Below are 56453 nucleotides of genomic sequence, written 5' to 3' on the forward strand. Positions count from 1 at the left end.
GGACTGCCCCAACATCCTGCAGCTCAGGGTCGACGAGCCCCAGCGGGTGATCGAGGTGGAGTGGGGCGCGCGCTCCAGCAGCCAGTACCCGGTGGATATCGAGATCCAGGCCTGGGACCGCTCCGGTCTGCTGCGCGACGTCACCGCCGTGCTCGGCCAGGACAAGGTCAACGTGCTCTCGGTCAACACCCTGACCAACACCGACGACGGCATCGCGCGCATCTCGATCACCGCCGAGGTGGACGGCCTGGAGACCCTGGGCCGGCTGTTCTCCCGCATCCAGCAGCTGCCCAATATCATCGAGGTCAAGCGCAAGCGCGGTCAGGGAGGGCGTCGCACATGAGCCGGCGCTATTCCATCGATGACCTGCTGACCCTGATGTCGGTGCTGCGGGACCCCCAGCAGGGCTGCCCCTGGGACGTCAAGCAGCACTGGGACACTATCGTCCCCCACACCCTCGAGGAAGCCTACGAGGTCGCCGACGCCATCGAGCGACGCGCCTTCGACGAGCTGCCGGGGGAGCTCGGCGACTTGTTGTTCCAGGTGGTCTACTACAGCCAGTTCGGCAGCGAGGAAGGGCGTTTCGATTTCCATGACGTGGTGCACACGCTGACCGACAAGATGCTGCGTCGCCATCCCCACGTGTTTCCCGAAGGCACCCTTGAATCCCGCCGCCAGGGCGTCAGTGCCGCCGAGGTCGAGACCCGCCAGGTCCACTCCCGCTGGGAGGCGCTCAAGGCCGAGGAACGGGAAGGGCGCAGCGGCCCGCAGCAGGGCGAGGCCGAAGCGGTGGTTTCTGTCTCGGCGCTGGATGACGTGCCGCGGACCCTGCCGGCGCTTAGTCGCGCCGCCAAGCTGTCCAAGCGCGCGGCCCGGGTGGGCTTCGACTGGCCGGACACCGACGGGGTGCTCGACAAGCTCGAAGAGGAGCTGGGTGAGATTCGCGAGGCGCTGTCGGCCGGGGATCGCGACCACGCCGCCACCGAGGTGGGCGACCTGCTGTTCGCCACCGTCAATCTGGCGCGCACCCTGGGCGTCGACCCGGAAGCCTGCCTGAGAGGCACCAATCAGCGCTTCGAGAGCCGCTTTCGCCATATGGAGCGGTCCCTGGATGCCCAGGGCACGCCACTCGGCCGGGCCTCGCTGGAGCGCATGGAAGAGCACTGGCAGCAGGCCAAGCGTGCCGAACGCGCCGAGCCGTCCGATCCGTTCGATCCGACCATGGACTGACGAGGCCGGCCAGACCCTATCGATAACAAGGCGGGGCCGCACGCTCGGGACCCGCTGGACACCACACCCAAGGAGACCCCATGAGCCACGATCTGCACGAATCCTTGCGCGATAACGTCCGCATCCTCGGCGACAGCCTGGGACGCACCATCGCCGATGATCTCGGACCCGAGTTCGTGTCACGCATCGAGACGATTCGCGGACTGGCCAAGCGGGGCCGCCAGGGCGAAGAGGCCGGCCAGCAGGAGCTGATCGAGTACCTGCGCCGGCTGCCGGAGAAGGACCTGCTGCCGGTGACCCGGGCGTTCAACCAGTTCCTCAACCTGGCCAACATCGCCGAGCAGCACTACCGTGCCCGCTTTCGTCGGGTCGAGGACTACAAGCCGGGGATGCAGCCGGTGCTCGGTGAGCTGCTCGAGCGCGCCCGGCGCGAGGGCCACTCGTCGCGCACCCTGGTCGAGACGCTGGCCAACATGCGCGTCGAGCTGGTGCTGACCGCCCATCCCACCGAGGTCATCCGGCGCACCCTGATCCAGAAGTACGACGCCATCGATGACTGCCTCAGCGCCATCGAGTCCTCCAGCGAGTACCCCGAGCGTGCGGCCCGGGCCAAGGGGCGGCTCGAGGAGCTGATCAGTCAGGCCTGGCACACCGACGAGATCCGACACGACCGGCCGACCCCGGTGGACGAGGCCAAGTGGGGCTTTGCGGTGATCGAGAATTCGCTGTGGCAGGCGGTGCCGGACTTCCACCGGGACCTGGATAACCTGCTGCTGGAAAGCGCCGGCGAGCGTCTGCCGCTGGACGCCGCGCCGCTGCGTTTCGCTTCCTGGATGGGCGGCGATCGCGACGGCAACCCCAACGTCACTGCCCGGGTCACCCGGGAGGTGCTGCTGCTGGGCCGCTGGATGGCGGCGGACCTGTACCTGCGTGATCTCGAGCAGCTCAAGATCGAATTGTCCATGTGGAGCACCAACAGTGCCCTGCGTGCCGAGGTCGGCAACGTCGCCGAGCCCTATCGCGAGCTGCTCAAGCGTCTGGTGGCGAAGGTCGAGGCCACCCGCGACTGGGCCAAGGCCGAACTCGACGGCAAGAGCTATGACGGCGGGCCGATCATCGAGACCCGGGACCAGCTCTATGCGCCGCTGCTGGCCTGCTACCGTTCGCTGTGCGACGTCGGCCTGGACACCATCGCCAACGGTGTGCTGCTCGATACCCTGCGCCGTGTGGCGGTATTCGGCGTCACCCTGACCAAGCTCGACCTGCGCCAGGAGGCCAGCCGCCACGCCTTGGTGATGGAAGAACTGACCCACGACCTGGGCCTGGGCAACTACCGCGAATGGAGCGAGGAGCAGCGTCAGGCCTTCCTGCTGGCGGAGCTCGAGTCGACCCGGCCGCTGATCCCGCGGCGTTGGGAGTGCTCCGCCGAGACCCGTGAGACCCTGGACACCTTCCAGGTGGTCGCCGCCGAGCACGGCGAGGCGCTGGGCACCTACATCATCTCCATGGCCGCGCAGCCCTCGGACGTGCTCACCGTGGCGCTGTTGATGAAAGAGGTGGGGGGCCGTGTCGGCATGCCCATCGCACCGCTGTTCGAGACCCTGGACGACCTCAATCGCGCCGGCGACGTCATCGATCGGCTGCTGGCGCTGCCCGGCTACCGCCAGTTCGCCGGTGATAGCCAGGAGGTGATGATCGGTTACTCCGATTCGGCCAAGGACGCCGGCCAGCTGGCGGCGGCCTGGGCCCAGTACCGCGCCCAGGAGGCGCTGGTCGATGTCTGCGAAAGCCACGGTGTCGACCTGACCCTGTTCCACGGCCGCGGTGGCACCGTGGGCCGTGGCGGCGGTCCGTCCCACGCCGCCATCCTGTCCCAGCCCCCAGGCTCGGTGAACGGCAGCCTCAGGGTGACCGAGCAGGGCGAGATGATCCGCTTCAAGTTCGGCCAGCCCGATATCGCCCTGCGCTCCATGGAGATCTACGCCTGCGCGGTACTGGAGGCGTCGCTGCTGCCGCCGCCCAAGCCCAAGCCGGCCTGGCGCGACGAGATGGACCGCCTGGCCGAGATCGCCCACGGTGCCTACGTCGGTGTGGTGCGCCAGGACCCCGATTTCGTGCCGTACTTCCGTGCCGTCACACCGGAAGGGGCGCTCGGTCGCCTGCCGCTGGGCTCACGGCCGACCAAGCGGCGTCAGGACGGTGGCGTCGAGACCCTGCGCGCGATCCCCTGGATCTTCGCCTGGACCCAGATCCGCCTGATGCTGCCGGCCTGGCTCGGCACCGGCGAGGCCTTCGCCACCCGCCTGGCCGAGCCCGGCGGACTCGAGGTGCTGCAGGAGATGCGCGAGCAGTGGCCGTTCTTCGGCACCTACCTGGACATGCTCGAGATGCTGCTGGCCAAGGCCGACGTGGAGCTGGCCGCCTACTATGAGCATCGCCTGGTGGACGAGCCGAGCCTGGAGGCCCTGGGCAACCGCCTGCGCGAGCGTTTCGGCAAGCTCAACGAGGAGCTTCTGAAGATCCTCGATCAGCAGGAGCTGCTCGAGAAGACGCCGCTGATTCGCCAGGCCATCGAGGTGCGAAACCCCTACATCGATCCGCTGCATGGCTTGCAGGCCGAGCTGCTGCAGCGTAACCGCGACGCCGACGGCGCCATCAGCGCGGACCTGTCCCGCGCCCTGATGGTGACCATGGCGGGGATCGCCGCTGGCCTTCGCAACACCGGCTGACGCCACCGCGAGCGATACCCTGAACACCCAGCGCCCGGCCAGATGGCCGGGCGCTGGCGTCTTGGGTGGCCCGCACATACCGGGTACCTCGGTGGGGAACTTGTGTGGGCGTCTGCATAGGCATGCATCAGGCGTGCAACAGGCGTGCAGTACGAGGCCGTCTTTTCACAAGCCTTCCCAGGTGTGGTCCGTGCCCCGTCATGGGCGCCTTCTCGATGTCGAAAAAGGAAGGTCCCGATACAGATAACCGCTAGTCCCATCAAACCAGACAGGCCCGGTGGCGGTTCCATTGTTCAGCCGTTCCCAGCTACGACCATAATCGTGGCTGACGTAGGAAACGTTGTAGACGGGTAAATCTCCACGTTCGTTCTTGAAGCTTCTACCATTGATGACGATGAGGCCGCCCGGCCCGGTAACGAAATATTCCTGGCCAAGATTGGTATTGGGTTGAGGTCTAAACAAGGTAAAGACACCAAAATCGTGGAGATGCTCGAAGTCCTCACCATCCCAGCGTAGTACCTGAGCGGAGCGTGAGTCGCTGCCTCGCTCTGGCCGCTCCCCTTCGAAGGCCAGGATCAGCAGGTCGCCGTTGTCCAGAAAGCGCAAGCTGCGAATGGCGTAGCCTTCCAGGCGGGCAACTTCCCGCCAGCCCTGAGTACCGGTGTTGTCCGCCGACAGTCGATATATCGGACTGTATCCCGGTTTTTCGCCCACCGCGGGGAAGTAGCCGCTGAGGAAGATATCGTTGGTGGTAGGCTGATGAATAAAGCTCTTTAGTATATATCGATTGAAATGATCGAGCCGCGTGTAGCCTGTGGGCAGGTGGCGTTCTGTCCAGGTATGCCCACCATCGTATGTCTCGAAGAAGATGCTTCTCTGGTCTGGCAGAAGATAGCCGTGACGTTGATCAATAAACAGTGGTTCATAGTGATAAATGGGATCGGCATCATCGGATAGCGCCGGCATGGACCGTGGCTCGAAGCGGCCGCTAGGTACCTGAATATTGTATAGCTGGAAATCCTTATCCAGATGGTCTGCTGGATTGCTACCGATGACGACGGAATAGACCATGTTGTCGATCAAGCGGGATCTTGCTGTAAAGGCGTACTGTAGGTCGTCCCGTTGATTGGGAAGAAAGTTAAAGCTATTCTCGACGGTGTTAAGCGTGAAAGCTCTTGCCGGTTGGTCGAGATTGATAGGACCCGTATATTTGTCAGTTTTTCTACCGAAGAATAAGGTGGCATCGGGCAGGATCATTCTTTCTGTTGTGTTATAGGTTTTTCTCTCGGCCCTTTTCATATACTGCGTGGGTAGCTGCGGGATGTCGAATTCTTCCCATGGATCAAAAAGGTTCATACTGTCTCCAACCCAATATACAACGGTGAGTCCCAAGATAGCCGCAGCGACTTTATTTTTTGTTTTTTTCAGTACCATGATGTCAGTCTCTCGATCGCTTTGTCCATCAGCTCGTTGGCGCTTTCCCTGGCGCGATCCCATGTCGTGGAGAGATTCTCTCCGCCTCTCTCTATCAGCTCTGGAAGTACTTCTTCACTGACCTTGATGACCTGATCCCATGTGTTGGGATCCAGAAACTCCTCAACATTCGGCATGGTACCGATCTTCATCAGATCACTCAGGGGGAGATCGGCAAGGCCGGCGTCGATATAAGCGTCAACATGGGTGGCAAACGCTACATCACGAAATATTTCACTTTCCAACTCTAGCTCATAGGCCATAATTCCAATGGTAATATCATCGTTATTTTGAGAAATGATGATATCTGTTGAGCCGGGAATCATGTTCTTCTGAATGGCTTCATCCAGGTAGACTTGCAAGTTGGATCTGGCCTGCGCCATCCACTGCTTACCTTTAGGACTCAATCGTGGCAGCAGGTAGGCAGCGTATCGACTACAGTAGTAGTAGCCGTAGTGGGTATAGTAGTCGGGGGGAAGGTGCCCACACCCCACGTGACGTGCCCAGAAATTGCCGTAGCGTGACCACCCCACGATACACTCGGGATCGAGTAGTTCGTCATGGTGCTTTAGCACCCTCTCCACGATGATCCTGTCTTTCAAGCTCCTGCTCAGTACATTTTCAGAGTTGTCGGTGGACGGCCCAAACACGACATCACGCAGTGCATAGTAGACGTCATCGACGAGAATTAAAGTTTCAAGGAACTCATCGAGTCTTACGCCGGTCTTGTCGACACCATCTTCCTGTGGGAAGGAAATCGGTGGAGCATCCTGCGGGCCATTCTGACGAAGGTAGCGAAGTTGGCCAAACATTAGCGGTTCTTAATAATAGTTGCATTGGCCATAAATGCTGTCGCTGGCGCGGGGGACCTGTTTATCACAGAGGGTGGTCGCGACCCTGGTTGGGCGTCGGGAGCCATTGGTGGTCAACATCGTATTTGCGCTGCCGGTAACGCGGAGAGTGTCATGGTCGCTCATGGCCGATTTTTTCCCAGTATTTCGATGGAGGCGCTTTCGGGGACTTGTGAATCCAGAATACTGGTGTTTCCTGCCTCATCGGAAATACCCTCCATCACGGATCCATCGGCCTTGGTAATGCGGTAGCGCATGTTGCTGGCGGCGATGTCAGTGTCTTGCCAGTGTAGGGTGAAGCGTTTTTCGTAACTGCCCGTACCTTCGGGAAAGTCCTTGAACGTGTGGGCGAGTCCGGTAGGGCCACTGAACGTCTTGTTGGCACCCTTGATGTCGATACGTTGTGGCGCATGGATCTCGATATTACCGTCGGCAAGTCGGATATAGGCGTCACCGCTGGTCAGCAGGATGTGTTTCTTGCCGGCTACAATGATGGCATCGTCGGTGGAGGAGAGTCGCAAGGCGTGCTTGGCTTGAAGCTCCATCTCGTCCTGCTGTGCCTGGATATCCACGCGACCGCCGGCGGCGATCAGCTTGATGCCTGCACGATGAACAAATAGTGAAAGCTTGTCCGCGATGCTGGCCAGCAGGCTCTTTCCAGTGGCGATATTGACATCCTCACCCGTAGAGATCGTCATCTGTTGAGCGCTATGGAGATGTGTGCTGGCCGGCGTGGTAGTAGCGATACCATCCGGGGCACTGATCAGGACAAGGGCATCGTTGAATCCGGGAGTTTTCCCGCGACCACCACTACGAATGGCTTGCTGGGTATCGCCTGCACCACGGTGATCATGGCTGGTGTTGCCTTCAGTAGCTTCACCTTCGCCATAGCGGAAATCTGCGTTGCGATGGAAGTCTTCAAGAGCGTCGGTGCCGGCTAGAGCCTCGGCGTCGTGATGTTTGGCAACGTCTGACAGGGTCTTGTTGAGCTCGTGGGCGTTCTTCAGCTGCTCCCAGGCGTGTTCGGCGTCGAGCTGTGCACCTTGGGCTGCGGGTTGCCCCCAGCTGGAGAGGTAGAGTCCGTGCCGAGCACGAATAGCACCATAGGCATCGGTGCGAAGTTCAAAGCCGGTACCTCGACGAAGGCCCCGGGTGTTTTGCTGGTGGTCTATCAGGTATCCCAGGTTGAGTTGGGTGTCGGACTCGCTACTGGCGAGTTGGGTACGCAACTGCCCCGTTGCATCGTCCATCACCATTTGGTTGTAGCCACTTCCACGGATTTCCTTGGTTCTAATCCCGCTCATGATTCCAGTTGAATGCCAACGAGGCTGGTGGCCGCCGTAGAGTTGTCCCAGGACCACTGGACGGTCGAGATGCTGGTCCATGAAGCCGACCAGGACTTCCTCGCCTGCGCGGGGAATATTGACAGAACCCCAGCCGTTGCCGCTGCTGGCGTGCATGACTCGAAGCCAACAGGAACAGAGGGCGTCATCAGGGCTTAAACGGTCCCAGTGAAATCGAACATGGATGCGGTTTAGACGGTCGGTGTAGACCTCATGTCCGGGAGGGTTTACCACTACGGCGGTCTGCAAGCCGATGTCGGGTCGCCTGTGATCAGGAGGGCTTCGGAAGGCAACGTCCTGGCGCTGGCACTCGAGCCTACTCAGGAAGAAGCCATGGCTCAAGGCACGTCGATGATGCGCTTCGCTATCGTCACCGTCACCTGGTAGTTGCTGGCGAGCTTCCTCCATCAAGCTACCAAGGCCGCCTGGGGCATCGCGCCTTTCATAGGCGATGGGGAGGTTACTTTCTGCGAACAGCTCGACGTCGATAACGCTGAACTGTCGATCTTCGGGTTGCCGGGAATCGAGTACGGGGTGGTCGCTCAGGGTGAAGCGCTGGCCGGCGGCCAATCGGCGGATGCCACCTATAGCCACGGCCCTGTGGCTTTCAGCTTCCTGTTGCTCCATACGCGTGCGCAGTAACCGAGAGGCGTACTGGGGATGGTTCCAGGCGTATTGCCCTTGATAGGAGTACCGCTCAAGAGCAGATAGAGTGGTACTGCCTGGCAAGGCCGGCTCGATGTGCTCAAGTGGATGCTGATGGTAGCGATAGTTGCGGCTGACGAAGTGGGTCTGACTTGAGTGTAGCCGATGTTGCTGGCACCACTGGACGATACTGTCCTCTGTCTGAGTGGAAGACTGGGTGTGAAAACGTATCGTAGATTGGGATGATTCTGGCAGTGTCCTCACGTCATCGGTGAAGACAATGGTGTGGTCCTCGCTGTCGTGAACGACGTACCAGAAAATGCCCTCATGTTCGCACCAACGCTGGACGAAGTTAAGGTCGCTTTCATTGACTTGGGCGAGATAGGTGTGGGTGGTGTAGTCGTGGCGTAGGTCGAAGCGATAGCATCCGTGTGCTTCTGGGTATCCCTCGAAGATGTTGGCAAGTACATCAATGATGGTGGTGTCCATCCAGATGCGGCAGTCTTCGCGGTAGTTCAGCAGTGCAATCCATGGTGCAAACACTAGCTGCCAGTCATGTAGACCTCCATCGGCACCGAGATAGCTCAGTGATTGGACAAGACCGTGTCGGTACGCTTGGTTGCCGTCTTCAAGGCGGATGGCAAGGCTGACCGGATGGCCGATCAACTTGCGTTCATCGATGCCAGCATCGTAGCTGATCAGGTCCAGAGTCCAGTAAGGGATGCGGCCGAGCCGTTCTTTTCCATGCAGGCGGTGGGCAAGCAAGCGGTTGGCGCCCAGAGGACTGGTAAATCGTAGCAGGCGGCCATTTTGGGTGGTTTCCACGACGAATTGATCGATTGGGGGTGGTGAAGAACAGTACGGTTCGTCGCTCATAGTGGGGGGCTCCTTGCCAATCATCCGCGTGACCTCTGCGACGGCTTATTCAATTCAAGCTTTGAAGTTTTCTCAGTGCGAAGGTGGCCCAGGGCTCACTATGGCAGTGATGGTTTGGGTATCTTGGTGAGTATCCAGCAGTAGCACCGGACCTTGACGCTGCTTTGCCAGGTGACAAGCAATGACCAATTGCACCACCGGACTGGCATCATTGAGTGATCTCGCGATATTCCTGACCGACCACAGATCGCTGACAGGGTTGAGGTCAGGAGACAGGTGTTGGATGTAATCGATCAGTTGGTCCAGGCGTTGGCCCGAAGGGTCTCCGTCCCAAGTGATAGCGCAAAGTCTAGCGGTCTCGGAGACTTGATCGAGTCCTTGAGAAGGTGGCAGGAGGGCGGCGAGTACACTCTGTGACTTAGGCGGCGAGTTACTGCGGGATGCATGTTGGTGACGTTCAGGTCGTCTGAGCGTTACGCCCAGGGACGGTGCGGTCATAGGCTCTTCGTTGGTCGCGCGTGCTGGCACCCGTCGTAGCCATAGCGTTGCGACTACGTCACTGGTAATCGAATGGGGGGGCTCAGAGGGTGGCGTCGGAGCGAGCATAATAAACTGGTGCAATGCGCAGGTATCGGTGCTCGAGGAAAGCGTGTCTTCCAGCCAGTTATCAAAGGTACTGGTAGTGACTTCCAGCCCCCTTTTTGGTTGGTTCTGGATGGGCCAGATGGCCAGAACATCATCGAGCCATTGGGTGGCAGTCACGCCTTCGGGGCATTGCAGGATGATCCGTGCGTCCGCCCAGCCAGGTGGGGAGGTGGTAAGTCTCGGCAGCAATAGCTGCAGCAGTTGGCGTGAGCGTGAGCGTTGCTCCAACGGGACGTTTTCTATCCCTCGCATAGGTGCCACACCGACATGATGTCTCTGGTCATCCCGAATTAGACTGTCGGGCACCACCTTGTCAGCTGCTGACGCCTCCTGGGTGATCAAGATGGTATTGATGTCGTCTTTGCCGCAGAGTAGCCAGGCATCGTCAACGATCAGATGCCGTGTATCCAGCGACAGGAGCGCTGCCTGTTCTGCCTGAGCGAGGGTACTGCGGCGTGGTCTCAAGCGGTCGTAGAGAGACGATCTATCGTTCACGTTGCCCCCTTAGATGATGCCGGTATCTGTTGACGAGGCAATCAAGGTGGCACCGCAGGAGCAGCGGTCGCCATGGCGCGCGACAGGTTTGCCATCCACGAGTGTGGTGTCATCACCGCTAGTGATGAAGGCTACTGAATGTCCGTCTGTTGGGCAGCTGACACGGTCGCCGACGCGGGCGACATGCCTGCCATTGACAAGGGTGGTGGCAGCACCCTCTAAGACGATGCCTCCGTGGGTCGTGCGATCCCCTTTCAAAACAATTGGTTGCATTAATCGAGCATTCCCGCGCTAAAGAAAAAAGGTGATAGACCAAATATCCGTCTGAATGCCAAAGGTACTAGAAGAAGCCAATGTTTAAGAAGTCGCTTATGTAGTAAGAACTGTGCGATCGCGCGTGTATGACGCGGAGATGGCGCTTTTGGAGTAGGAAGGTTATCGATTGTCCGACCGATCACGCTTGAGCCGTCGCATCAACCAAGACTGGCTGACGCCAAGGTCCTGGGCTGCCTTGCGGGTGCTGCCGGCGCGGGACAGAGCGTCATCGATGGCCTGGCGTTCGATCTCGGCCAAGCGCTCGGGCAGGGGGCGGGAATCGTCCAGCGGCAGCGACAGAGCACCGTCGCTTTGGCCGTCGTCTTGCCAGGAGCTCTTGCGCGAGCTGTTGAGGGAAACGCGGTCGGCAAGGCTAGCGGGCACAAGCTCCGGGTGGTCGAGGGCGAGATCGTCGATGCCGATGGTGTCGTCTTCACAGAACACGCTGAGGCGCTCGAGCAGGTTTTCCAGTTCTCGCACGTTGCCGGGCCAGGAGTGGTGGGTCAGCGCTCTCAGCGCGTCGCGCTCCAGGGTGATACGGCGCTTGTGGCGGCGGGATATCCTGGCCAGCAGCTGATTGGCCAGACCGGGGATGTCCTCGGCGCGCTCGCGCAGCGGTGGGATCTCGATGGGCACGATATTGAGTCGGTAGTACAGGTCGGCGCGGAAGCTGCCATCCCGCACCCGGGCGGACAGGTCGGCGTTGGTGGCGGCGACGATGCGTACCTCGGCCTTGCGCGGCTTGCCGCCCAGCGGGTGGTACTGACGTTCCTGAAGTAATTGCAGCAGTTTGGGCTGCAGCGTCAGCGGCAGTTCGCCTATCTCGTCGAGAAACAGGGTGCCGCCCTCGGCCAGGGCCACGTAGCCGACCCGCCCGTCGCGATGGGCGCCGGTGAAGGCGCCGCTCTCGTGGCCGAACAGCTCGGCTTCCAATAGGGCCTCGGGGATCGCCGCGCAGTTGACGTGAATCAGCGGCTTGTCCGAGCGCGGGCTGAACTGGTGCAGGCGATTGACCAGCCAGCTCTTGCCGACGCCGGTCTCGCCGCTGAGCAGCACCGTGGTGTCACTGGCGGCGGCGCGCTCGAGGCGCTCCAGACACCGGCGATAGCGTGGGCTGCGGCTGGACGAGGCGGGGCTGGCCTCCGTTGCTACCTGTTCCTGACGGATGCGCTTGAGCTGATGCATGACGTGATCGAGCAGCGCCTGGGTGGTGTCCGGCGAGCGCGAGGCCAGTACGTCGCGGTCCAGGTTGCGGGCCTGGACCAGCACCGCATCGGGTTCACCGGAAGGGTCGCCGCCCAGGTGAAACAGGCTGCCGTTGACCAGGTAGTCCTTGCCGCGATAACGGTGGACCACGCTGACCGGTCGCTGCTCCTCGATCACGAAGCGGGTGACCGAGGGCGAGAATACCCCTTCCTCCTCGAGCCGGTAGACGTCGCTCTGGTAGAGGTGCTCAGCGCTGGCATCGAGCTGTGACAGGCTCGCCTGGTTAACCCACAGCGGGCGTCCCTTGAGGTCGGTGATGAAGATGCCGTCCTCGAGGGCGTTGAGGATGGCCAGTAGCTGTCGGGGCATGAGTGGGCCGTGGTTCATCGAGGCTCCAGGCAGGGTCCAGAACGTCAATGGTGTGCCGGGAGCGCGTGTTAGTAAAGCCAGGCCGGCGCCTCACGGCGCCGGCCTGGTGGATCAGTGACAGCAGCGGTGACGGTGGGCTCAGGTCCCCAGCTTGCTGAACAGATAGCCCCACAGCGCGCCTGCGATGATCACGAACAGCACCATGATGCCCCACACCTGGCGGTATTCGCGCACCAGTTCGCGGGCGCCATCGGGACGGGCCAGGATGTCGCGGATGGTGGTGTCGGACAGTCGCCTTGCACGAATGTCGTCGAATACCTTGAGCTCGTACTCGGAAGGCTGGCTCTTCAGTCCCACCGCGATCAGCGCCAGGGTGCCGAGCAGGATGGCCACCTGCAGGTTGTCGATATGCAGCGGCAGGCTGATCAGGCCGTGGCGCTCGAGTTCGCCCACCACGATGAAGGTGATCGAGCCCACCAGCATGCAGGCCAGCGCGGCGTTGGCGTTCATCCGACGCCAGTGCATGGCGGCGACGATGGTCGGCAGCCAGGCCACGGCAAAGATCGCGCCGGCGTAGATCGAGATCCAGTAGATGCCCGCCGGGCGCGAGATCGCCACGGCGCACACTACCAGCGCTACCACCGCCTGGGAGATGCGGCCGAGTACCACGCCCTTGCGTTCGCTGACCTCACGGTCGAACAACTTCTCGTAGAGGTCGCGGGCCAGGGCGAAGCCGGTCAGCACGAACAGTGTCGAGGCGGTGGACATGATCGACGCCATCAGGCCGGCCAGGCCGATACCGGCCAGGGTCGGGTTGGTGTGTTCCATGAAGCCGACGATCATGGCGCGGTCGGTGGGCTCGATGCCGGGCTGGATCACCTGCATGGCGCTGGCCGCCAGAAACACCAGCAGCTGCATGGCAGGGGCGAAGAACACGCCGATCACCGCCACCTTGAGGATGACGAAGTCGTTCTTGGCCGGAAAGACGCGGGACACCAGCGCCGGGGTGCAGGCAAAGAACAGGATCCACACCAGGAACTGGGAGATCGACCAGCCCAGCGGGCGGTCGTTGGCGCCCCCCACGGTCCAGAAACCGGGCAGGGTCTCGCCGAGGCCCTTCATCGCCTCGAAGCCGGCGTCGCCGATCAACATCGGTGCGATGACGAAGGCGATGGCCAGCATGGTGAAGAACATCATGGTGTCGGTGTAGACCACCCCGTACATGCCGGACAGCGAGCAGAACGCCAGCAGCGCCAGGGTGAAGGCGACGATGATCACCGGGAAGGGGATATCGATGATCTCGGCCAGCACCAGGCCGGCGCCGATCAGCTGGATGATGCCGTAGCCGAGCAGGCCGATCACCATCAGGATCAGTGCGACCACGCTGACCCACTTGTTGTTAAAGCGGTAGTCGAAGAAGTCCATCATGGTGCGGCAGTTCAGCGCCTTCAGCTTGCGACCGATGAACACCACCGCGATCAGGGTCCCGACCCAGGCGCCGAAGGAGCCCAGCGCCGCGATCACCAGCGGGCCTTCGCTGTAGGAGATGCCGGCGATCCCCATCAGGGTCACGGCGCTGAGGAAGGTGGCGGCCAGGGTGCCGACGATCAGCAGCGTCGAGCCCTGCTCACCCATGACGTAGAAGTCGTCCTTGTTCTTGATACGGCGTGCCAGCAGGGCCGCCACCGCCACGTAGGCGGTCAGTACGATGGCGAAGATGGCCAGGGTCATGACAGGTCTCTCAGGTCAGTTGAAGTCTTGTTGTGGTTGGTGGTGTCGGCCGAGGAGGAAGCCGCCGCCTCGTCCTTCAGGCGACGAATGGTCGGCCGGTATTCGCGCAGCAGGATGACGCCGACGATGACCACCGACAGGGCGGTGGTCAGAAAGGCGTTGGCAAACAGCAGCAGCACATGGGAGTTGATGTCCATAAGGTATCTCTTGTTGTGAATGGCCTGAGCGTCCGGGGAACGAGTCGGCTGATCGGGCAAAGGGCCTTTGATGCTATTTCGACTCGATGAATCGAAATCGATTCATTGTGAGTTGTTCAAGGCGCTGATGGCGATCTCAGTCGCGCTCGGCGCGTGCCAGCACCGCGTCGCACAGCAGTTGGGTGCCCAGCGCACAGTGCTCAGGCTCGGCGTATTCGGCCTCGTTGTGGCTGATGCCGTCGCGGCAGGGCACGAAGATCATCACCGTGGGGGTGACGTGGGACAGGTGCACGGCGTCGTGCCCGGCACCGCTCATCATGCAGGGGGCATCGAGCTCGCGCGCCTTGACGGCCTCGCGCAGGGAGTCGATCAGGGCGTCGTCGAAGGGGGTGACCGGAGAATGCCAGCGGCGCTCGAACGTCAGCTCCACGCCCTCGACGTCGGCGGCGTCCCTGGCCAGACGTTCCAGTTCGGCATCCAGTGCATCGAGGCGTTCGTCGCTGACGTGGCGCAGGTCGAGCAGCAGGCGGACCTCGCCGGGGACCACGTTGCGCGAGGGCTCGACCACCTGGAAGTCGCCCACGGTCAGGCGCGCAGCGCCGTCCGGATCCGCCATGACGACCTCGCGCATGCGCTGGATCATGGCGGTGGCGGCGAGCAATGGGTCACGGCGATAGCTCATCGGCGTGGGGCCTGCGTGGGCCGACTGACCGCGCAGGCTCAGGTCGTACCAGCGGATGCCCTGGACCCCGGTGACGATGCCGAGGGGATGGCCCTGCTCCTCGAGCACCGGGCCCTGCTCGATGTGCAGCTCGAAGTAGGCGTCGAGTTCGGGTTCGCCCAGGGGCAGATCGCCGGCCTCACCGCAGGCCGCGATGGCCTCGCCCAGGGTGACGCCCTTGCTGTCGCTGGCGCCGAAGAAGGTCGCCTCATCGAGGCGGCCGGTCCAGACGCCGCTGCCGCCCATGGCCGGGGCGAAGCGGCTGCCTTCCTCGTTGGTCCAGACGATCAATGACAACGGTCGGCGGGTGGTGATGGCGTTGTCGTGAAGGCTGCGCAGCACCTCCAGGCCCGCCAGTACCCCCAGCACGCCGTCGAAGCGTCCGCCCAGCGGCTGGGTGTCCAGGTGGCTACCCATGGACACCGGGGGCAGGTGGTCCTCGCGTCCGGCACGCCGGATAAACAGATTGCCGGCCTTGTCACGCTGCCAGGTGCAGCCCAGCGCCTCGACCCAGTCCAGCAGCAGGCGGCGCCCATCTGCATCTTCAGGGGTCATGGCGAGGCGGCGGCTGCCGCCGTTGGGGGAAGGGCCGACCTCGGCCATCTGCATCAGGCTGTCCCACAGGCGGTTGGCGTCGATATCGATGGAGCGGTGGGGGATCGATGACATGGCAGGAGATTCCTTGTGATTTGGTGTTATGCCAAACCACAAAGCTATTCTCATGCCGTATTCAGAAAAATGTCTTTAAAACAATCGCATAAAGATGAGATATGGCGCAAGGCGACGTCAAGAGTCACTGCGTGTAACGCGAGTGAGTCGATTTCGACTCGGTTTGCCGGCGGGGCTAGGCTCAGTCCGAAAAGTCGACGAGCGAAGGTTAGACAAGGCAAAAATCGGTGAGACAGCGCAGTTTACGGGGTGTAAATGAGCATGTTGACCGGGCTGGCGCACCAGCCGATTTTTAACGCCGTATTACCGAGCGCAGGCACTTTTCAGACAAGCCCTAGAAGGGGAGGTGGAACGAGGCCGTAATCATATTCAGATGCTCAAGCTCGGGGTCATTGACCTCCTCGAACTCGACCTGGCCGATCCAGCTGCGGGTCATCCAGCGGGCCCCGAGACCCTGGACCCGGGTGGAGCCACTGGTGGAATCGAAGGTGTTGCGACCGGTGACCGGATCGCTGACCCACTGGGCCATGCCGGTCTTGCCGTAGACGCCGAAGTGGCCGACACGGAAGCCGGCGACCAGGCTGCCCCCCAGGCTGGTCACGTCCTGGACATGCTGGCTGTCGCTGGAAGACATGGGTACGTCATCGCTTTGTCGATAGCGCAGCTCGGCCCCCAGGTCCCAGCCGGTTTCCTGCTGTGGCGCCATGCCGGCGGTCAGGCGGAAGCCGGAGGTGTAGCCGTCGGGGGTGTGGACCTTGTCGCCCTGCACCAGGACGCCGCTGTCGAGCCTGACGATTTCCTGGCCCATGCCGGAGAAGGCCGGGGTGGCCGAGTGGGCAGCGTCATTGTCGGCCAGCGGGTCGGCAGCGTCTTCGCTCGCCAGGACAGGGGCCGAGAAGGCGGCAAGGGTCAGGGCCGCAAGCAGGCCCGCCAGCAAGGTGTGCGACGTGGGGCGTCGAGCGGGGAGAGAGGGCAAGCGACAAGCAGTCATCATGGTTGTCCTGGCGGAATAGCCTCCGCGGGTGGCACCTGATCGATCATGCTTCGGTTTTATTCAAGGGCTCGGCTCTCAATTCTAGACTCAGCCAACTTAAATCTCAGCAACCTCAGCTCTCACCTTGGCTCTCAATCTTGACGCGGCTCATTTTGAACGAGTTTTGAACGAGGCTGATTGAGAACACGGCGCAGTGTGAACGCAGCTCGTAGTGAACATGGCTCACAAGGGCAAGACCGTATGCAGGGACACGGACTTGTTCGAGGGCCGGCCCGGCAAGGTGATTCGAGTCGATATTCAGGTGGGAGTCGAATCACTGCCAACCGTTAAAATAGCAATCGCTTTTGTGTACCGCCAGCCTGGGCTTGCTCGTTTCAGGCATTCAGAAAGCGCCAATGCGCGTCGAGCTGGGGGCAAGGGAGGCCCAGGCGTGTGGCGGCCTCGCGCAGCGGGCCGAGGATGGCGTCGTGTTCGGTGGGCCGGCCTGCCTCGATATCCTGCAGCATCGAGGCACGGTTGGCGGCGGTCCGCTCGATGACCTGCCAGACCAGGGCGCGCCAGGCGCGGTTGCCATCGTTGACGTCGTTGGCAGCAATGTTGATGGAGGGAACGTCGATGGCGGGAGCGGGAATCTCCAGTGCCGCCAGTATCTGCGCCACCTCGTCGACGGTGGCGTCGACCATGTCGCGGTAAGGATGCCCGCGCAGCTCGCCATTACGTAGTCGGTAGCGTGCCACCAGGGGGTTGATGGCGGCGTTCACCGCCAGCTTGTGCCACAGCCGGGTGGCGATATCGTCCACCGCCTCGGTGGCCAGGCCGGCGGCGCTCAGGGTGGTGGCCAGCGAACTGGCCAGGGCTTGGGTCTGGAGGGCTTGGGACTGGAGGGCGTGAGTCCGGAGGGGTTGGGTGTGGGGGCCGTGGCCTTCGCCTGGATGGCCGTCGAGGCCACCGTCGAGATGACCGATGACGGTCTGACCCTGGCCGGCGTGGACGACGCTGTCGTCCGCCTTGATAAAGGCGCCCTCGGTGGTGGAGGCGCACAGTACCGGCCCGCTCCAGGTATCGGTCAAGGGTCGCTGCACGCGCAGCCCGTTCTGCCACAGCACCAGCGGTGTGGCGGCAGGCAGATGGTCGACCACCGCCGCGAAGGCTGCCCTGGCGGCGTAGGCCTTGGTGGTCAGCATGACCTGGTCGACATCGACGCAGGCAAGGCGTGGCTCGGTGGTGGTGGCCAGTTCAAGGCGCTGGGTCGTGCCATCCGGTGAGGTCAGGGTCTGGATCGTCGGCAGCGGTCGTCGCCCCAGCAGGCGCACGCTCTGGCCGCCAGCGGCAAGCCGACAGGCCAGCAGGCGGCCGATGGCGCCGGGACCAATGATCAGTGTGGTCATGTGGTGCTGCCTTTACGGGAGGGGCGGCGTTTACGCCCGGCGCTGCGGCGTGGCGAGTTGGTGCGGCGGCCTCGCTTGCTGGCGGGGCCGGCTTCCGGCGACTCGCCCTGGGCGGCGCCGAGGGCGGCACTCAGCCGCTGACTGTCGGCGCTGCCCACCAGCGTGCGAAGGTCCTCGACCAGCTGGGCGACGAAGGGTTCCGGTTCGGCCTGGGCTTCGGCGATGCCTTCCAGCCGCTGTTCCCACAGGGCGGTGCGCTCCGGGCGGCTGACCGCTTCGGGCAGCGAGTGGATCAGACCCACCCCCAGGCGTGTGGCGCGCAGCGCCTTGGCCTTGCGCACCAGATAGCCGCGCTCCAGCAGCGTCTCGATGATGCCGGCACGGGTGGCCTCGGTACCCAGACCGTCGGTTTCCCTGAGGGTGCGGCGTACCTCGGGGTCCTCCACGTAGCGGGCGATATTCATCATGGCCTTGATCAGGCTGGCATCGGTAAACGGCTCCGGTGGGCGCGTCTCGCGCTGTTCGACCTGGGCCTCCAGTGCCTGACAGGCCTCGCCCTCGACCAGCGCCGGCAACGGCGGTGGCTCGTCACGGGTGGTGAACAGGGGCTTCCAGCCGGGCACCAGTAGCGTCTGGCCGGAGGCCTGGAAGCGCTCGTCCAGCAGGCGGAACTCGGCCTTCACCTCCTGGGTTTCCAGCGCCGGATAGAACTGGGCCAGCACGTTGCGCGCGATCAGACGGTAGACGTCGGCTTCCTGACGCGACAGGCGCTCGGCAACGAAGGGCTTGCCGGTGGGGGCCAGGGCGTGGTGGGCACCGACCTTGGCGTCGTCGAAGGCGCGTGAGCGAAGCCCCATGTCGGCGTTGGCCAGCCAACCGGACAGGGTGGTGTCATCGCGACAGGCGCTGGCCAGTTGGCCCGGCAGGCTCGCCAGGTGTTCACGCGGCAGGTAGCGGCAGTCCGAGCGCGGATAGGTGATCAACTGATGGCGCTCGTAAAGGCGCTGGCAGATGTCCAGCACCGCCTTGGCCGAGAGCCCGTGGCGGCGTGCCGCATCGACCTGCAGCGCCGACAGAGAGTAAGGCAAGGGCGGCGGCTGGCGACGACGACGGGAGTCCACGCTGCTCACCTGGCCTTCAGCACCCGGCAGGCGCTCTGCCAGCGTCTGAGCAGGAGCGGCGTCGAGCAGCCGACCGCGGTCGTCCAGGCGATGGGACTCGCCGGGGACCCACCAGGCCTTCAAGGTACCGGCGCCGACGCGCAGGTGAGCCCACAGCACATAGAAGGGGTAGGGCGTGAAATGACGGATCTCCTCATCGCGGCGCACCACCAGGCCGAGCACCGGCGTCTGCACGCGCCCGACCGACAGCACGCCATCGTGGCCCGCCTGGCGGCCGATCAGGGTCCAGGCGCGGGTCAGGTTGATGCCGTACAGCCAGTCGGCGCGGGCGCGGGTCTGGGCGGCGCGGTAGAGCGGGTAATACCTGGCATTGTCCTCGATCCGCCCGAGTGCTCGAGCCACCGCAGGCCGGTTGAGGTCGTTGATCAGCAAACGCTGGACGGGCCCCTTCCAGCCCAGGTGCTCGATCACCTCCTGGACCAGCAGCTGGCCCTCGCGGTCGGGGTCGCCGGCGTGTACCAGTTGGCGTGCCTGTTTCAGGCGCGCACGAATCACCGACAGCTGACCGCGGGCCTTGGGCCTGGGCACCAGCTTCCACTGACCGGGCACGATGGGCAGGTGGTCACGTCGCCAGGGCTTGAAGGCCGGGTCGTAGGCATCCGGTGGGGCTTGTTCCAGCAGGTGGCCGAGGCACCAGGTGACCTCGGTGTCGCCGACGGACAGGTAGCCGTCTTTTTTCTGTGCTGCCCCGGGCAGCGCCTCGGCGATGGAGCGAGCCAGGCTCGGTTTTTCCGCAATGATCAATCGCATAGCGCACCGGTGCGGGTGAATCGTCTGGATATTCTTCCAGTATGTGTGATGAGATGCCAGGTGTACCATGGAGTGAAAAGTGTACAAGTCCTATATCATTTTTGTGTGCAGATGCGGGTAAGGTGACCGTCTTGTGACGCGCTATCCTCCCGGTGAGGCCAGCGTTGCCAGCATCTTGCAGGGCGCCCGTACGGGCAGGAGGCAGCATGCGTCAGTCAGGCCGGACACGCCGGATGCTCGGGTTGTCCGCTCGTACCGGATCGACCCTGCTGCGCTCGAGAATCGGCGGCAAGGCCGATTGGCAGGCGCTCGGCGAGTCGCTGTTTGAAGGCCTTTCCGAGCTCAAGGGGCCGGCGATGAAGATCGCTCAGGTCATGTCTCAGTGGGATGACCTGCTGCCCCCGGCCCTGGCCGAAGAGCTTGCCCGGCTACAGAAGGATGCTGCTCCGGCGCCCTGGGCCGAGATCAAGGTGGCGCTTGAGGCAGAGCTCGGCGACCTCGATGCCCTGTTCGACGAGATCGAGCCCGAGCCGTTTGCCAGCGCCTCCATGGGACAGGTGCATCGGGCCCGGACCCGGGACGGTCGTACCCTGGTGCTCAAGGTGCAGTACCCGGGGCTCGATCGGGTGCTGGAACAGGACCTGGTGCAGGTCAGAAGGCTGCTGCGACTGGGTCGCTGGCTCAAGGTGTCCCAGGCACGCCTCGATGCCCTGTTCGACGAACTCGCCGATGGACTGCGGCGCGAGCTCGACTATCGCGCCGAAGCGGACGCACTGGAGCGCTACCGGCGGCGCTATGCCGATCACCCCGACCTGGTGATGCCGCAGCCCGTGAAGGAACTCAGTGGTCCAAGGGTGCTGGCGATGGAGTATCTGCCGGGGACGCCCCTGCGTGACCTCGAAGGTGCCGACGATGCCCTGCGGCAGCGGGTGTCGCGCACCCTGGCGGACTGGATCACCGAGGAGCTGTTCACCCACCATGAACTGCACGCCGATCCCCACGCCGGCAATTTTGCCGTCGATGAACAGGGCCGGCTGGTGGTGTATGACCTGGGCGCCGTGATCGCGGTCCCCCGGGAGCGGCTGGCCGGTCTGGTGGCGCTGCTTGGGGCAACCCTGGACGGCGACCCCATGGCCATGGATGAGGCCGTGCGCGGGCTCGGCGGTCGACAGGGAGAGGGCGCGCCGCTGGCGCTGTATCGCGAATCCGCGGAAGCGGTGTCGCCGCTGTTCGCGCCCGGTGAGCAGGACTTCGGCGATGTACGGGTGCATCGGCGTCTGCGCGAGCTGAGCCCCCGGGTGTGGGGCGCGCTGGACCGCCTGCAGCCCCCTGCCGGCATGCTGTTGCTGGCGCGTACGCTCAATGGTCATTACTGGAACCTGGTGCGGCTCGAGGGGCGCCTGGACATGCATTCACGGAGTGCACAGTTGCTGGATGCCTACGCCGTCTGAGGCGCGGGTCTGCCCAGCCGGTGCATGCACTGTTAGACTGTGCCGTTTTCAATTTCGGGGAGATAGCGATGCTGGCGTTATGGGTGGATCAACTGCTGGGTTTTGCCGCGGGCGCCCTGGCAGCCATTCGGCAGGATGAACGCTATCCGAGCTTGATGAGCTGGGCGCGCGAGGAGGGGCCTGCCTGCGTGGGCGGTGACAAGGCCCTGGCCCAGGCGCTGGCTCCCGAGCTGTGGTCCCAGACGCCCCTGGCACGTCTCGACTTCGCCTGTGAAACCCTGGCACGCCCTGGCCGCAACGAACCTTGCTGGTGCGACTCTGGACGCAAGATGAAGCAGTGCTGCGGCGCCGTCAGCCTGCCCGGTCACCTGCCGCCTCATCTGATGTGGATGCTGTCGCTGCGGGAGTGGAAAGGGGAGACGCTGAAGGCTGCCCTGGCCAGTGGCCGCGCCCCTGCCCAGGCGCTGTTGGAGGCGGGGCTGATCGCCGCCGAATCGGGCCAGCGAGGACGTGCCCAGCAGATCCTCGAGTCGCTGTTCGACAATGCCGACTGGGAGCGCCTGCCGGAACAGGCCGAGCCCGCCTTCGAGATCCTGCTGGACCTTTTCCAGGAGCGCGGTTTCCACCGCAAGCGCGAGGCGCTGCTGGACGAGGTGCTGGAGCGGGGACCGATGTTCCTGCGTGGCGTGGCGCTGGAGCGGCTGTGTCTGATGCACCTGGACAACGACGATCTCGACAGTGCTCGCTCGGCCTTCGTGCGTGCCCAGCAGGCCCTTCCCGATTCGCCGACGCTGGCCTATATCGAGGCCATGCTGCTGCTGCACGAAGGTCACGACGAGGAAGCCATGGAGCGCTCGCGCTTCTGGCTACGGCGGCTGACCCGCCAGGGTGATCTCGACCCCGACCAGCTGCAGTTCCTGGCGGACCTGGCCGACAACCCCGGTGCCACTCTGGCCGATCAGCTGCTGTGCGCCGAAGAGGATCTCGGCGAGCCCCTGGTGGGCCTGCAGACCCTGCTGGCGGAGTTGCCGCCGCCCCCGCCGATCAAGGTGGTGGAGGAAGATGGGCAGTTGCTGTATCGCTCCACGGCGCGGGAGGACACGCTGTTCGCCGCCTTCCAGGAGGGTTTCCAGGTCGACGTGGACCCGGATGCGCCGATGGGCTTTCTCGGAGATCCCTGGTTCAATGCCGCAGCCTGGTTGCCAGCGCTGTGTGCCAACCCCGAACAGCTTGATTCACCGGCGGTGCTGCAGTCGGTGTCGCTGGCGCTGACCAGCCGTTTTGGCAGTCTGCCGTGGATGGCGCCGAGTCTGTTCGAGCCCCTGGCCGAGCGTCTCGAACGCTGGCTTTTGCAGATTCGTCAGAGTGGCGACGGCGCCTTCCAGTGGGACCAGGAAGACAACGCCCAGCTGCTGCGGGCGGGGCTTGCGCTGGTGGTGGGTATGGAACGTGGCTCCCGCCAGCACTCGCGGGAACTGGCCGAGCTGCTGCTGTCGCTGGACGAGCAGGACAGTCTGGGGCTGCGCGAGCTGGTGCTCGACCAGTTGCTGCGTGAAGGCCGCGACGACGAGGCGCTGGAGATCAGCCGCCAGGCTCTGGAGGTCGGTCCTGCCGATGACGAGACGCCGCTGCTGGGCATGTACATGGGGCAGGTGCTGGCGCTGTACCGACTGGGCCAGCTCGACGACGCGGCCCTGGCATTGGAGAGCGCCCAGCGCCACAACGCCCACGCGGTGGCGCTTCTCTGCAGCGACAACCCCAAGCGTGGCGCCATCCCCGGCAATGGCCAACTGGCCGAGCCCGGCACCCGCGCCGAGGCCTGGCAGTACCGTACCCTGATGCGCGATCAGTGGCGCAGCACACCGGGCGCGCTGGCCTGGCTGGAAGAGCGCAGCGGACGGCGCGGTTGATCGCAAGCCCCGCTCAAGGGGCGTACTACAAGGCGGGTTCAGCAATGGGGGGATCGCTGCCTGCGCTGGATGACGGCTCCGGCTGAGCCTGGGGGCGCGTAGCGCCGAAGGTCTACTCAGACCCCCAGGTACGAGGCCGAACGCTGAAGCACCATGGAAAAAGAGGGCCGACAACGTCGGCCCTCTTTTGGTTATGCACACTGCATCGATGGCGTCATGGCTTGTCGAGGCTGACGGCGTGATCCCCTGGCTCGCGCACATGGTGTCGCCAGACCCACAGCGCCATCAGGATGGCCGGTACGCCCAGCGCCGAGGCCAGCACAAAGAAGCTCGGGTAGCCCATGCCCTCCACCACCAGCCCGCCAAAGCCTGACAGGAACTTTCCGGGCAGCGTCATCAGCGACGAGAACAGGGCGTACTGGGTGGCGGTGTAGGCCCGCGAGGTCAGGCTCGACAGGAAGGCGATGAACACCGCGCTTGCTAGGCCATTGCTGAGATTGTCGCCGACGATAGTGAGCACCAGCAGCGAGTGCTGGGCGCCACTGAGCGCCAGCCAGGCGAACATCAGGTTGGTCAGCACGGTGGCCGTAGCGCCGAGCACCAGGATGCGTCCGATGCCGTAGCGCACCACCAGCACCCCGCCGACTAGCCCGCCGAGGAGACTCATGATGACGCCGAACACCTTGGTCACGGTGGCGATGGTGTCGAGGCTGAAGCCCAGGTCGACGTACAGCGGATAGGCCATCGAGGCCATCGCCAGGTCGCTGATGCGATAGATGCCGATAAACAGCAAAAGTCCCAGTGCACCCAGTCCGAAGCGCCCGAAGAAGTCGAGAAAGGGGCAGACCACGGAGCCGATCAACCAGGCGCCGGTGCGCCGGACCCATGCGGGCCGGCCGCGGCTGGCGCGCAGGAAGGCACGCACCCGGGGCTCCTTGGCCAGGCGACTGGCCAGCGGTTGGCGCGGCGGCTCGGGACGCAGCAGTACGGTGATCATGCCCACCGCCGTCAGTGCCGCCATGCACTGGTAGGACACCTGCCAGGAGAAGGCCGACGCCAGATACAGCGCCCCTGCACCGGCCATGATCAGGCCGCCGCGATAGCCGATGATGTAGGTGGACGCCATCGCTGCCTGGACCTCGTCCTCGGCCGACTCGATACGAAAGGCGTCGATGGCGATGTCCTGGGTAGCCGAGCCGAAGGCCACCATCAGCGCAAACAGCGCCACCGCGCCGAGCTGGGAGGCCGGGTCGAGTGACGAAAGGCCCAGCAGGCCGCCCATGATCAGCGCCTGGCCGGCAAGCATCCAGCTGCGCCGCTGGCCCAGCAGGCGGGTCAGCAGCGGCAGGCGGAAGGCGTCCACCACCGGTGCCCAGAAGAACTTTATCGAGTACAGCAGTCCAATCCACGAGAAGAAACCGATGGCGGCGACCTCGACCCCGCTGGTACGCAGCCAGGTGGTCAGGGTGGAGAACACCAGCAGAAAGGGAAGGCCCGCAGAAAAGCCCAGAAACAGCATGGCCAGCACGGGTAATCGCAGGTAGACGCGCAGGGCGTCGACCCAGGGATGCTGGCCGGACGAGGTGGGCATGGATAGCCTCCTTGCAGTTGGTCGGCCACAGGCCGCCTTCCGAATGGTAAAATGCGCGCAACATCTCGGTGCGGCTCGACGAATTGTTGCAAAGCCGCAGGGGCGATACCAGCGGTGATCATCAAGGGTCGTCGGCAACGCACCGGGAACCGCGTCAATGACAGGCGATACTGCCGGCTTGGTGGCTGGTGGTGGTTGAGTCTGGAAGGAGTCACATGAGTCACAGCAATATCGAGGCGGGCCTGGGGGGCGATGCCACCCCGCGCTGGTACGTGGTCCAGTGCAAGGGCGGAGAGTCGTTCCGGGCCGCCGAGCATCTGGCCAACCAGGGATACGAGCTCTTTCATCCAGTGCTGGAGGTGCAGAAGAAGCGCCGCAACAAGCTGACCTGGGTCGAGGAGCCGCTGTTCCCCTACTATCTGTTTCTGCGGCTCGACCAGGTCGAGAGCAACTGGCGCCCGATTCGCTCGACCCGCGGAGTGTTGAAGATCGTGACCTTCGGGCTGTCGATGCCGGTGCCGGTCAGCGATGAGCTGATCGACCTGCTGCGCCAGCACGGCGAAGCCAAGGACGACGATCCTGGCCAGCTTTACTTCCGGGCCGGAGAGTCGGTGGAGATCACCGACGGCCCCTTCAAGGACCTCAAGGCGGTGTTCGAGAGCCACAAGGGCGAAGAGCGGGCGATCGTGCTGCTCAACATGCTGCATCGCCAGCAGCGCCTGGAAATGCCCGTCGCCGCGCTCAAGCGCCAGGACTGATGTCGACCCCAAGGAGCCCGAGATGAGAGTTTCTCCCCAGTGTGTGGTGCGTCTGCACTATGTCCTGAGCAACCAGCAGGGCGACGTCCTGGACGATTCCTGGAAGCGCGATGAGCCGCTGGAGTATCTGCACGGCCACGGCAACCTGATGGAAGGCCTCGAGCGGGCCCTGGTCGACGCCGAGGTCGGCAGTCGCCTCAGTGTCACCCTGTCCCCGGCCGAGGCCTATGGCATGCGCGACGAGTCGCTGGTGCGCGAGGTGGGACGCCAGGCCTTTCCCGGTACCGATCTGCGCCCCGGCATGTGCTTCCAGACCCCCGGCGATGCCGGCCCACAGATCGTCAGCGTGGTAGAGGTCAAGGGGGACAGCGTGGTGGTGGACACCAACCATCCCCTGGCCGGGGAGACCCTGTCGTATCGCCTCGAGGTGCTCGAAATTCGCCAGGCCACCCGCGCCGAACTGGCCAAGGGGCACCCGCTGCCGCCCGGCACCGAGGCCTCCGAGGTGGAGGACCGCAAGGTCCTCTAGGGTCCCGGCAGCGGTAGCTGGAGGCGCTCTCGCTGAAAGGGTGCCACAGACGACGAAAAAGCCGCCTCTTGAAGGCGGCTTTTTCGTCGTCATGGCGGGCCGATGTCTCGCGGTCACCCTTGACGCAGGTCAGCACAATTCAAGGGCCGACCGGGTACCATGAATTCATCGACACAGAGACAGGAGGACAGTGCCATGTACGTCGACAACGCCGTCATTTTCGGGCTGGGTGCCGTCGCTCTCTCTGTGGCCTTCATGGCCGGCTGGATCGCTTTTATCATCCGCGACGCTCACCGTCGCAAGCGATAGTCGTCAACCAGCGTCAGGGGAGGGGGAGTCATCCCCCTTTTTCAACCGACCCTTCGGGGTCGGTTTTTTTTTGCTTTATTGCACCTGAGCGCACCTGAACTCGCCTGAATTCCATCCGCCTGCCAGGCGCGCCGCGACAAGCCGCGGCGCGCCACGCGGGGCCTTAAAGGGCGATGCGCTGCTTGAGGAACTCGACGATCTCGTCGGCGGGCACCATGGTGGCCTCGCTGTCACGGCGACCCTTGTACTCGAGCTCACCCTTGTCGAGGCTGCGATCGCCCACCACCAGTCGATGGGGCAGGCCCATCAGTTCCTGATCGGCGAAGCGCACGCCGGGACGCAGATCACGATCATCCAGCAGCACGTCGAAGCCGGCGGCGCTGAGTTCGTCGTGCAGGCGCTCGCTGGTCTCGCGCACGCGCTGGGACTTGTGGGCGTTCATCGGCACGATGGCGATATGGAAGGGGGCGATGGCGTCGGGCCAGATGATCCCGCCCTGGTCGTGGTTCTGTTCGATGGCAGAGGCCACCACGCGGGTGATGCCGATGCCGTAGCAGCCCATCCAGGGGTGAACCGCCTTGCCTTCGTCGCCCAGCACGGTGGCATTCATCGCCTCGCTGTACTTGCGACCGAGCTGGAACACGTGGCCTACCTCGATGCCGCGCTTGATCGACAGCACGCCCTTGCCGTCGGGTGATGGGTCACCCTCGACCACGTTACGCAGGTCGGCGACCTTGGGCAGGGCCACGTCGCGCTCCCAGTTGATGCCGAAGTAGTGCTTGCCGTCGACGTTGGCACCGGCGCCGAAGTCGCTCATCAGCGCCACGCTGCGATCGATGACGATCGGCATCTCAAGCCCCACCGGGCCCAGGGAGCCGGGGCCGGCGCCCACGGCGGCGCGGATCTCTTCTTCGCTGGCCATGGTCAGCGGCGTCGCCACCTCCTCGAGGTGCTCGGCCTTGACCTCGTTGAGCTCATGATCACCGCGCACCAGCAGCGCCACCAGGCCGCCCTCGTGGCCGTGCACCATCAGGGTCTTGATGGTCTTCTCGATGGGCAGGCCGTGCTGCTCGACCAGGGTGGCGATGGTCTTGGCATTGGGGGTGTCGACCAGCCTCAGCTCCTCGGTGGGCTCGGCGCGGCGGGCATCGCTGTCCAGGGGCGCAGGCAGGGCCTCGGCCTTTTCCATGTTGGCGGCGTAGTCGGACTCGGTGGAGAAGACGATATCGTCCTCGCCGGAGTCGGCCAGTACGTGGAATTCGTGGGAGCCGGTACCGCCGATGGAGCCGTTGTCGGCGATCACCGGACGGAAGTCGAGACCCAGGCGAGTGAAGATGCGCACGTAGGCGTCGTACATCTTCTGGTAGGTGTCCTTGAGCGAGGCCTCGTCCAGGTGGAAGGAGTAGGCGTCCTTCATGATGAACTCACGCGAGCGCATGACCCCGAAGCGCGGACGGATCTCGTCACGGAACTTGGTCTGGATCTGGTAGAAGTTGGCCGGCAGCTGCTTGTAGCTGGCGATCTCCTTGCGTACCAGGTCGGTGATCACCTCTTCGTGGGTCGGGCCGACGCAGTAGTCACGCTGGTGTCGATCCTTCAGGCGCAGCAGTTCCGGACCGTACTGCTCCCAGCGGCCCGACTCCTGCCACAGCTCGGCCGGCTGCACCGCCGGCATCAGCAGCTCCTGGGCGCCGGCACGGTCCATCTCTTCGCGCACGATACGCTCCACCTTGCGCAGGGTGCGAAGGCCCAGCGGCAGCCAGGTGTACAGGCCGGAGGTGAGGCGGCGAATCATGCCCGCGCGCAGCATCAGCTGGTGGCTGATGACCTCGGCGTCGGCAGGAGTTTCCTTCAGGGTACTGATCAGAAGTTCGGTGGCGCGCATGGGTCCGCAGGTTCCTTCACATCGAGTCTGGTAAGCGCTGGAGGCGAGCAGGACAGCAGGCTGTCCCGTCGATGGCCGTCGAGGGGCATCCTCGGCGACTCGCATCCGGCCATGAAAGTGACGTGCATTGTACGGGGAAGGCGTCATGCCGGCAAAAGCAACCGCCACCGTTGGTGGCGACAAGGAGCGAAGGGTGGCGAACGTGGTAGGATGCGCATGAGTTTTATCATGCTGGGCAGCGGTCGAGTCGTTGTCGGCACCGCTTTCCGTCATTTATGCCAGATTACTGCAAGAGGAAGTTGTTCATGCTGCGTCCGCCCCGTCTGCTTACCGGCCTGGTGCTTGCCACCACCCTGACCTCGCTCGTCGGCTGCGGTACCGTCTTTCATCCCGAACGCAAGGGGCAGATCAGTGGTCGCATCGACCCGGTGGTGGCGGTGGCCAACGGCGTCGGCCTGCTGTTCTTTATCGTGCCCGGGGTGATCGCCTACGCGGTGGACTTCTCCAACGGCACCATCTACCTGCCGGGCACGGGCTCCGCCAGCGTCGATTCTCTGCCCATGGGCGAGGGGCGTGATCTGGCGAGCCTCGAGCGGCTGGTCAGCGAACGTGTCGGTACCGAGGTCAAGCTGAGCGACGAGCTGGTGCGTGTCGAGCAGGTCGAGAGCCTGGATGAGGCCCTGGCCATGGTGCGCATGGCCAGTGACGAGGCGACCCACGCTGGCCGTGCCGTGCCAGCCAGTGCCTCGCCCGACAGCGTGTCGCTGGACGGCTGAGATCGATCACGCCGGGTGCGCCCACAGCACCCGGCGGTTGCTCCTGTGGTTCTTCCCTTGTCTTGTGGTTCTTCCATCGCCGCCTGAGCGGCCGCCCCCGCAGCATCCTTCCCGCAATCTCTACCGCCCCCGACTCAGCGCCTGCGCTGCAGTCTCAGCACGATCAGCCCCGCCACCAGGCCCCAGAAGGCCGAGCCGATGCCCGCCAGGGTCAATGGCGATGCGGTGATGGCGAAGGTGACCAGCACCGCGTCCAGGTTGTCGCCGTCGCTGAAGGCGGTACGTAGCGCACCGCCCAGGGTGGCCATCAGCGCAAGTCCCGCCACCACCGCGATCATGGCGCTGGGCAGGGCGTCGAACAACGACGCCACCGTCGCCCCCAGGGCGCCCAGCAGCAGATAGCCCATTCCCGCCGCAATGCCGGCGGTGTAGCGTCGCCCAGGCTCGCGGTGGGCCTCTTCGCCAAGGCAGGGGGCCGCGCTGATCGCCGCCATGTTGACGCCGTGGCCACCGAAGGGTGCCATCAGCAGCGACGCCAGGCCGGTGGCCCCCAGGCTTGCCGCCACCGGCGGCGTAAAGCCCGCGCTTCTGACCATGGCGAACCCCGGCAGGTTCTGGGTGGTCAGGGTGACCGCGAACAGCGGTATGCCGATACCCAGGCACACCACAGGATCGAAGGCCGGGGTCACCCAGGCAGGACGGGTCAGACTCACGGCAACACCCGCCAGACTCAAGTCGCCGCGGCCCAGGCACAGCGCCACCCCCGCGGCCAGGACCGTGACGATGGCCAGGCGTGGCGCCAGGCGGCGGCACAGCATCCATACACCCAGCAGAGCCAGCGGCAGGCAGGGGTCTGTCTGCACGGTGGTGAAGACTTCCAGCACGAAGGGCAACAGGATGCCGGCCAGCATGGCCGAGGCGATCGACGCCGGCACCACCGCCATGATGCGCTCGACCAGGCCGCTGGCGGCGACGGCGAGCATCAGCAGCGATGACAGCAGGAAGGCACCGACGGCCTGGTCGAAGGGCACGCCGGGCAACTGGGTCACCAGCAACGCCGCCCCGGGCGTCGACCAGGCGGTCAGCAGCGGCATGCGATAGCGCCAGGACAGCCCCAGCGATGTCACACCCATGCCGATGCCCAGGGCCCACATCCAGGAGCCGATCTGGGCCTGATCGATAGCGGCGGCCTGGGCCGCCTGGAAGATGATCGCGGCGGAACTGGCGTAGCCGATCAAGACCGCGGCGAACCCGGCGGCCAGCGTGGAGGGATGAAGGTCGTCGAGCATCTTCGGGCGATGCGTCTGGCCAGCCTTGGCGGCCAGTGAACTTGGCGAAGCTTTCATGAGACGGTCCAGAAAAAGCCAGGGAAACCGCGGAGCGGGTACATTGGAGTTTGTGCGTTATAACGTCCAAGGCTAGCAGTGGACGTTATAACGCACAAGCATGCTGAAGTGAGAGAAGTGAGAAGAGAGAAGAGAGAAGAGACGAGAGACGAGGAACAAGAGAAGAGGAACAAGAGGCAGGAGTCGTGGCGCGTAAGGTGTGGTGTGCTGACCGCAAGCGACGGCGGGCCAGGTGCGTAAACCTTGCGTATACTGGGCCGACCTTTCTGGAGGCCGCCATGCAGGATATTGCCGACCATATCGCCACCACCCTGAAGGGACTGCGCCAGGCTCAGGGCTGGAGTCTCGAGCGTGCCGCTCGCGAAACCGGCGTCAGCAAGGCCATGCTCGGCCAGATCGAGCGTGGTGAGTCGAGTCCCACCGTCGCCACGCTATGGCGCATCGCCAGCGGCTTTCGGGTCAGCTTCTCGTCGCTGTTCGGGAGCCCGACACGGGCCATGGACGGCCCCCTGGAAGAACGGCGCGTGAGCATCGACGATTCGGTATGGGGCAGGGACAGCGCCGGCATGCGAGCCAAGCTGCTGTTTCCCTACGATCCCATGCTGGGTTTCGAGATGTTCGAGATCGAGCTGGCTGAAGGCGCCGAGAGCGCTTCCAGTCCCCATGCGCCGGGGGTGGTGGAGCATCTGGTGGTGGTGGAGGGCGAGCTGGTGCTGGCCATCGACGACGACTGGCATCTGTTGAAGGCGGGGGAGGGGCTACGCTTCTTCGCCGATCGTCCCCACCTGATGCGCAATGAGGGGCCGGGGACGCTGCGCTTTCACGATGTGATCCACTATCTACCCGGTGCCGCCAGCGACGGTTCCGGTTGAAGCTCGTCCCGTCACGTCGTCAGAGTGCTTTCCGTTGCGCTCCTTGTTCCAATTGCTCCAGCGCCTCGGGTCGATAGCGCTCGAGCAGGGCCCATAGCCTTGCCGCGCTGTCGGCGTCTGGCTGGCCATCGAAGTTCGCCGGGCGAAAGTGCAATTGGAAGGCCCGCAGGGTGGCGCGACTGGCGTCATCCCACACGCCACTGGCTTCGATCCCGTAGCCCCAGGCGGCCAGCGCCCGCTGCCATTCGATCAACGCCGGTGGTTCCCGCTCGAAGCGGCTGCGGTAGTGGGCGACGCGCGGGGCCTCGGGCCAGGCGCCGATGCCGGCCTCGTGAAGCTTGCGCCAGGGAAAGGCCGGCCCCGGGTCGAGCTTGCGCAGCGGTGCCACGTCGGAGTGCGCCAGCACGTGCTCCGGGGCGATCCGGTGACGCTCGATGATATCCCGGGCCAGCGGAATCAAGGCGTTGAGCTGGTCACCGGGGTAGCTTGCCCAGCGCACCGGGCCCTCGGGGGCATCTAGCTCGCTGCCGACCCAGGGGCGATCGGGCCCCTGGTTGACGATCTCGATGCCGATGGAGGTGTCGTTGAGCCCCACGCGATTGCCCCAGCGGCTGGCGCCGGCGTGCCAGGCACGGCGGCTCTCGGGCACGAGCTGGAACACCACCGGGGTATTCTGCAGGCGTCGTGTGGGCAGCGGCACCAGGTAGTGGCTCGATACCCGGGGTCCGGTCAGGGCGCGCAGTGAGTCGGCCTGGTTCTCGTCGGTGTAGTGCAGGATCAGGAAGTGCACGCGACTATTGTGGCCCCGAGCCGGGTGGCGGTGGTCCACCACATAGCCGTCGCGCGGCTCCAGGGCGGGGCCCCGCTGGATCAGCGCCTCGGTGGCCAGGCCGCCGGCAAGGTCGCAGCCGGCAAGCCCGATCAGTGAAACAAGCAGGGTGCCTACAAGCAGCGCTGGCCTGCGTCGATCGCGGAGATGACCCGGCGGAGTCACGAAGGCCGTGGCGTCTTTCCCTGTCCACTTCGTTGTCCTCCTGGTCAGCCACCCGGTCAGCCACCTGGTCATGCACTTTGGCATCCGTTCTGTCATCCGCTTTGGCCTCCAAGCCACAGTCGCACCAGCAGGCCAAGCACCAGGGTGCTGGTGACGCTGGCCAGGGTTCCCAGCAGCACATACTCGGTCAACTTGCGGTCTCGGCTCTCCTTCAGGTCACCAAAACGCAGCACGGACTTGGCCGCCAGCAGAAAGCCGACGGCGGTGAGTTGGTCGAGCAGGGTCAGGGTCAGTACCAGCAGGCGCTCGAGGATGCCGATGCGGGCGCCGGCCCGATCCAGCGTACCGGGTGCCTTGAGTTGTCGAGCCAGGGGGGCCATGGCCAGGGCGATGGCGACCGCCATGGGCCGGGTGACCAGCAGATAGGCGAGCAGCAGGAGCAGCGAGGACGGTGTACTCAGGTGTGCAAGCATCGCTGTCAGTGGCGACAGGCTACCGACGAGCCACAGCCACACCACCACGATGGTCGCGCCGTGCAGGCCCTGGTCGAGCATGAACAGGCCAAGTTGCCGGGTGGGCCAGCGTCGCGTTGCCTCGGCCTTGGCGGCATCGATCGTCCAGTGGGCGAGCCCCAGCATCATGGCCGCCAAGGTGGCGTCGATGCCGTCGTCGATACCGGCGACAGACCGCAAGGCGCACAGCACAAGCCAGGCAAGGGCAGCATGCACCAGAGCATGCAGTGCCAGACTGGGACTGCGTATGCCGCGGGCCTGTCTATCCGCTACCCAGCGGTCCGGTTGCAGCACGAAGTCGCCAAGCAGGTGCGCCAGCAGCAGGGCCAGTAGAAGCGACAGCGACGACGATGACGCTGGTGCGAGATCCAGGACCAGAGTGTTCATGTGCGCTCCTGCGCCGCCGACGCCAGACAGGCCAGAGTATCGCTCAGCAGTGCCCAACGGGCGGTTTTCAGGCGCTTGTGGACACTGGGCTGGCGGATGCCCAGTCGGCCGGCCATCTCGGCCTGGGTCAGCTCGGGCTCGGCCAGGCTGAGGGCCACCACCTGAGCGGAGGGGCTGGACCAGGCGTCGATCATCTCGTCGAGATAGCGTATCAGCAGCGACTCGGCGGTGGTCCCGGACGGGGCGAAGCCAAGGTGAGCGCCATTGGCGGACAGACCGTCCAGGGCCTGCCCTGAGGCCATGAAGGGGGGATCATCGGCGTCGGCCAGGGGGGCGCCTGGGGCCCAGTCCGCCGGGCCCCGGGCGACGGCGACACGAGCGTCCCAGCGTTCGTGGGCTGGACTCTGGCCGATCAGGCTGGCGCGCAATGCCACCGCCGCCTCAAGGCCCCGGTCGCCCTGGCGGATGGCCAGTTGGAAGCCATCGCCACGAAAGCGGTGGAAGTCGCCGTTGTGGCGTCTGGCCAGGGCCCCGAGGGTGTCATCGAGGCAGCGGTAGAGGGCCTCGCGATCACGTTGACGAGAGGCAATCAGGTCGCCGGTGAGTACAGCGATGATGGGATCGGACATGACGCGGATGGCTCCGTGGTGAGCGCGGATAGCGCTAGAGACCTATTACGCCTATTTATAGCTCTTTTCGGCTATTTTCTCACGAAATTGCCTGATGTGGTTATTGCGGGCGACGGCTAGGTGGTGCCAACTGTCCGGTCCCCCAGCAACACCATGGTCAGCGCGCCAGTTCGCGCATCGCTTCATCCAGTCCCTCCAGCGTCATGGGATACATGCGGTCGTGGATCAGCTCGCGAATCAGCCGGGTCGAAGGAGTGTACTCCCAATAGCGTGGCGGGTTGGGGTTGAGCCAGACCAGCCGCGGGTAGCGCTCGGCCAGGCGCCTGAGCCAGACCCCGCCCGGTTCCTCGTTGAAGTGCTCCACGCTGCCGCCGGGGTGGGTGATCTCGTAGGGCGACATCGACGCATCGCCGACCACCACCACCTGATAGTCGGCACCGTAGGTGCGCATCAATTCCCAGGTCGAGAAGCGCTCCTTGTGGCGTCGGGCGTTGTTGCGCCAGACGCCCTCGTAGAGGCAGTTGTGGAAGTAGAAGTGCTCCAGGTGCTTGAACTCGGAGCGCGCCGCCGAGAACAGCTCCTCGCAGACGCGGATGTGGTCGTCCATGGACCCGCCTACGTCGAGGAACAGCAGCACCTTGACCGCGTTGTGACGCGGCGGGCGCATGCGCAGGTTGAGCAGGCCGGCGTCCCGTGCGGTATCGCGGATGGTGGCGTCGATGTCGAATTCCTCGAGCGCCCCCTGGCGGGCGAAGCGACGCAGGCGACGCAGCGCCATCTTGATGTTGCGCGGCCCCAGCGCCTGGTCGTCGTCGTAGTCGCGAAAGCGCCGCTCGTCCCAGACCTTGACCGCACGCCGATGGCGTGAGCCATCCTGGCCGATGCGTACGCCCTCGGGATTGTAGCCGTAGGCGCCGAAGGGGCTGGTGCCGCCGGTGCCGATCCACTTGCTGCCGCCGGCGTGGCGCTCCTTCTGCTCGGCCAGGCGTTGCTTGAAGGTCTCGATCAGCTTCTCGAGCCCACCCAGCGACTGGATCTGCGCCTTCTCCTCGTCGCTGAGCTGACGCTCGAATTCACGGCGTAGCCAGTCGTCCGGGATCAACGCATCGATGGCCGCATCGAGGCCTTCCACCGACCCCATCCAGGCGGCAAAGGCGCGATCGAAACGGTCGAAATGGCGCTCGTCCTTGACCATCACGGTACGCGCCAGCCGGTAGAAGTCGTCGATATCGGCGAATACTACGCCGGCCTCGACGGCGGCGTGCAGATCCAGCAGCTCGCGCAGCGAGACCGGCACCTGGTGGCGGCGCAGGGTGTCGAATAGATCGAGAAACATCAGCGACCCTGACGCCGCACCATGAAGGCGAGGCGCTCCAGCAGAGCGGTGTCCTGCTCGTTCTTGACCAGGGCGCCGGCCAGCGGCGGCAGGCTCTTGGCCGGATCACGCTGGCTCAGGGCCTCGCGGGCGACCTCGTCGGCCATCAAAAGCTTCAGCCAGTCGACCAGTTCCGAGGTCGACGGGCGCTTCTTGAGCCCCGGCGCCTCGCGCAGCTCGAAGAACACCTCCAGCGCCTGGCTGACCAGTCGCGGCGCGATATCCGGGAAGTGCACAGCGACGATGCGCTCCATGGTGGCGCGGTCGGGAAACTCGATGTAGTGGAAAAAGCAGCGGCGCAGGAAGGCGTCGGGCAGCTCCTTCTCGTTGTTGGAGGTGATCACCACGATGGGCCGGTGACGGGCGCGAATGGTCTCTCCGGTCTCGTAGACGAAGAACTCCATGCGATCGAGTTCCTGCAGCAGGTCGTTGGGGAACTCGATGTCGGCCTTGTCGATCTCGTCGATCAACAGCACCACCCGTTCGTCGGCGGTGAAGGCTTCCCACAGCTTGCCCGGACGCAGGTAGTTGGCGACGTTGTCGACGCCTTCCACGCCAAGCTGGGAGTCGCGCAGGCGGCTGACCGCGTCGTACTCGTAGAGCCCCTGGGCGGCCTTGGTGGTGGACTTGATGTGCCAGGTGACCAGCCGGGTGCCGAGCGAGGCGGCGAGCTCCTCGGCCAGCAAGGTCTTGCCGGTGCCCGGCTCACCCTTGATCAACAGCGGGCGCTTCAGCGTTACCGCGGCATTGACGGCCTGCTTGAGGGCATCCGTGGCGACGTAGGTGGAAGTCGAGTCAAACGCCATGGGCGAGGATCCTGAATAACGAAGTGGCAACGAAGTGATTTCAAACGAGTGTACGGTAGCCCCGTGGGCGGAACAATCCTCGGCGTCAGTGCTGGGCGTCGTCGTCTCGATATAGGCGAATCAGCGTTGCCGGGTCCTTTTCACCCTCGCCGCGGGCGAGCCGGCTGCGCATCAGCTGGGCGGCCAGGGCCGCCATGGGCGTGGCGCTGGACTGACGATGGCCCTGGGCGGTGGCCATGTCGACGTCCTTGAGCAGGGTGCGTAGGTGCCAGCTCGGCGCCTCGAAGTCGCGACTGGCCATGCGCGGGGTCAGCATGCGAAAGGGCGTCGAGTCGGCGAAGCCACCGGCCAGGGCGTCTGGCAGCCGACTGGCGTCGACCCCGCTGGCCTCGGCCAGCGCCACCATCTCGGCGATGGCTGCGGTGGTGCAGCCGACCAGTAGCTGATTGCACAGCTTGGTGACCTGGCCCGAGCCCACCGGGCCCATGTGGGTGATGCGTGAGGCCAGCGGGGCGAGGACCTCTCGGGCCGCCTCCACGTCCGCCGCTTCGCCACCACACATGATCGCCAGGCTGCCTGCCTCGGCGCCGGCCACGCCGCCGGAGACCGGCGCATCTACCCAGCTGACGCCCGCCTCACTGGCGGCCTGGGCCAGCTCCCGAGTGGCGGCGGGGTCGGCGCTGGTCATGTCGATGATGCGCTGCCCCGGTCGCGCCCGGGCGATGACGCCGTCGCTGCCGAGCATCACCTCGCGCAGCACCTCGGTATTGGCCACGCAGCTCAGGATCACGTCCACCTCCGCGGTCAGCTCGGCGACGCTGTCGGCCACCCGAGCACCGGTGTCGGCGGCCACCGCCTCGGCCTTGGCCCGGGTGCGGTTATACAGTGTCAACGGATGCCCGGCCTCGGCCAGCCGGCGGCTGAGTGGATCGCCCATCAGGCCGATACCGATAAAGCCGAGGCGAGGCAGCGCAGATGATGTGGTCGAGCGGGGAAGCGGCATGACGAACTCCTGTGCAGGGGCGGGTGGTCGTGACACCCCGGTTGGCCAGTGCCAGGGGGCGTGAGTGGGGGGAAGCGTCTAGCATGCGTCAGTCGGTCGTGCTCCCTCAACTGATAGTGTGGACGCGCCCGGACGCGCGACCTAGTCTGGGGATTCACCCCATGCCCCCATCGGGGCGTCTGGCGTGTTCCTTTATTCGATACTCCACCTCTATCTCTATCCAGGCCAAGACCGCGATGCTCGAGTACTCCCTGGCCCACTGGGTCACGTTTCTGTCGGCGGCGCTGCTGCTCAACCTTTCCCCGGGGCCGGACATGGCCTTTGTGCTGGGGCAGACCGCGCGTCACGGCCGCCGTGGCGGTTTTGCCGCCATGTTCGGGGTGTGGACCGGGGCGGGGCTTCACGTTGTCATGGCGGCGCTGGGTCTGTCGGCGATCCTCGCCACCTCGGCGCTGGCCTTCAGTCTGGTGAAGTGGCTGGGTGCCGCCTATCTGGTGTGGCTGGGGCTCAAGTCGCTGCTGGCGCGGGGGACAGAGGACGACGCCGCAGCGCCTGTCGTGCCTGCCAGCGGCACCCGCATCTACCGCCAGGGCATCCTTATCTCGCTGCTCAACCCCAAGGTTGCCATCTTCTTTCTGGCCTTCCTGCCCCAGTTCGTGGTGGCCGGGGCGGGGCCGGTCAGCGTGCAGCTGGCGCTGCACGGGCTGGCCATCATCCTGGTGGCGGCCGTGGTCGAGCCTCCGCTGGTGATCGCCGGGGCCAGGCTGGCCAAGGCCCTGCGCGGCAGTCGCAGGCTTGGGCTATGGTGTGAACGAGGGCTGGGCGCCTTGTTCGTGGGATTGGGCGCGAGGCTTGCCCTGACCGAGCGTAACCTCTAGCCGGGAACCGGGAGGCGACACCATGCGCCTGAGAATACTGTCCGACCTGCACCTGGAACACTTCGACGGAGATCGTGAGCTACCGGAGATCGAGGCCGACGCGGTCATCCTTGCCGGGGACATCCACCTTGGGCTCAAGGGGCTCGAGTGGGCGGCCAGGCGCTTTGCGGATCAGCCGGTGATCTACGTGCCGGGCAATCACGAATTCTACGAGCACCGCATGGGCGCCCTGCGCCGGGAGATGGCCACACGGGCCGAGGCGCTCGGCATTCACCTGCTCGACAATGCCAGTCTGGAATTCGGCGGCGTGCGCTTTCTGGGCACGACACTGTGGACCGACTTCGCGCTCTACGATGAGCGTCCCGACCCGCCGGACATTCCCACCGAGACGCTGTCCGCGGCACTGCGACAGATGCCCGACTTCGCGGTCATCGAAGAACCCGAAGGTGAGGTCTTCTCGCCGGAACGCAGCGTCGAGCTGCACCGCGAGAACCGGGCCTGGCTGGAGACCGAGCTCGCCAGGCCGTTTGACGGTGCCACGGTGGTGGTCAGCCACCACGCCCCCCTGGCCGAGTGCATTCCCGCCCACTATCAGGGCGACCCGCTGTCGCCGGCCTTCGCCTCGAGCCTCGGGGCGTTGATGGAGGGCGTGGCGCTGTGGGTCCACGGCCATGTCCACGACCCGGTGATGCTGACGGTGGGGGACACCCGCGTGGTGGCCGTGCCCGGCGGCTATCCCGGCGAGCGCCCGGAGGATGACCTGCGCCTGGATCGTGTGGTCGAGGTCGAGAGCATGGCGTCGGAATCCCGGCAGGCCTGAACTAGCCGCCCTGGAGCTGTTCCTTGAGCTTGTTGGGCAGCTTCTTGATGATCAGCCGGTCGCGCTCTTCGTCGTACTCGATGCTGTTGCCGAGCAGATGGGAGTCGAAGCTGATCGAGACGCCCTCGGCGCGGCCGGTGAAGCGGCGGAACTGGTTCAGGGTGCGCTTGTCCGGCGGAATCTCCGGCGACAGCCCGTAGTCGGCGTTGCGGATGTGCTCGTAGAAGGCCCGCGGCTTGTCGTCGTCCACCAGCGCGGACAGCTCGTCCAGGGTCATGGCCTCACCACGGCTGGCCTGATCCTGGGCGTAGTCGATCAGCGCGTCGGTCTTCTCGCGGGAGGTCTCCTCGGCCATGTCCTCGCGCTCCACGTAGTCGCTGAACGCCTTGAGCAGGGTGCGGGTCTCGCTCTTCGGGTCGACCCCTTCGCTGGCGCCGAGCAGCGCCTGCAGGTCGTCCGCCAGCTTGCGCGCACCACGGTCGGCCAGCAGTGACAGGTACTGGCTCGACGGGCCGCCTTCCTGCCATTGGGTCAGGTTGAGGCGAAAGGCCAGCGACATCTGGCTGTGGTTGACCTGACCGGTAATGGCGACGCGGCCGTCGTCACCGATGACGAAGCCGTCACGATGGTGCACCAGCGCCAGAAACAGGTGACGGGTTTCGCCCTGGCGCTGGTCGGCGAGGATCAGGTGCCCACCGGTGGGCAGGTGGTCGTCGACCAGTGTCTTGATCGCTTCACCCAGAGACGCCGCGAGCGTCTGCAGGTCGCGTTCGTCCTGAAGGTAGGCCTTGAACTCGGCCGGGAAGCGGCTGGACGTGGCGACCAGGCCGGTGGATTCAGCCGCGGCGTCGTCCCAGGGCGGGGTATCATCAGCCGGGGGCTCGTCAGCCGGGGTCTCGTCAACAGGGGCATCGCTGGCGCCCACAGCGTCCTGCTCTACCTCGCTCACCGCGACAGTATGCTCATTGAGCCGTCCCCAGCGCTTGGCCTTGCCGTGGTAGGCATCGGTCAGGCGGGTGACCAGGCTGTCCAGGGCGTCACTGTCGGGATGCAGTTCGCTTGCGGGCACAAGGGTCGCCGGACTGTCGCTGGCGCTCTTGTCGAGGCGCTGGATGACACAGGCGGATATCGGCATGGGGACCTCGTGGGAAGGGGCGGCGGCAGATGATAACGCAAGCGACAGGGTGGGTCGAAAGGGTCCCCTTGTTCAGGGCTTGAGTCGATAGCCGCTTCTGAATATGGCGTGGATCACCACCAGGGCCACGGCCATGAACAACAGGATCATGCCCAGGCTGATCCACACGCTGACGTCACCGAGCCCGTAGAAGCTGTAGCGAAAGCCCGACACCAGATAGACCACCGGATTGAACAGGGTCACCGTCTGCCATAGCGGTGGCAGCATGTCGATGGAGTAGAAGGTGCCGCCGAGGAAGGTCAGCGGGGTGATCACCAGCAGTGGCACCAGCTGGAGCTTCTCGAAGCCGTCGGCCCAGATACCGATGATGAAGCCGAGCAGGCTGAAGGTCAGGGCGGTGAGCACCAGAAACAGCAGCATCATCAGTGGATGCTCGATGGTAAAGGGCACAAACAGGCTGGCGGTACCCAGCACGATAAGCCCCAGGACGATCGACTTGGTGGCAGCGGCGCCGACAAAGCCCAGCACGATCTCCAGCGGCGAGATCGGCGCCGACAGGATTTCGTAGACGGAGCCGGAGAAGCGCGGAAAGAAGATCCCGAAAGAGGCGTTGGAGACGCTCTGGGTCAGCAGCATCAGCATGATCAAGCCAGGCACGATAAAGGCCCCGTAGGGAATGCCCTCGACCTCACTGATGCGTGACCCGATGGCCGAGCCGAACACCACGAAGTACAGCGAGGTCGACAGCACCGGAGAGACCACGCTCTGCAGGATGGTGCGCAGGCTGCGGGCCATTTCGGCCCGATACAGCGTCTTGACCGAGGTGAGGTTCATGTCCGTTCCTTGACCAGATTGACGAAGATCTCTTCCAGCGAGCTCTGACGGGTGTGCAGGTCCTTGAAGGTGATGCCGGCGGCGTCGACCTCGCCCAGCAGGTCGGCGATGGCGCCTTCGCCGTCGTCGGCACCATCGTAGCGATAGACCAGGGCGTGGCCGTCATCGGCCAGGGTCAGGCTGCGGTGGGCGAGCGCCTCGGGCAACTGGGAGAGCGGTTCGCGCAGGTGCAGGGTCAGCTCCTTGCGCCCCAGGCTCGCCATTAGTGTCTGCTTGTCTTCGACCAGCACCAGTTCGCCTGCGCGAATCACGCCGATGCGCTCGGCCATTTCCTCGGCTTCTTCGATGTAGTGGGTGGTGAGGATGATGGTGACGCCGCTCTGCCTGAGTCCACGTACCACCTCCCACATGTCGCGCCTCAGTTCGACGTCGACCCCGGCGGTGGGTTCGTCGAGAAACAGCACCTGGGGCTCGTGGGCCAGCGCCTTGGCGATCAGTACTCGTCGTTTCATGCCGCCGGACAGGGTGATCAGGCGATTCTTGCGTTTCTCCCACAGGCTCAGCTGGCGCAGTACCTTCTCGATATGCGCCGGGTCCTTCGGCTTGCCGAACAGGCCGCGGCTGAAGGAGACGGTATCCCAGACGGTGGAGAAAGCCTCGCTGGTCAACTCCTGGGGCACCAGCCCGATGCGCGAGCGGGCGGCGCGGAAGTCGTCGAGGATGTCATGGCCATCGACCAGCACACGCCCGGACGACGGATTGACCAGGCCGCAGATGACACTGATGAGGGTGGTCTTGCCGGCGCCGTTGGGTCCGAGCAGGGCGAAGATCTCGCCGCGACGAATCTCCAGATCGATGCCTTTGAGCGCCTCGAAACCGCCGTTGTAGACCTTGGTCAGTCCCTTGACGTCGATGATCGGGGCGCTCATGTCTGGGCCCCTTCGGCGGCAGGTACAGGCCGCCCGGGTGCGACCCGGGCGGATAGAGATGCTGAGGGATGCGGGCGAGGCATGGAGACGTCCTTATCGATTGACCCCGCCCATCCTAGCGCGACCGCTCTGATCTGCACACAGTCGGGCGCCGTACCGGCGCGTCTCAGTCGCGTGGGGTGACGTTGGTCATCCGCGGCAGCACGTCGGGACTGTGGCGGCTGACGCGATGGAGCACCGCCATTACCACATGGCCGAGGGCGAGGGCGAACAGGGCCCAGCCCAGCCAGCCATGGAGCAGGTTGGCAGGGGCCTCCATCCAGGCGATCTCGTCTCCTTCGAAGCCGGCCATCAGTTCGATGCCGAAAGGCGAGAAGGCGCGGCCGGAGCCGTACTGGCGAAGGAGCGCGATGGAGGGGATGAGAATCAGCAGTCCATAGAGCGCGACATGGCCAAGGTGCGACGCCAGGTTGACCCGTGCCGGGCGACGCCGCTGGTTGATCAGCGCCCAGCTCACGCGTAGCAGCATCAGTACCAGAATCGTCAATCCCACGGGCTTGTGGCTGCCCCACAGCAGTTCATCCAGCCAGGAGTCCTCGAACAGGAACCTGGCGCTGGCGGTAACGAGCTGCCACAGCACCAGCGCGGCGATGGCCCAATGGAAGAAACGGCTGATGCTGCCGTAACGGTCGGGAGTGTCGGTGATCGGCATAGGGGGGTCCTCATCATCGGGTAACAGATAGCGTCGCGGTTCATTGGTTCTTGTTTTTTTGCCTAGGCTAACCCAGCCCAGCGGACCAGGCGGGTGAATTCTCCCAAGAGACTGTGCAAGAACCGGCAGTCACGCGTGGAACACGGTGTTCGACGATGTGCGTTGGACAGACTCGTGTAAGGAAGGCCGCCGTAGCGCTACTCAAGGATTCCCAATTCGACGGCGTCTTCGGCAAGAGGATCGATCCATGGCTCGAGTGTCCCCCCTGACGTATAAAAAAAATGTGGCTGAAACAATGGCAAGCAGAGCAATCGCAAGCGGTGCTATGGCAAGCAGTGCATTGGCAAGTCAGCCAATGGCGAGCAGGGCAGTGGCGCTGGCGCAGTCGCCCTGGCGTTCGCTGGTGCTGCTGGGACTCGGCCTGGCGCTGATGGTCGCGGTAGCACCCCGAGCGTCGGCGCAGGCACCCGAGCAGGTGACGCCGAGTGTGTCCCAGAACATCATGCAGCAGAAGTGGGTGTCCGATGACTCGAACCTGATTTCGACCATGGTGCTGGTGACCCTGGACCCGGGCGCCAGCCTGCCGCCTCATCGCCATGCCGGGCCGGCCTACGTCAAGGTGGCCACCGGCGAGGTGATCTCGCAGCTCGACGGCGGGGAAGAAGAGCGCTTTGGTGCCGGAGACGAATGGCGAGAGCCCGAGGGCGTGCGCCATGTGAAGCTGGTCAATGCCAGCGACGACACACCGGCGGAACTGATCGTGGTGATGATCCACACCCGTGGCGAACCCCTGACCCGGGTGGAATGACCCTGTCAGGGGCGCTCTGATAGACCCGTTCTGATAGCCCCGCTCGGATCGTGCCCTGCGGATTATTCGACACGCCGACACGACAACGCCGCGATCTCTCGCGGCGTTGTCGTTGCTACTCTGGCAAGCCTGAGGCTCGGTTGAAAGCTCGCCAGGCGCAGGCGCCTTTCTGGCAAGCCTAGCCGCGGCTGGTGACTTCCAGCAGATGATAACCAAACTGGGTCTTCACCGGGCCCTGCACCTTGTTGAGGTCGGCGGAGAAGACGACCTCGTCGAACTCACGCACCATCTGGCCGGGGCCGAAGCTACCCAGGTCTCCGCCCTGGCGGCCGGACGGGCAGGAGGAGTGCTCGCGGGCAACCTCGGCGAAATCACGACCGTTCTCGATCTCGGTCTTGAGGGTTTGGCACTTTTCTTCGCTGTCGACGAGGATGTGGCGGGCGGTGGCCTGGACCATGGAATACTCCTGAAAAATGGTAACTGTTGCAGGTGGCGATCGGCGAGCTTAGCACGCCGAGACGCAGCGGGCATCATGGCGCAAACGGCATAATCTTGCAGTCTGGGCTAGGCTGAACGGCGGTGTATCCATGCCCCTTTCGACGACCTCGCACAGGAATGATGCCATGACCGCTATCTACACGACCGATCCCGCCCGCCTGGCAGGACTGCTGGCCCGCCATTGGTGGGTGCTCGCGCTGCGTGGCGTAGCCGCCATCGTGTTCGGCCTGCTGGCGTGGTTTCAGCCGGGCGCGACCATAGCGGTACTGATCCTGCTGTTCGGGGGCTACGCCATCGTCGATGGGGTGCTGGGTATCGTCACCGCCCTGGCCGGACGGCGCCACAATGACCACTGGTTGTGGCTGCTGCTGTGGGGGCTCTCGAGTGTCGCGATCGGTATCGTGACCTTCGTTGCACCCGGGGTCACCGCCATGGTGCTGCTGATGTTCATCGCCATCTGGGCGATCATCACCGGTGTCGCCCAGATCGTGACCGCCATACGCCTGCGCCGCGAGATGCGAGGAGAGTGGCTGCTGGGTCTCGCCGGCGCGGCCTCGATATTGTTTGGCGTTGTGCTGATTGCCACCCCGGGAGCGGGCGCACTGGCGATGCTCTGGTTGATCGCGCTCTATGCGATACTGTTTGGCGCCTTGCTGCTGTGGCTGTCATTTCGGGTGCGGTCGCTGGGCAGGACAGCCGTCGATTCTGAGACGGATCAGGCCGGGAAGAGCGTGTGAGTGTTGTGCTGGCACTGTCCGTGTCGCTACCACGCAGGCCAGTGGCGAGATCAGACGAGGGTCGGGACCTGCAGCATGGGCGGTCGAATGTCAGAATGTCGATGGGCCAGAGAGACGGTGCCAGCATGATGGAAGCAGTGAGACGAAGGATGTTCGAGGGCGAGCGAATTCTGGTCAGCGCCTGCCTGCTCGGGGATCCGGTGCGATATGACGCCGGGCACAAGTGGCTCGGCGACGAGCGTTTGGCCCAATGGCGTGACCAGGGACGGCTGGTGCCGGTGTGCCCCGAGGTGGCGGGAGGCCTGCCCACACCGCGGCCCGCGGCGGAGATCGCAGGAGGCAGCGGCGCTCAGGTGCTGGCAGGCGAACTCAGGATCGTCGACATCGACGGCGGTGATCCCACCGAGGCCTTTGTGGCGGGCGCCAGGCGAGCGCTCGCGACCGCCAGGCGCTACCACTGCCGGTTGGCGCTGTTGACCGACGCCAGTCCGTCCTGTGGCAGCACCCAGGTGTACGATGGCCGCTTCAGTGGCAGCAGGATCGCCGGTGAAGGCGTGACCGCCGCGCTGTTGCGCGATGCCGGCATCGAGGTCTTCGCCCCGCATCAGCTAAAGGAATTGGCTCGCCGTCTGGTCGAGCTGGATACCGACCGGCGGCGTTGAACGCCGGTGCGCTATTCTTGGGGCTCCTGCTCTTGTTGCTGCTCTTGTTGCAGTGCGGGTCGCTGGTGCTGTCGAGTCCCTTCACCTCGCTCGACGTCCAGAGCGGGTTCCACGATCGGGAAACGCACCGTTAGCGTCTGGCGCTGGTGATCGCGCGTCACCGTGATGCTGGCCTGGGTGCCTGGCAGTACGCGAGGCACCAGTGCCTTGAGCTGGTAGGGATGCGCGATGCCATGCCCGGCAAAGTTCAGGATGCGGTCGCCGACGCGCAGCCCCGCAGCCTCGGCGGGACTGTTCGGTACCATCTCGGTCACCACCAGTCCCGGTCGGTCCTCGCTTGATTCGACACCTACCCCGAGTCGCGGCCCCTCGCTCTGCTTGTCTTCGCGTACCACAAAGACGGCGTCGGCAAGTCCCGCTTCGGCCTCGCAGGCGTCGTCGGCAGACAGCGGCAAGAGGCTCGCGACATCGGCGATACCCAGGCTCTTAAGCTGTGCCTCGATTCCCTCGCCGTGGCTGGCGTGACCCATTCCCACCAGGCCCACCGCCAGGTGGCCATCTTCGACCAGGGCGGCGAGCCCCTGGGCCATGGCCATGTCCCACACCTGCTGGGCGTAGACGAAGCCGTCGATCATGTCGTCGTCGAAGCCCTCGCCAAAGCCTTCGCCAGCAAGTTCCAGGGCGTGTTCCTCGAGACTCGCCTCGAGCCGTTCACGGTAGGACGGCATGGCCGGTACGGGTTCGGGAATGCCGTGGCGTTGTGCCGGCGGCAGTGTGGAGACGCCATCCTCGACCAGCCGTTGGCGCAGCTCAGGGGTGACGTTCAGTGCCTTCAGCGGCAGCGCCTGGTCCCGGGCAAAGCGCAGCACCGGCAGGTACAGCTCGGGGTCGAAGCCCCAGTAGCGGTACCACTGGCTCTGCTCGAGCAGGGCGGCCTCATCGATGTCACCGGCGATCCAGGCGTCCAGTGCCGGTTGGCTTTCCCTCGGCAGCATCTCAAGGCCAATGGCCAGATTCGGATGATGGGCGTGCAGGGCGGCCAGGCTCGCCAGCTGGAAACGATGGTGGTCGGGACGATCGTGCTGTTCACCCAGCAGGACCACCTGCTGGCGGGCAAGCATCGGCCAGCCCATCGCCGGCGCCGTATGGACGCGAGCGTCGCCGGGCGTGACCCAGTCGCCTGGCGCCAGGCCAGCGCCTGTTGCAGTGCTGGTGCAGGATGCCTGGGCATCGAGGCCGAGCACCAACAGCATCGCCAGAGTAGCCAGCCTCGGCATCGCCCATCGGCGCGGGAGAGAGCAGTGGTGTGACGGTCGAAATCGCAGAAGGGGCATGAGCGGAGCCAGCGTGAATCCAGCGTGTATCAAGAGTGAACCAAGAGCGGAACCAGCGCAGCTTCGGACCGGAACGAAGCCGAAACCAGACCGAAGCGAGAGCCGAAAAGGTTCAGGCTAGCCGCCCCGGCGCTGACGATCCAGTGTGGCCTGCCCATCGCTTGATCGATGTCCCGCCTGCGCCCTGCTGGTACCATGACGCACGCCGTCCACTGTCCATCGCCCAACACCCACCTTTAGCCACCATGATCTTCGCGACTGCATGAACACTCCCTTGCCCCACGCCGAGCGCCTCGAGGCGTTGACTCGGTTGCTCGCCGACTGGCACTGGCTCTGGTCGCCGGCGCCCTTTACCCATGCCGGGGCTCCCTGGCCCGAGCGGGCGCCCGCCGGCGATATCGCCGCCTGCCTGCAGGCGCTGGATGACGCTCGGTGCCAGCGCTTGCAGCAACGCCCCTTCGATGCCTCGCCGCTGGCCGCCTGGCTACCGGTGGATGAACTGGCGCACTTGGTCAGGGTTCCCGATGGAGCGCCGCCGATCCAGGCGCCCGAGGCGTGGGCGGCCCACGTGGGAGGTCGCAAGTGGCAGCAGATGCTGGCCTTTGCGCCCCAGGTGGCGATCGGCCAGGGGCAAGCGCTTGTCGAGTGGTGTGCCGGCAAGGGACATCTTTCGCGTCTGCTGGCGCGCCGCCACGACGGCTCCATTTGCGCGCTGGAGTGGCAACCGGCGCTGTGCGAAAGCGGCCAGGCGCTGGCCGAGCGGCAGGGACTGGAGGTGACGCTGGTCGAGCAGGACGTGATGGCGCCCAGCGTGAGCCGACACCTCGGTGACGCCGATCGGGTGGTGGCGCTGCATGCCTGTGGCGATCTTCACGTGCGCCTGCTGGAGCTGGCACGTGAACAGAAGGTGGCGATCAGTCTGGCTCCCTGCTGCTACCAGCGTACCCGTGACAAGATCTATCGCCCCCTGTCGCGTCAGGCGCAGCAACAGGCAGAGCGCCATGGTCTGTCGCTGGACCGAGAGGCGCTGGCGCTGTCGGTGCAGGAGACCGTGACCGCCAGCCAGGGAGAGCGACGCAAGCGTGAACAGGCGAACGCCTGGCGACTGGGTTTCGATGCTCTTCAGCGCCGGCTGCGCGGAGTCGACGACTATCTGGCGGTGCCGAGTCTGGCCTACGGCAGGATGCCGGAGCGCTTCGAGGACTTCTGTCGTTGGGCCGCCCGGGAGAAGGGACTGACAGTGCCCGACGGGATCGACTGGGACGCCTATCGACGTCGTGGCGAAGCGTGTCTGCAGCGGGTCAATCGACTCGAGCTGGTGCGCCATCTGTTTCGCCGGCCGCTGGAGGTGTGGCTGGTGCTGGACCGGGCCCTGTGGCTTGAGGAGGCCGGGTTCGAGGTCAGTCTGAGCCAGTTCTGCCCGCGCGCGCTGACCCCGCGTAATCTTGCCCTGGTGGCGCAACCGACGTAAGGCCGCGTGATCACCAGCCGGTCACGACGTTCCCGCAAGCGCGGAAAACCCGGGTACTGGCGCTGCCGTGGTGGTCGAGACGAGACGGCCCCGGACACTTGAACTGTCCGGGGCCGTGTTTTCTTCAAGGGAGGGGATAGCTCGGCTGGCGCCGCACGCCGGATCAACTGCGCTTGCTACGCCTGAATTGCTCGGTTTCCCAGACCTTGGCGCGCTTGATCAAGGGGGTGATGCTGGATCCCTGGATCAGGATCGAGAACACCACCACCGAGTAGGTCATTACCAGGATGATCTCGCGCACGTCGATGTTCTTTTCGGGAATCACGGTGATCCCCGACGGAATCGACATCGCCATGGCCAGCGCCAGACCACCCCGCAGTCCGCCCCAGGTCAGGATGCGCACCGAGTAGGGGTTGTAGCGACGAAAGCGCCGGAAGCCCAGGTAGGCCAGGCGCACGCTCAGATAGCGCGACAGCAGCACCAGCGGCACGGCGGCGATCATCAGCACCCAGTCCTCCGGGTGGAAGCTGAACGACAGCATGGTCATGCCGATCAGCAGGAACAGCACGCCATTGAGGAACTCGTCGACCAGCTCCCAGAAGTGGTCGAGATGCTGCCGGGATTCCTCGGAGAAGCCCTTGCGACGGGTACGGTTGCCGATGATGATGCCGGCCACCACCATGGCCAGGGGCCCGGAGACCTCGAGAAACTCGGCGAACACGTAGCCGGTGGTGGGCACCAGCAGCGTCAGCATCAATTCCATGGAGTGGTCGTCGGTGTGACGGATCAACTGATGAAACAGCTGACCGAGCACGAAGCCGTAGACGATGCCGCCGAGCGCCTCCTGCAGAAACAGGTGGCCGACGCTGGTCACCGTGGGGGTGGTGCCGCCGAAGGCGACGGCGAACAGGGTGACGAAGAGCACCAGACCGAAGCCGTCGTTGAACAGCGACTCGCCCTCGATCTGGGTCGAGATGCGCCGGGGTGCGTTCATCTTCTTGACGATGGCGAGCACCGCGATGGGATCGGTGGGAGAGATCAGGGCACCGAACAGCAGGCAGTAGATCAGATCGAAGTCGATACCCAGCCAGCCCACCAGCAGCCACAGGCTGTAGCCGATGAAGAAGGTCGAGAACAGGGTGCTGCCCATGGCAAGGATGGCGATTTCCCACTTCTGGTCACGCAGGTGGGGGAGCTTGATCCCCAGCGCGCCGGCAAACAGCAGAAATCCGAGGATGCCCTTCAGCAGGAAATCCTCGAAATTCAACTGATTGATGGCGGTTTTAGCGGTTTCGTCGAGGGCGAACCAGCCCGCGTGACCGGCGATGACGATGGCTAGCGACAGTATCAGAGCGCCAGCAGTGATCGCGATGGTGGTCTGAAATTTTCCGATCTTGCCGTTGATCAGGGAGATCACCATCGCCATCGCGGCGAGCAGGCAAAGGGTGTCGTACACCGACATGGAGGGAGGCCTCTAGGTAGGATGGTTGAGTCGTGTCGGCTCGAGCGCTGGCTCGAGGCCGGAAAAGGGGGGCAGCAGCAGGCACATCGGCTCGGCCCGTCGCATCGCCTGAGGAGGTCAGGCGCTGGTGTGACGGGGGAGGCGATTGTGACGTGTCCATCGCGGGAGTTCGGTCCTGAGCGTGGTGTGCTACGCCCTGGCCGGTTGGGCCAGGGGGAGCGGATAGGGCTTGCGAACAGGTCTTGCAAACTGGGCTTGCGAATAGCGCCTGTGCGCTGGATACGGATGTCCCGGCGGTCAGCATCTGCGGCGTCATGCTCGAAGGCGCTGAAGCCAGGCATCAAGGCCTTCGACGCGTGAGACGCGAGTCGGCTATATCGGCGTTTCGCAGTGCAACAAAGTATACGCGGGTCGCGGTGCGGGTACATCCCGGATGTCGCTTTTTTTGAAGCGCGTGGGCGAGGATTGACAGGCGCCTGGCTTGTCTACGACAAAGGTCTGAAACCAAAGGCGTGTGTCGCTCGGTTCAAGCGAGCGCCCTGACGACAAGGAACCTCTATGCAAGTACACGATATCGCCGTACACCTGGGTCCTGCCCAGGCCCATCTGCGCCAGTTGGATGACGGTTGGGCGGGGCTGATCGATCGGGTGGGGGACTGCGGCCTGACCACCGCCCTCGATCGCAGCCCCTACGAGTCGTTGTCCAGGGCGGTGGCCTATCAGCAGCTCCATGGCAAGGCGGCGGCGGCGATTGTCGGCCGTCTGACGGCGCTGTTCCCGGGGCAGGATTTCCCCAGTCCCCGGCAACTGTCCCAGCTCTCCTCGGAGGAGCTCCGAGCCTGTGGCTTCTCGGCACGCAAGCAGGCGACCCTCCAGGGCCTCGCCGAGGCGGCACTGGACGGTCGAATCCCCAACCGCGAACAGGCCGCCGAGATGGAGGACGAAGAGCTGATCAAGCGTTTTACCGCCATCAAGGGTATCGGCCGCTGGACCGTCGAGATGATGCTGATCAACACCCTTGGACGTCCCGATATCCTGCCGGTGGATGACTTGGGCATCCGCGACGGCGCGCGCTACCTGTTCGGCTGGGAACGCATGCCGACGCCAAGGGAGACCCGCGAGCTGTGCGAACCCTGCAGGCCCTGGCGCTCGGTGGCGTCCTGGTACCTGTGGCGCTGCAACGAACAACCGGATTACCGACGCCTGGCGAAGTCCTGAACCGGGCCAGGCAAGCCGAGAAGGCAAGGAAGGAGCAGAAGCAGCAGCGAGGATGACCGGCGACAGTCATGCAGGGTTCGCGGCCGTTGCCCCACGCGCGGGGCCCGCTGATGGCGACAGCAGGGTGACTTAGTTGCGACGGCGGTAGGGGTCGGGCATCGCCTGTTCCGGGCGCCAGCGGGTGCGCTCGCCGTTCAAGGTCAGCACAAGCTGGCGAGGCCCGCCGTGGTCGCGGTGCTCGCACAGATAGATACCCTGCCAGGTGCCCATCGCCAGGCGCCCTTCGGTGACGGGAATGCTGAGTGAGGGCCCCAGCAGGCTGGCCTTGAGGTGGGCCGGCATGTCGTCGCTGCCTTCCTGGGTGTGGCGGTAGTAGGGTGCGTCCTCCGGCACCATCACATTGAAGTGACGCTCGAAGTCGCCACGTACCGTGGGATCGGCGTCTTCGTTGATGGTCAGCGATGCCGAGGTATGCTGGATGAAGACGTGGAGCAGGCCGATGCGCATGCTCGGCAGGTCCGGCAGTGCCTGAACGACCTCATCGGTGATCAGGTGAAAGCCCCGGGGGCGGGCAGCGAGGCGAAGGGTGCTCTGGAACCACATCTAGGACGGTCTCGTTGTCGGCGTTGACGCTGGAGGCCATGGCAGGGCAAGGCCCCTGCGCAGGAAAGCCCCTGTGCAGGAAAGCCCCTGTGCAGCAGGGCCATCGCTCGAGGCAGACAGGCGCCATCAGGCGGCCAGCGGTAAGGAATTTAAACGCGCAAAGACTACCTCCTTTCCCGTCCTGTGAGGAGTCCCGAATGAAAGATCAACGTCTGACCCGGGCCGACGTCTTTCGCCACCAGCCGATGCTGGCCAAGTCCCTGGTGGAACTCGAGCGTGCCGTGGCCGAGGCGGGCATCGAGTCTGAGCTGGTGCACCTGATCAAGCTACGCGCCTCCCAGCTGAACGGTTGCGCCTTCTGTCTGCGCATGCACAGCCAGGAAGCACGCGAGGACGGTGAGCAGCAGTCGCGTCTGGATGTTCTGTCGGCGTGGCGAGAGACCCAGCTCTTCAGTCGCCGTGAACAGGCAGCGCTGGCCTGGACCGAGGCGCTGACGCTGGTCAGCGGCCAGGAGATCGGCGGCGGCGACTACACCCGCCTGGCCGCGGAATTCACCCCCGAAGAGCAGGTCAACGTGACGGCGCTGGTGGTCTCCATCAACGCCTGGAACCGGATCGCGCTGGCGTTCGCCTTCCCGGTGGAGTGACGTGCTGCGGCGCGACCGAACGTCTCCCGCGCTGGTAGGTGACGTCGTCTTGCCACTATGCTCCGCCAAGCTGGCCGGCGCGAAAGATCATCCTGCCAGCAGCGGAAACAGCGGGTGCTCCATGGGGCTGCCCGCGGGCAGTTCGTCGGCGAGGCCGGGAAAAGGCGGCGAGGTGGTCCAGGCCCGCGGTGCGTGGACCATGTCGTCACCCAGCAGGCGCACCGAGAAAGCGCGACGGCGATGAGGGCCACTGACGCCGCCCGAGGCGTGCAGGGTCAGCATGTTGAAGAAGACCGCGTCGCCGGGTTCCAGCGCCCAGCCAAGGATGGAATAGCGTTCACGCTGGGCCTCGATGTCAGGCAGCTCGGCCAGACTGCCCTCGGGGAACCAGCTGGCCTGGTGGTCCATGAAGGTCCGTGGCATCAGCCAGGGCCCCTTGTGGGACCCGGCCACAAATTCCAGGGTGGCCGCCCGGGATACCGGATCCACCGGTAGCCACATGCTGACGTTCTGACTGCCTTCCACGTTGTAGTATGGCTGGTCCTGGTGCCAGGGGGTACGCTGGCGCGTGCCCGGTTCCTTGACCAGTAGATGGTCGTGGTAGAGGCGTACCTGGCGTGAGCCCATCAGGCGTTGCCCGATAAGCCCCAGCGGCGAGTCGAAGATGAAACCTCGATACGCTTCGTTGGTCTGCCAGTTGCAGAAGTCCTCGAAGAACCAGCCTGGGTCATCGGGTCGACTGGCGACCTTGGCCCGGGGGCTGGGATCGCGCAGGTTGTCCTCGATGCCCTCCGCTAGTCGCTTGAGCTCCTGAGGGCAGAAGATGCCGCGTAGACAGATGGCGCCGTCGCGCTGGAAGGCGGCGACGTCTTCGTCGCTGACCATGGTGTCGGGATGGATGCGCAGGTTCATGGGGCCTCCAGGCGGTGGAAGTCAGGAAGAGGAAAGGACAGCTGTGACAACAGCCGGTCGAAGAAGCCTTCGCACTTCGTGATCTGATCGAAGGCGATGAACTCGTCTGGCTGATGGGCCTGATGGATGCTGCCGGGGCCGCAGATCACGGTAGGGACGCCCAGCTGGGCGAACAGCCCGGCCTCGCAGCCGAAGCCGAGCGCCAACGGCTCGACGCTGCATTCGGCCAGTTCGGCGATCCATGACAGGTAGCCTTGGCGGCGTTCGTCCAGCGGTGGGTACTGGCCGCGGCATTCCAGGGTCAGTCTGGCGCGACGGCCGAGGCCGATCAGGTCGCGATCCAGGCCGCAGGGAAAGTCCTTGCGCAGGCGCTCGAGGATTTCCATGGCGGGCTGCCCGGGCAGCGGGCGCATCTCGAAGTCGATGCGGCAGTGCTCGGGGATCTGATTCAGCGCGCTGCCACCCTCGATCAGTCCGACGTGGACCGTGGAGTAGGGGGGATCGAAGCGCTGATCGGTGAGCGACATCAGGCGCTTTTCCCGTGCCAGCTGGCGGATCTGCGCAACCACGCCCGCGCCGACGTCGATGGCGTTGACGCCTCGCCCCGGGTAGCCCGAGTGGCCTCCCACACCCTCGATGGTGGCGCGCATGCCGACGTGGCCCTTGTGGGCGTTGGCGATGCGCATCGCGGTGGGCTCGCCGACGATGATGCCCCGCAGGCGTTCCTTGTGGGCCTCGAGAAACGGCAGCATCAGCGGGGCACCCAGGCACCCGACCTCTTCGTCGAAGGACAGCGCCAGCAACACCGAGTGACGCGAGTGCTCTGCCTGCCAGGCGGCCAGTTTCGTCAGGGCCACGCCGATGAATCCCTTCATGTCCGCCGTACCGCGACCGTAGAGGCGTTCAGCGTGGCGTTTCGGCGTGAACGGGGCGGTGACGCGCCAGTCTGCGGGGCTTGCCGGCACCACGTCGGTGTGGCCGGAAACCAGCAGGGCCGGGGCGTCGTGGGGGCCGAATTCGGCGATCAGATTGGCCTTGTCGCCGCTGTCGTTGTAGAGCAGGGTCACCGCCGCCCCACGCGCCTCGAGCCAGCCGGCGACGTCGTTGATCAGTTCAAGGTTGGAGCGATGACTGGTGGTGTCGAAGGCCACCAGGCGTTCGATCATCGCAAGGCTCAAGGGTAGCGTGTTGCTGGTCAAGACGAGGCTCCGTGAGTGCAGACCGTCAGGCGAGGGGCCAGACCACCAGGGTCGCCAGCAGGATGAGCACAGCGCCGAGGGCATAGAGCAGGGCGATCAGCGGCAGCATGAAACGCATCCAGCGGCTCCAGGGAATACCGGCGATGGTGAGTCCCGCCATCAACCAGCCGGCGGTAGGAGTAAAGGCATTGGAGATGCCGTCGCCAAACTGGAAGGCCAGCACCGCGACCTGGCGGTGTACCTCGGCGAGGTCCGCGATGGGCGTCATGATGGGCATGGTCAGCGCCGCCTGGCCGCTGCCCGAGGTGACGATGAAGTTCATCGCGCTTTGCATGGCGAACATGCCCAGTGCTGCGGCCGACGCCGAGGTGTCGCCGATCAGCGTGGAAAGCGAATGGATGATGGTGTCGATGATCTCGCTGTGTTGCACGATGACCACGATAGTGAAGGCCAGGCCCACCGCCAGGGCGCCGTCCATCATGTCCTTGCAGCCGGTGGAAAAGGCTCCGGCGATGGTGTTGGCTCGCATATTGGCGAGCAGCCCGGTGACGATACCCAGCAGCAGGAAGACGCCGGCCATCTCCTTGAGGTACCAGCCGAAGGCACTGACCCCGGCGATGATCGCCACCAGGGCCAGGGCGAAGGCGCCGAGGATCAGCAGGTGGCGAGGGGTCAGGTCGACGTGATCGCCCGGTCCTTCTTCATCGGGCGGGGCCAGGCCGTAGACCACACTGCGCTCTGGCCTTGCCTGCACGCGACGGGCGTAGAACATCACGTAGCCGATGCTCAGGGCGACGAACGCAAGCCAGCAGACGAAGCGGTAGCCCATGCCGGAAAACAGCGGCAATTCGGCGATGCTCTGGGCGACGCCGACGTTGAAGGGATTGAGAAAGGAGCCGGTGTAGCCGATGGCGGTGCCGATCAGCGGGATGGCGGCGGCGACCACGGCGTCGTAGCCGATACGTCGCGCCAGCGGCAGCAGGATGAAGATGTAGACGATGCTGCCCTCGATCATGCCGTAGGTACCGGAGCACAGGGCGAAGAAGGTCATCATCAGCGGGATGATCAGGATCTCGCGGCCCTTGAGCTTCACCAGCAGGAAGTGGACCAGCCCTTCGATGGCGCGGGAGCGTCTCAGGACCCCGAAGGTACCGCCGACGATGACCAGAAAGAAGATGATCGACGAGCCGCTCTTCATCCCCTCGAAGAAGGCGTTGAAGAACTCGAAGGGACCGATGCCCGGGGAGTCGATGGCCTGGTAGGTGCCGGCGACGATGACCGAGCGCCCGTCGGCGTTGGTGATGCGTTCGAAGCTTCCGCTGGGGACGAACCAGGTGACGATGGCCGCCAGCAGGGCGAGAAAGAAGAGGATGACGAAGGCGTGGGGCAGCGGCCTCTGTTGCTCGACGTGTGGTCTGGCGGCCATCTTGTCATGATTCATCGGCTGACTCTCGCTGGTGGCGGGTTTGTGGCACCTGGGGCTGAGTTCATTGATCCTTTCGGTTTAGTCCGAACCAGCGAAGCCTGTCGAGTCAGGGCGCGCGGCTGGGCAGAAGATCGTCGAGAACGAGGTCACACAATGCGCCTTCGTCCAGCAGACGTGTGGCGGCCTCGATGTCCGGTGCGAAGTAACGATCGTGGTCATAGTGGGTCACCCGGCGACGCAGTCGCTGACGGGCCTGCTCCAGCAAAGGTGTCGAGGCGAGCCCCTCGCGCATGTCGAGGCCCTGGCAACTTGCCAGCCATTCGATGGCCAGCACGCCGCGAACATTGGCCGCCATCTCCTTGAGTCGCCGTCCCGCCGCCGGCGCCATGGACACATGGTCCTCCTGATTGGCCGAGGTAGGCAGGCTGTCGACGCTGTGAGGGTGGGCCAGAGCCTTGTTCTCGCTGGCCAGCGCGGCGGCTGACACCTGGGCAATCATGAAACCGGAATTCACGCCGCCGTTTTCCACCAGGAAGGGGGGAAGGCGGGACATGTGGGTGTCCATCATCAGCGAGATGCGTCGCTCCGACAGGGCCCCGATCTCCGCCAGCGCCAGCGCCAGATTGTCGGCCACGAGGGCAACCGGCTCGGCGTGGAAGTTGCCGCCCGAGAGGATGTCGCCGTTGTCGGCGAAGACCAGCGGGTTGTCGGTGACGGCGTTGGCCTCGATCTCGAGCACCCTGGCCGCGTGGCGGATCTGGTCGAGTACCGCGCCCATGACCTGAGGCTGGCAGCGCAACGAGTAGGGGTCCTGGACGCGGTCACAGTCGGCGTGGGAGGCCCCCACCCCGCTGGTGTCCTCGAGCAGGTGACGATAGGCCCTGGCAACGTCGATCTGCCCGGGTTGGCCGCGCAGTTCGTGGATGCGGGCGTCGAAGGGAACCCGCGAGGCCAGGCTCGCCTCGACGCTCAGGGCGCCGCACACGGTGGCGCTGGCAAACAGATCTTCGGCCTCGAACAGACCGCGCAGTGCCAGCGCGGTGGAGACCTGGGTGCCATTGAGCAGCGCCAATCCCTCCTTGGGTGCCAGGGTCAGGGGCGACAGGCCAGCCACGTTCAGGGCGTCCCGTCCCGAGAGGGTCTCGCCACGGTGGCGTGCCTGGCCCTCGCCCAGCAGCACCAGACTCATATGGGCCAGTGGCGCCAGGTCGCCCGAGGCACCTACCG

Annotated in this window: 50 protein-coding genes (2 of these 50 only partly in view); 18 read left to right on the forward strand and 32 right to left on the reverse strand. The window is 64.8% G+C overall.

Annotated elements, in window-relative coordinates:
• The 3 genes from relA to ppc all read left to right on the forward strand — a co-directional run.
• A protein-coding gene (relA, locus tag C9F12_RS01305) for a GTP diphosphokinase (RefSeq protein ID WP_045993189.1) crosses the window boundary here: on the forward strand, window positions 1-343 show its 3' end. Its footprint begins 1916 nt before the window's first position; the window shows 343 of its 2259 coding nt (coding positions 1917-2259); the start codon falls outside the window, past its left edge; the stop codon is at window positions 341-343.
• Window positions 340-1230 (forward strand): nucleoside triphosphate pyrophosphohydrolase, encoded by an 891-nt coding sequence (mazG, locus tag C9F12_RS01310; RefSeq protein WP_108447700.1) that lies wholly within the window; start codon window positions 340-342, stop codon window positions 1228-1230. The genes relA and mazG overlap by 4 nt, the downstream gene beginning before the upstream one ends.
• Window positions 1231-1310: 80 nt before the next feature.
• A complete protein-coding gene (gene ppc / locus C9F12_RS01315) occupies window positions 1311-3959 on the forward strand; it encodes a phosphoenolpyruvate carboxylase (RefSeq protein ID WP_045993191.1) in 2649 nt (882 codons plus the stop codon).
• A 198-nt stretch (window positions 3960-4157) separates the two neighbouring features.
• Here ppc and C9F12_RS01320 read toward each other — a convergent pair whose 3' ends face one another.
• From C9F12_RS01320 to C9F12_RS01370, 11 genes are all read right to left on the reverse strand, one after another.
• On the reverse strand, window positions 4158-5393 hold the full coding sequence (locus C9F12_RS01320; protein ID WP_162816354.1) for a hypothetical protein: 1236 nt from the start codon (window positions 5391-5393) through the stop codon (window positions 4158-4160).
• Complete coding sequence (locus tag C9F12_RS01325) at window positions 5384-6244, reverse strand: hypothetical protein (RefSeq protein WP_108447702.1); 861 nt, start codon at window positions 6242-6244, stop codon at window positions 5384-5386. The genes C9F12_RS01320 and C9F12_RS01325 overlap by 10 nt, the downstream gene beginning before the upstream one ends.
• Before the next feature lie 161 nt (window positions 6245-6405).
• A complete protein-coding gene (locus tag C9F12_RS01330) occupies window positions 6406-9147 on the reverse strand; it encodes a type VI secretion system Vgr family protein (protein ID WP_108447703.1) in 2742 nt (913 codons plus the stop codon).
• A gap of 72 nt (window positions 9148-9219) precedes the next feature.
• The gene (locus C9F12_RS22420) at window positions 9220-10287 is read right to left on the reverse strand and encodes a hypothetical protein (RefSeq protein WP_162816355.1); all 1068 of its coding nucleotides are present in this window, start codon (window positions 10285-10287) and stop codon (window positions 9220-9222) included.
• 435 nt (window positions 10288-10722) lie between these two features.
• Window positions 10723-12195: a sigma 54-interacting transcriptional regulator gene (locus C9F12_RS01340; RefSeq protein ID WP_108447705.1), complete on the reverse strand. Its 1473-nt coding sequence runs from the start codon at window positions 12193-12195 to the stop codon at window positions 10723-10725.
• A gap of 120 nt (window positions 12196-12315) precedes the next feature.
• Window positions 12316-13908 (reverse strand): sodium:solute symporter family protein, encoded by a 1593-nt coding sequence (locus C9F12_RS01345; RefSeq protein WP_108447706.1) that lies wholly within the window; start codon window positions 13906-13908, stop codon window positions 12316-12318.
• Window positions 13905-14105: a hypothetical protein gene (locus C9F12_RS01350; protein ID WP_108447707.1), complete on the reverse strand. Its 201-nt coding sequence runs from the start codon at window positions 14103-14105 to the stop codon at window positions 13905-13907. The genes C9F12_RS01345 and C9F12_RS01350 overlap by 4 nt, the downstream gene beginning before the upstream one ends.
• 136 nt (window positions 14106-14241) lie before the next feature.
• The gene (locus tag C9F12_RS01355; RefSeq protein ID WP_108447708.1) at window positions 14242-15495 is read right to left on the reverse strand and encodes a M20 family metallo-hydrolase; all 1254 of its coding nucleotides are present in this window, start codon (window positions 15493-15495) and stop codon (window positions 14242-14244) included.
• A gap of 334 nt (window positions 15496-15829) precedes the next feature.
• Window positions 15830-16486 (reverse strand): outer membrane beta-barrel protein, encoded by a 657-nt coding sequence (locus tag C9F12_RS01360; protein ID WP_162816356.1) that lies wholly within the window; start codon window positions 16484-16486, stop codon window positions 15830-15832.
• A gap of 377 nt (window positions 16487-16863) precedes the next feature.
• Entirely contained in the window at window positions 16864-17877 is a 1014-nt protein-coding gene (locus C9F12_RS01365; RefSeq protein ID WP_108447710.1) for a 2-dehydropantoate 2-reductase, read from the reverse strand.
• Window positions 17874-19808 (reverse strand): DNA topoisomerase III, encoded by a 1935-nt coding sequence (locus C9F12_RS01370; RefSeq protein WP_108447711.1) that lies wholly within the window; start codon window positions 19806-19808, stop codon window positions 17874-17876. Before C9F12_RS01370 ends, C9F12_RS01365 begins: the two co-directional genes overlap by 4 nt.
• Window positions 19809-20014: 206 nt before the next feature.
• Here C9F12_RS01370 and C9F12_RS01375 point away from each other — a divergent pair, with 206 nt between their 5' ends.
• A complete protein-coding gene (locus tag C9F12_RS01375) occupies window positions 20015-21259 on the forward strand; it encodes an AarF/ABC1/UbiB kinase family protein (protein ID WP_108447712.1) in 1245 nt (414 codons plus the stop codon).
• Window positions 21260-21327: 68 nt separating this feature from the next.
• Entirely contained in the window at window positions 21328-23169 is a 1842-nt protein-coding gene (locus C9F12_RS01380; RefSeq protein WP_108447713.1) for an SEC-C domain-containing protein, read from the forward strand.
• A gap of 214 nt (window positions 23170-23383) precedes the next feature.
• Here the strand turns inward: C9F12_RS01380 and C9F12_RS01385 are convergent, their stop codons facing one another.
• Entirely contained in the window at window positions 23384-24760 is a 1377-nt protein-coding gene (locus tag C9F12_RS01385; protein ID WP_108447714.1) for an MFS transporter, read from the reverse strand.
• Between the two features lie 215 nt (window positions 24761-24975).
• Between C9F12_RS01385 and rfaH the strand changes: the two genes are divergently transcribed.
• The 3 genes from rfaH (at window position 24976) to ccoM (ending at window position 26356) form a co-directional block, all read left to right on the forward strand.
• Window positions 24976-25518 carry a transcription/translation regulatory transformer protein RfaH gene (gene rfaH, locus C9F12_RS01390; RefSeq protein ID WP_045994239.1) on the forward strand — a complete coding sequence of 181 codons (543 nt, stop codon included), beginning with the start codon at window positions 24976-24978 and terminating at the stop codon, window positions 25516-25518.
• A 22-nt stretch (window positions 25519-25540) separates the two neighbouring features.
• Complete coding sequence (locus tag C9F12_RS01395) at window positions 25541-26047, forward strand: peptidylprolyl isomerase (protein WP_108447715.1); 507 nt, start codon at window positions 25541-25543, stop codon at window positions 26045-26047.
• A gap of 195 nt (window positions 26048-26242) precedes the next feature.
• Entirely contained in the window at window positions 26243-26356 is a 114-nt protein-coding gene (gene ccoM / locus C9F12_RS23080) for a cytochrome c oxidase subunit CcoM (RefSeq protein ID WP_286985057.1), read from the forward strand.
• A gap of 163 nt (window positions 26357-26519) precedes the next feature.
• On the opposite strand, the gene C9F12_RS01400 is transcribed toward ccoM, so the two are convergent.
• Complete coding sequence (locus C9F12_RS01400; protein ID WP_108447716.1) at window positions 26520-28241, reverse strand: proline--tRNA ligase; 1722 nt, start codon at window positions 28239-28241, stop codon at window positions 26520-26522.
• A 305-nt stretch (window positions 28242-28546) separates the two neighbouring features.
• Here C9F12_RS01400 and C9F12_RS01405 point away from each other — a divergent pair, with 305 nt between their 5' ends.
• Window positions 28547-29017: a hypothetical protein gene (locus C9F12_RS01405; protein WP_240184125.1), complete on the forward strand. Its 471-nt coding sequence runs from the start codon at window positions 28547-28549 to the stop codon at window positions 29015-29017.
• A gap of 134 nt (window positions 29018-29151) precedes the next feature.
• Here C9F12_RS01405 and C9F12_RS01410 read toward each other — a convergent pair whose 3' ends face one another.
• Window positions 29152-30363, reverse strand: coding sequence for a benzoate/H(+) symporter BenE family transporter (locus C9F12_RS01410; protein WP_240184126.1), 1212 nt, complete (start codon window positions 30361-30363; stop codon window positions 29152-29154).
• A gap of 278 nt (window positions 30364-30641) precedes the next feature.
• Between C9F12_RS01410 and C9F12_RS01415 the strand changes: the two genes are divergently transcribed.
• Window positions 30642-31235: a helix-turn-helix domain-containing protein gene (locus C9F12_RS01415; protein WP_045994260.1), complete on the forward strand. Its 594-nt coding sequence runs from the start codon at window positions 30642-30644 to the stop codon at window positions 31233-31235.
• 19 nt (window positions 31236-31254) lie between these two features.
• Here the strand turns inward: C9F12_RS01415 and C9F12_RS01420 are convergent, their stop codons facing one another.
• The 6 genes from C9F12_RS01420 to C9F12_RS01445 all read right to left on the reverse strand — a co-directional run bounded on the left by C9F12_RS01420 (window position 31255) and on the right by C9F12_RS01445 (window position 36941).
• Entirely contained in the window at window positions 31255-32301 is a 1047-nt protein-coding gene (locus tag C9F12_RS01420) for an N-acetylmuramoyl-L-alanine amidase (protein ID WP_108447717.1), read from the reverse strand.
• 20 nt (window positions 32302-32321) lie between these two features.
• Entirely contained in the window at window positions 32322-33128 is an 807-nt protein-coding gene (locus tag C9F12_RS01425) for a DUF3307 domain-containing protein (protein ID WP_108447718.1), read from the reverse strand.
• Window positions 33125-33757: a hypothetical protein gene (locus C9F12_RS01430; RefSeq protein WP_108447719.1), complete on the reverse strand. Its 633-nt coding sequence runs from the start codon at window positions 33755-33757 to the stop codon at window positions 33125-33127. Before C9F12_RS01430 ends, C9F12_RS01425 begins: the two co-directional genes overlap by 4 nt.
• Window positions 33758-33914: 157 nt before the next feature.
• Window positions 33915-35093 (reverse strand): VWA domain-containing protein, encoded by a 1179-nt coding sequence (locus C9F12_RS01435; protein WP_108447720.1) that lies wholly within the window; start codon window positions 35091-35093, stop codon window positions 33915-33917.
• On the reverse strand, window positions 35093-35938 hold the full coding sequence (locus C9F12_RS01440) for a MoxR family ATPase (RefSeq protein ID WP_108132724.1): 846 nt from the start codon (window positions 35936-35938) through the stop codon (window positions 35093-35095). Before C9F12_RS01440 ends, C9F12_RS01435 begins: the two co-directional genes overlap by 1 nt.
• 85 nt (window positions 35939-36023) lie before the next feature.
• On the reverse strand, window positions 36024-36941 hold the full coding sequence (locus C9F12_RS01445; protein WP_108447721.1) for an NAD(P)-dependent oxidoreductase: 918 nt from the start codon (window positions 36939-36941) through the stop codon (window positions 36024-36026).
• A gap of 161 nt (window positions 36942-37102) precedes the next feature.
• Between C9F12_RS01445 and C9F12_RS01450 the strand changes: the two genes are divergently transcribed.
• Both C9F12_RS01450 and C9F12_RS01455 read left to right on the forward strand, forming a co-directional pair.
• Window positions 37103-37819 (forward strand): LysE family translocator, encoded by a 717-nt coding sequence (locus tag C9F12_RS01450; RefSeq protein WP_345840252.1) that lies wholly within the window; start codon window positions 37103-37105, stop codon window positions 37817-37819.
• Window positions 37820-37841: 22 nt separating this feature from the next.
• Window positions 37842-38639, forward strand: coding sequence for a metallophosphoesterase (locus C9F12_RS01455; RefSeq protein ID WP_108447723.1), 798 nt, complete (start codon window positions 37842-37844; stop codon window positions 38637-38639).
• Window position 38640: 1 nt separating this feature from the next.
• Here the strand turns inward: C9F12_RS01455 and C9F12_RS01460 are convergent, their stop codons facing one another.
• From C9F12_RS01460 to C9F12_RS01475, 4 genes are all read right to left on the reverse strand, one after another.
• The gene (locus C9F12_RS01460; protein WP_108447724.1) at window positions 38641-39774 is read right to left on the reverse strand and encodes a nucleoid-associated protein; all 1134 of its coding nucleotides are present in this window, start codon (window positions 39772-39774) and stop codon (window positions 38641-38643) included.
• 72 nt (window positions 39775-39846) lie between these two features.
• Window positions 39847-40608 carry an ABC transporter permease gene (locus tag C9F12_RS01465; protein ID WP_108132729.1) on the reverse strand — a complete coding sequence of 254 codons (762 nt, stop codon included), beginning with the start codon at window positions 40606-40608 and terminating at the stop codon, window positions 39847-39849.
• Window positions 40605-41537 (reverse strand): ABC transporter ATP-binding protein, encoded by a 933-nt coding sequence (locus C9F12_RS01470; protein ID WP_108132730.1) that lies wholly within the window; start codon window positions 41535-41537, stop codon window positions 40605-40607. The genes C9F12_RS01465 and C9F12_RS01470 overlap by 4 nt, the downstream gene beginning before the upstream one ends.
• Before the next feature lie 166 nt (window positions 41538-41703).
• Window positions 41704-42249 carry a cytochrome b gene (locus tag C9F12_RS01475; RefSeq protein WP_108447725.1) on the reverse strand — a complete coding sequence of 182 codons (546 nt, stop codon included), beginning with the start codon at window positions 42247-42249 and terminating at the stop codon, window positions 41704-41706.
• 355 nt (window positions 42250-42604) lie between these two features.
• On the opposite strand from C9F12_RS01475, the gene C9F12_RS01480 reads away from it, so the two are divergent.
• Window positions 42605-43057: a cupin domain-containing protein gene (locus C9F12_RS01480; protein WP_108447726.1), complete on the forward strand. Its 453-nt coding sequence runs from the start codon at window positions 42605-42607 to the stop codon at window positions 43055-43057.
• Between the two features lie 178 nt (window positions 43058-43235).
• Here the strand turns inward: C9F12_RS01480 and C9F12_RS01485 are convergent, their stop codons facing one another.
• Complete coding sequence (locus C9F12_RS01485) at window positions 43236-43514, reverse strand: peptidylprolyl isomerase (protein WP_045994272.1); 279 nt, start codon at window positions 43512-43514, stop codon at window positions 43236-43238.
• Between the two features lie 166 nt (window positions 43515-43680).
• Between C9F12_RS01485 and C9F12_RS01490 the strand changes: the two genes are divergently transcribed.
• Window positions 43681-44292, forward strand: coding sequence for an HdeD family acid-resistance protein (locus C9F12_RS01490; RefSeq protein WP_108447727.1), 612 nt, complete (start codon window positions 43681-43683; stop codon window positions 44290-44292).
• A gap of 125 nt (window positions 44293-44417) precedes the next feature.
• Complete coding sequence (locus C9F12_RS01495) at window positions 44418-44954, forward strand: DUF523 domain-containing protein (RefSeq protein WP_240184127.1); 537 nt, start codon at window positions 44418-44420, stop codon at window positions 44952-44954.
• An 11-nt stretch (window positions 44955-44965) separates the two neighbouring features.
• Here C9F12_RS01495 and C9F12_RS01500 read toward each other — a convergent pair whose 3' ends face one another.
• On the reverse strand, window positions 44966-46231 hold the full coding sequence (locus tag C9F12_RS01500; RefSeq protein ID WP_162816359.1) for a ChaN family lipoprotein: 1266 nt from the start codon (window positions 46229-46231) through the stop codon (window positions 44966-44968).
• Between the two features lie 319 nt (window positions 46232-46550).
• Between C9F12_RS01500 and C9F12_RS01505 the strand changes: the two genes are divergently transcribed.
• Window positions 46551-47759 carry a methyltransferase gene (locus C9F12_RS01505; RefSeq protein ID WP_108447730.1) on the forward strand — a complete coding sequence of 403 codons (1209 nt, stop codon included), beginning with the start codon at window positions 46551-46553 and terminating at the stop codon, window positions 47757-47759.
• Window positions 47760-47922: 163 nt separating this feature from the next.
• On the opposite strand, the gene C9F12_RS01510 is transcribed toward C9F12_RS01505, so the two are convergent.
• Window positions 47923-49221, reverse strand: coding sequence for a sodium:proton antiporter (locus C9F12_RS01510; RefSeq protein ID WP_045994275.1), 1299 nt, complete (start codon window positions 49219-49221; stop codon window positions 47923-47925).
• A 558-nt stretch (window positions 49222-49779) separates the two neighbouring features.
• On the opposite strand from C9F12_RS01510, the gene C9F12_RS01515 reads away from it, so the two are divergent.
• Entirely contained in the window at window positions 49780-50439 is a 660-nt protein-coding gene (locus C9F12_RS01515; RefSeq protein ID WP_108447731.1) for a DNA-3-methyladenine glycosylase, read from the forward strand.
• 129 nt (window positions 50440-50568) lie between these two features.
• On the opposite strand, the gene C9F12_RS01520 is transcribed toward C9F12_RS01515, so the two are convergent.
• Window positions 50569-51042, reverse strand: a complete 474-nt coding sequence (locus tag C9F12_RS01520; RefSeq protein ID WP_108132735.1) for a secondary thiamine-phosphate synthase enzyme YjbQ — start codon at window positions 51040-51042, stop codon at window positions 50569-50571.
• A gap of 197 nt (window positions 51043-51239) precedes the next feature.
• Here C9F12_RS01520 and C9F12_RS01525 point away from each other — a divergent pair, with 197 nt between their 5' ends.
• Window positions 51240-51689 (forward strand): carboxymuconolactone decarboxylase family protein, encoded by a 450-nt coding sequence (locus C9F12_RS01525; protein ID WP_108447732.1) that lies wholly within the window; start codon window positions 51240-51242, stop codon window positions 51687-51689.
• 87 nt (window positions 51690-51776) lie between these two features.
• Here the strand turns inward: C9F12_RS01525 and C9F12_RS01530 are convergent, their stop codons facing one another.
• The 4 genes from C9F12_RS01530 to hutH all read right to left on the reverse strand — a co-directional run.
• Window positions 51777-52601, reverse strand: coding sequence for a phytanoyl-CoA dioxygenase family protein (locus C9F12_RS01530; protein WP_108447733.1), 825 nt, complete (start codon window positions 52599-52601; stop codon window positions 51777-51779).
• A complete protein-coding gene (gene argE / locus C9F12_RS01535; RefSeq protein ID WP_162816360.1) occupies window positions 52598-53800 on the reverse strand; it encodes an acetylornithine deacetylase in 1203 nt (400 codons plus the stop codon). Before argE ends, C9F12_RS01530 begins: the two co-directional genes overlap by 4 nt.
• Before the next feature lie 25 nt (window positions 53801-53825).
• Window positions 53826-55241, reverse strand: coding sequence for an AbgT family transporter (locus C9F12_RS01540; protein WP_108447735.1), 1416 nt, complete (start codon window positions 55239-55241; stop codon window positions 53826-53828).
• A 91-nt stretch (window positions 55242-55332) separates the two neighbouring features.
• A protein-coding gene (hutH, locus tag C9F12_RS01545) for a histidine ammonia-lyase (RefSeq protein WP_108447736.1) crosses the window boundary here: on the reverse strand, window positions 55333-56453 show its 3' portion. 418 nt of this gene lie beyond the right edge of the window; 1121 of the gene's 1539 nt are visible here — the last part of the coding sequence; the start codon falls outside the window, past its right edge — the gene reads right to left on this strand; the stop codon is at window positions 55333-55335.

Source organism: Halomonas sp. BN3-1 (genome assembly GCF_003056325.1).
Classification (GTDB): Bacteria; Pseudomonadota; Gammaproteobacteria; order Pseudomonadales; family Halomonadaceae; genus Halomonas; species Halomonas litopenaei.

Coding starts and splice junctions, on each gene's coding strand:
- mazG (WP_108447700.1), top strand. CDS start 340: ATGAGCCGGCGCTATTCCATCGATGACCTGCTGACCCTGATGTCGGTG.
- ppc (WP_045993191.1), top strand. CDS start 1,311: ATGAGCCACGATCTGCACGAATCCTTGCGCGATAACGTCCGCATCCTC.
- C9F12_RS01320 (WP_162816354.1), bottom strand. CDS start 5,393: ATGGTACTGAAAAAAACAAAAAATAAAGTCGCTGCGGCTATCTTGGGA.
- C9F12_RS01325 (WP_108447702.1), bottom strand. CDS start 6,244: ATGTTTGGCCAACTTCGCTACCTTCGTCAGAATGGCCCGCAGGATGCT.
- C9F12_RS01330 (WP_108447703.1), bottom strand. CDS start 9,147: ATGAGCGACGAACCGTACTGTTCTTCACCACCCCCAATCGATCAATTC.
- C9F12_RS01340 (WP_108447705.1), bottom strand. CDS start 12,195: ATGAACCACGGCCCACTCATGCCCCGACAGCTACTGGCCATCCTCAAC.
- C9F12_RS01345 (WP_108447706.1), bottom strand. CDS start 13,908: ATGACCCTGGCCATCTTCGCCATCGTACTGACCGCCTACGTGGCGGTG.
- C9F12_RS01350 (WP_108447707.1), bottom strand. CDS start 14,105: ATGGACATCAACTCCCATGTGCTGCTGCTGTTTGCCAACGCCTTTCTG.
- C9F12_RS01355 (WP_108447708.1), bottom strand. CDS start 15,495: ATGTCATCGATCCCCCACCGCTCCATCGATATCGACGCCAACCGCCTG.
- C9F12_RS01360 (WP_162816356.1), bottom strand. CDS start 16,486: ATGACTGCTTGTCGCTTGCCCTCTCTCCCCGCTCGACGCCCCACGTCG.
- C9F12_RS01365 (WP_108447710.1), bottom strand. CDS start 17,877: ATGACCACACTGATCATTGGTCCCGGCGCCATCGGCCGCCTGCTGGCC.
- C9F12_RS01370 (WP_108447711.1), bottom strand. CDS start 19,808: ATGCGATTGATCATTGCGGAAAAACCGAGCCTGGCTCGCTCCATCGCC.
- C9F12_RS01375 (WP_108447712.1), top strand. CDS start 20,015: ATGCGTCAGTCAGGCCGGACACGCCGGATGCTCGGGTTGTCCGCTCGT.
- C9F12_RS01380 (WP_108447713.1), top strand. CDS start 21,328: ATGCTGGCGTTATGGGTGGATCAACTGCTGGGTTTTGCCGCGGGCGCC.
- C9F12_RS01385 (WP_108447714.1), bottom strand. CDS start 24,760: ATGCCCACCTCGTCCGGCCAGCATCCCTGGGTCGACGCCCTGCGCGTC.
- rfaH (WP_045994239.1), top strand. CDS start 24,976: ATGAGTCACAGCAATATCGAGGCGGGCCTGGGGGGCGATGCCACCCCG.
- C9F12_RS01395 (WP_108447715.1), top strand. CDS start 25,541: ATGAGAGTTTCTCCCCAGTGTGTGGTGCGTCTGCACTATGTCCTGAGC.
- ccoM (WP_286985057.1), top strand. CDS start 26,243: ATGTACGTCGACAACGCCGTCATTTTCGGGCTGGGTGCCGTCGCTCTC.
- C9F12_RS01400 (WP_108447716.1), bottom strand. CDS start 28,241: ATGCGCGCCACCGAACTTCTGATCAGTACCCTGAAGGAAACTCCTGCC.
- C9F12_RS01405 (WP_240184125.1), top strand. CDS start 28,547: ATGCTGCGTCCGCCCCGTCTGCTTACCGGCCTGGTGCTTGCCACCACC.
- C9F12_RS01410 (WP_240184126.1), bottom strand. CDS start 30,363: ATGAAAGCTTCGCCAAGTTCACTGGCCGCCAAGGCTGGCCAGACGCAT.
- C9F12_RS01415 (WP_045994260.1), top strand. CDS start 30,642: ATGCAGGATATTGCCGACCATATCGCCACCACCCTGAAGGGACTGCGC.
- C9F12_RS01420 (WP_108447717.1), bottom strand. CDS start 32,301: ATGACCAGGTGGCTGACCGGGTGGCTGACCAGGAGGACAACGAAGTGG.
- C9F12_RS01425 (WP_108447718.1), bottom strand. CDS start 33,128: ATGAACACTCTGGTCCTGGATCTCGCACCAGCGTCATCGTCGTCGCTG.
- C9F12_RS01430 (WP_108447719.1), bottom strand. CDS start 33,757: ATGTCCGATCCCATCATCGCTGTACTCACCGGCGACCTGATTGCCTCT.
- C9F12_RS01435 (WP_108447720.1), bottom strand. CDS start 35,093: ATGTTTCTCGATCTATTCGACACCCTGCGCCGCCACCAGGTGCCGGTC.
- C9F12_RS01440 (WP_108132724.1), bottom strand. CDS start 35,938: ATGGCGTTTGACTCGACTTCCACCTACGTCGCCACGGATGCCCTCAAG.
- C9F12_RS01445 (WP_108447721.1), bottom strand. CDS start 36,941: ATGCCGCTTCCCCGCTCGACCACATCATCTGCGCTGCCTCGCCTCGGC.
- C9F12_RS01450 (WP_345840252.1), top strand. CDS start 37,103: ATGCCCCCATCGGGGCGTCTGGCGTGTTCCTTTATTCGATACTCCACC.
- C9F12_RS01455 (WP_108447723.1), top strand. CDS start 37,842: ATGCGCCTGAGAATACTGTCCGACCTGCACCTGGAACACTTCGACGGA.
- C9F12_RS01460 (WP_108447724.1), bottom strand. CDS start 39,774: ATGCCGATATCCGCCTGTGTCATCCAGCGCCTCGACAAGAGCGCCAGC.
- C9F12_RS01465 (WP_108132729.1), bottom strand. CDS start 40,608: ATGAACCTCACCTCGGTCAAGACGCTGTATCGGGCCGAAATGGCCCGC.
- C9F12_RS01470 (WP_108132730.1), bottom strand. CDS start 41,537: ATGAGCGCCCCGATCATCGACGTCAAGGGACTGACCAAGGTCTACAAC.
- C9F12_RS01475 (WP_108447725.1), bottom strand. CDS start 42,249: ATGCCGATCACCGACACTCCCGACCGTTACGGCAGCATCAGCCGTTTC.
- C9F12_RS01480 (WP_108447726.1), top strand. CDS start 42,605: ATGGCGAGCAGGGCAGTGGCGCTGGCGCAGTCGCCCTGGCGTTCGCTG.
- C9F12_RS01485 (WP_045994272.1), bottom strand. CDS start 43,514: ATGGTCCAGGCCACCGCCCGCCACATCCTCGTCGACAGCGAAGAAAAG.
- C9F12_RS01490 (WP_108447727.1), top strand. CDS start 43,681: ATGACCGCTATCTACACGACCGATCCCGCCCGCCTGGCAGGACTGCTG.
- C9F12_RS01495 (WP_240184127.1), top strand. CDS start 44,418: ATGATGGAAGCAGTGAGACGAAGGATGTTCGAGGGCGAGCGAATTCTG.
- C9F12_RS01500 (WP_162816359.1), bottom strand. CDS start 46,231: ATGCCGAGGCTGGCTACTCTGGCGATGCTGTTGGTGCTCGGCCTCGAT.
- C9F12_RS01505 (WP_108447730.1), top strand. CDS start 46,551: ATGAACACTCCCTTGCCCCACGCCGAGCGCCTCGAGGCGTTGACTCGG.
- C9F12_RS01510 (WP_045994275.1), bottom strand. CDS start 49,221: ATGTCGGTGTACGACACCCTTTGCCTGCTCGCCGCGATGGCGATGGTG.
- C9F12_RS01515 (WP_108447731.1), top strand. CDS start 49,780: ATGCAAGTACACGATATCGCCGTACACCTGGGTCCTGCCCAGGCCCAT.
- C9F12_RS01520 (WP_108132735.1), bottom strand. CDS start 51,042: ATGTGGTTCCAGAGCACCCTTCGCCTCGCTGCCCGCCCCCGGGGCTTT.
- C9F12_RS01525 (WP_108447732.1), top strand. CDS start 51,240: ATGAAAGATCAACGTCTGACCCGGGCCGACGTCTTTCGCCACCAGCCG.
- C9F12_RS01530 (WP_108447733.1), bottom strand. CDS start 52,601: ATGAACCTGCGCATCCATCCCGACACCATGGTCAGCGACGAAGACGTC.
- C9F12_RS01540 (WP_108447735.1), bottom strand. CDS start 55,241: ATGAATCATGACAAGATGGCCGCCAGACCACACGTCGAGCAACAGAGG.